The 43,210-nt window shown below is 71.3% G+C and carries 41 protein-coding genes and 3 pseudogenes (1 of these 44 running past the window's edge); 20 read left to right on the top strand and 24 right to left on the bottom strand.

From position 1 onward, the window contains the following. Both ADK36_RS19030 and ADK36_RS19025 read left to right on the top strand, forming a co-directional pair. Positions 1-254: pseudogene (locus tag ADK36_RS19030) on the top strand (hypothetical protein); the annotation flags it as partial. Further along, the gene (locus ADK36_RS19025) at positions 251-994 is read left to right on the top strand and encodes a cupredoxin domain-containing protein (RefSeq protein ID WP_063784515.1); all 744 of its coding nucleotides are present in this window, start codon (positions 251-253) and stop codon (positions 992-994) included. The pseudogene ADK36_RS19030 and the gene ADK36_RS19025, both read left to right, overlap by 4 nt. Positions 995-1,277: 283 nt before the next feature. Here the strand turns inward: ADK36_RS19025 and ADK36_RS19020 are convergent, their stop codons facing one another. Beyond that, the gene (locus ADK36_RS19020) at positions 1,278-1,778 is read right to left on the bottom strand and encodes a CGNR zinc finger domain-containing protein (protein ID WP_048583171.1); all 501 of its coding nucleotides are present in this window, start codon (positions 1,776-1,778) and stop codon (positions 1,278-1,280) included. Positions 1,779-1,914: 136 nt separating this feature from the next. Between ADK36_RS19020 and ADK36_RS19015 the strand changes: the two genes are divergently transcribed. Both ADK36_RS19015 and ADK36_RS19010 read left to right on the top strand, forming a co-directional pair. Beyond that, on the top strand, positions 1,915-2,274 hold the full coding sequence (locus tag ADK36_RS19015; RefSeq protein WP_048583170.1) for a VOC family protein: 360 nt from the start codon (positions 1,915-1,917) through the stop codon (positions 2,272-2,274). Between the two features lie 43 nt (positions 2,275-2,317). Then, a complete protein-coding gene (locus ADK36_RS19010; RefSeq protein ID WP_048583169.1) occupies positions 2,318-2,716 on the top strand; it encodes a VOC family protein in 399 nt (132 codons plus the stop codon). Positions 2,717-2,731: 15 nt separating this feature from the next. On the opposite strand, the gene ADK36_RS19005 is transcribed toward ADK36_RS19010, so the two are convergent. The 3 genes from ADK36_RS19005 to ADK36_RS18995 are packed head-to-tail and all read right to left on the bottom strand — an operon-like array spanning position 2,732 to position 5,618. After that, the gene (locus ADK36_RS19005; protein ID WP_053198369.1) at positions 2,732-3,916 is read right to left on the bottom strand and encodes a dipeptidase; all 1,185 of its coding nucleotides are present in this window, start codon (positions 3,914-3,916) and stop codon (positions 2,732-2,734) included. 5 nt (positions 3,917-3,921) lie between these two features. Beyond that, positions 3,922-4,461 carry a 5-(carboxyamino)imidazole ribonucleotide mutase gene (purE, locus tag ADK36_RS19000; protein ID WP_199830208.1) on the bottom strand — a complete coding sequence of 180 codons (540 nt, stop codon included), beginning with the start codon at positions 4,459-4,461 and terminating at the stop codon, positions 3,922-3,924. After that, positions 4,458-5,618, bottom strand: a complete 1,161-nt coding sequence (locus tag ADK36_RS18995) for a 5-(carboxyamino)imidazole ribonucleotide synthase (RefSeq protein WP_078916368.1) — start codon at positions 5,616-5,618, stop codon at positions 4,458-4,460. The genes purE and ADK36_RS18995 overlap by 4 nt, the downstream gene beginning before the upstream one ends. 253 nt (positions 5,619-5,871) lie before the next feature. Here ADK36_RS18995 and ADK36_RS18990 point away from each other — a divergent pair, with 253 nt between their 5' ends. After that, positions 5,872-6,429, top strand: a complete 558-nt coding sequence (locus ADK36_RS18990; protein WP_048583167.1) for a GtrA family protein — start codon at positions 5,872-5,874, stop codon at positions 6,427-6,429. Positions 6,430-6,620: 191 nt separating this feature from the next. On the opposite strand, the gene ADK36_RS18985 is transcribed toward ADK36_RS18990, so the two are convergent. Both ADK36_RS18985 and ADK36_RS18980 read right to left on the bottom strand, forming a co-directional pair. Continuing rightward, positions 6,621-7,892: an ATP-binding protein gene (locus tag ADK36_RS18985; RefSeq protein WP_048583166.1), complete on the bottom strand. Its 1,272-nt coding sequence runs from the start codon at positions 7,890-7,892 to the stop codon at positions 6,621-6,623. Between the two features lie 72 nt (positions 7,893-7,964). Next, entirely contained in the window at positions 7,965-8,642 is a 678-nt protein-coding gene (locus ADK36_RS18980) for a response regulator transcription factor (protein ID WP_048583165.1), read from the bottom strand. Between the two features lie 420 nt (positions 8,643-9,062). On the opposite strand from ADK36_RS18980, the gene ADK36_RS18975 reads away from it, so the two are divergent. Continuing rightward, positions 9,063-10,574 carry a peptide MFS transporter gene (locus ADK36_RS18975; protein ID WP_048583164.1) on the top strand — a complete coding sequence of 504 codons (1,512 nt, stop codon included), beginning with the start codon at positions 9,063-9,065 and terminating at the stop codon, positions 10,572-10,574. A gap of 81 nt (positions 10,575-10,655) precedes the next feature. On the opposite strand, the gene ADK36_RS18970 is transcribed toward ADK36_RS18975, so the two are convergent. The 7 genes from ADK36_RS18970 to ADK36_RS18940 all read right to left on the bottom strand — a co-directional run bounded on the left by ADK36_RS18970 (position 10,656) and on the right by ADK36_RS18940 (position 17,728). Next, positions 10,656-11,987, bottom strand: a complete 1,332-nt coding sequence (locus ADK36_RS18970; protein ID WP_053198356.1) for a hypothetical protein — start codon at positions 11,985-11,987, stop codon at positions 10,656-10,658. Between the two features lie 62 nt (positions 11,988-12,049). Then, a complete protein-coding gene (locus tag ADK36_RS18965; protein WP_425315464.1) occupies positions 12,050-13,126 on the bottom strand; it encodes a hypothetical protein in 1,077 nt (358 codons plus the stop codon). Beyond that, positions 13,123-13,968: a hypothetical protein gene (locus ADK36_RS18960; protein ID WP_053198354.1), complete on the bottom strand. Its 846-nt coding sequence runs from the start codon at positions 13,966-13,968 to the stop codon at positions 13,123-13,125. The genes ADK36_RS18965 and ADK36_RS18960 overlap by 4 nt, the downstream gene beginning before the upstream one ends. A 52-nt stretch (positions 13,969-14,020) precedes the next feature. Then, positions 14,021-14,698 (bottom strand): LPXTG cell wall anchor domain-containing protein, encoded by a 678-nt coding sequence (locus ADK36_RS18955; RefSeq protein ID WP_053198366.1) that lies wholly within the window; start codon positions 14,696-14,698, stop codon positions 14,021-14,023. Positions 14,699-14,861: 163 nt separating this feature from the next. Next, entirely contained in the window at positions 14,862-16,136 is a 1,275-nt protein-coding gene (serS, locus tag ADK36_RS18950) for a serine--tRNA ligase (RefSeq protein WP_048583161.1), read from the bottom strand. Positions 16,137-16,490: 354 nt separating this feature from the next. Then, a complete protein-coding gene (locus ADK36_RS18945) occupies positions 16,491-17,102 on the bottom strand; it encodes an ATP-binding protein (protein ID WP_048583160.1) in 612 nt (203 codons plus the stop codon). A gap of 239 nt (positions 17,103-17,341) precedes the next feature. Continuing rightward, complete coding sequence (locus tag ADK36_RS18940; protein WP_048583159.1) at positions 17,342-17,728, bottom strand: STAS domain-containing protein; 387 nt, start codon at positions 17,726-17,728, stop codon at positions 17,342-17,344. A gap of 240 nt (positions 17,729-17,968) precedes the next feature. Between ADK36_RS18940 and ADK36_RS18935 the strand changes: the two genes are divergently transcribed. Both ADK36_RS18935 and ADK36_RS18930 read left to right on the top strand, forming a co-directional pair. Further along, the gene (locus ADK36_RS18935) at positions 17,969-18,922 is read left to right on the top strand and encodes an RNA polymerase sigma factor SigF (RefSeq protein ID WP_053198352.1); all 954 of its coding nucleotides are present in this window, start codon (positions 17,969-17,971) and stop codon (positions 18,920-18,922) included. A gap of 284 nt (positions 18,923-19,206) precedes the next feature. Further along, positions 19,207-20,790 carry an RICIN domain-containing protein gene (locus ADK36_RS18930; RefSeq protein ID WP_053198350.1) on the top strand — a complete coding sequence of 528 codons (1,584 nt, stop codon included), beginning with the start codon at positions 19,207-19,209 and terminating at the stop codon, positions 20,788-20,790. Here the strand turns inward: ADK36_RS18930 and hutI are convergent, their stop codons facing one another. From hutI to hutU, 4 genes are all read right to left on the bottom strand, one after another. Then, a complete protein-coding gene (gene hutI / locus ADK36_RS18925; protein WP_048583156.1) occupies positions 20,791-22,086 on the bottom strand; it encodes an imidazolonepropionase in 1,296 nt (431 codons plus the stop codon). Beyond that, a complete protein-coding gene (locus ADK36_RS18920) occupies positions 22,083-23,432 on the bottom strand; it encodes a formimidoylglutamate deiminase (RefSeq protein WP_053198348.1) in 1,350 nt (449 codons plus the stop codon). The genes hutI and ADK36_RS18920 overlap by 4 nt, the downstream gene beginning before the upstream one ends. Next, a complete protein-coding gene (locus ADK36_RS18915; RefSeq protein WP_107083776.1) occupies positions 23,429-24,631 on the bottom strand; it encodes an allantoate amidohydrolase in 1,203 nt (400 codons plus the stop codon). Before ADK36_RS18915 ends, ADK36_RS18920 begins: the two co-directional genes overlap by 4 nt. 167 nt (positions 24,632-24,798) lie before the next feature. After that, on the bottom strand, positions 24,799-26,481 hold the full coding sequence (hutU, locus tag ADK36_RS18910; protein ID WP_048583154.1) for a urocanate hydratase: 1,683 nt from the start codon (positions 26,479-26,481) through the stop codon (positions 24,799-24,801). A 227-nt stretch (positions 26,482-26,708) separates the two neighbouring features. On the opposite strand from hutU, the gene ADK36_RS18905 reads away from it, so the two are divergent. From ADK36_RS18905 to ADK36_RS18885, 5 genes are all read left to right on the top strand, one after another. Beyond that, positions 26,709-28,070, top strand: a complete 1,362-nt coding sequence (locus tag ADK36_RS18905; protein ID WP_053198364.1) for a diaminopimelate decarboxylase — start codon at positions 26,709-26,711, stop codon at positions 28,068-28,070. A gap of 182 nt (positions 28,071-28,252) precedes the next feature. After that, positions 28,253-28,645, top strand: coding sequence for a hypothetical protein (locus ADK36_RS18900; protein ID WP_048583153.1), 393 nt, complete (start codon positions 28,253-28,255; stop codon positions 28,643-28,645). Beyond that, entirely contained in the window at positions 28,642-29,430 is a 789-nt protein-coding gene (locus tag ADK36_RS18895; RefSeq protein ID WP_053198346.1) for a hypothetical protein, read from the top strand. Before ADK36_RS18900 ends, ADK36_RS18895 begins: the two co-directional genes overlap by 4 nt. A gap of 79 nt (positions 29,431-29,509) precedes the next feature. Continuing rightward, positions 29,510-30,025 (top strand): roadblock/LC7 domain-containing protein, encoded by a 516-nt coding sequence (locus tag ADK36_RS18890; RefSeq protein WP_053198343.1) that lies wholly within the window; start codon positions 29,510-29,512, stop codon positions 30,023-30,025. A 14-nt stretch (positions 30,026-30,039) separates the two neighbouring features. Further along, positions 30,040-30,414, top strand: coding sequence for a hypothetical protein (locus tag ADK36_RS18885; protein ID WP_048583150.1), 375 nt, complete (start codon positions 30,040-30,042; stop codon positions 30,412-30,414). A 52-nt stretch (positions 30,415-30,466) separates the two neighbouring features. Here ADK36_RS18885 and ADK36_RS18880 read toward each other — a convergent pair whose 3' ends face one another. The 3 genes from ADK36_RS18880 to ADK36_RS18870 all read right to left on the bottom strand — a co-directional run bounded on the left by ADK36_RS18880 (position 30,467) and on the right by ADK36_RS18870 (position 33,549). Continuing rightward, positions 30,467-31,054 carry a hypothetical protein gene (locus ADK36_RS18880; protein ID WP_107083775.1) on the bottom strand — a complete coding sequence of 196 codons (588 nt, stop codon included), beginning with the start codon at positions 31,052-31,054 and terminating at the stop codon, positions 30,467-30,469. A 96-nt stretch (positions 31,055-31,150) separates the two neighbouring features. Beyond that, positions 31,151-32,023 (bottom strand): MurR/RpiR family transcriptional regulator, encoded by an 873-nt coding sequence (locus ADK36_RS18875; RefSeq protein ID WP_048583148.1) that lies wholly within the window; start codon positions 32,021-32,023, stop codon positions 31,151-31,153. Next, complete coding sequence (locus tag ADK36_RS18870) at positions 32,020-33,549, bottom strand: aromatic amino acid ammonia-lyase (protein ID WP_063784516.1); 1,530 nt, start codon at positions 33,547-33,549, stop codon at positions 32,020-32,022. The genes ADK36_RS18875 and ADK36_RS18870 overlap by 4 nt, the downstream gene beginning before the upstream one ends. Positions 33,550-33,689: 140 nt before the next feature. Here ADK36_RS18870 and ADK36_RS49550 point away from each other — a divergent pair. From ADK36_RS49550 to ADK36_RS18860, 3 genes and pseudogenes are all read left to right on the top strand, one after another. After that, positions 33,690-33,803 (top strand): annotated as a pseudogene (locus ADK36_RS49550) (ABC transporter ATP-binding protein); the annotation flags it as partial. A 74-nt stretch (positions 33,804-33,877) separates the two neighbouring features. Beyond that, positions 33,878-34,118, top strand: a pseudogene (locus tag ADK36_RS46360) (glycine betaine ABC transporter substrate-binding protein); the annotation flags it as partial. Positions 34,119-34,199: 81 nt separating this feature from the next. Beyond that, on the top strand, positions 34,200-34,640 hold the full coding sequence (locus tag ADK36_RS18860) for a hypothetical protein (RefSeq protein WP_078916367.1): 441 nt from the start codon (positions 34,200-34,202) through the stop codon (positions 34,638-34,640). 457 nt (positions 34,641-35,097) lie between these two features. Here the strand turns inward: ADK36_RS18860 and ADK36_RS18855 are convergent, their stop codons facing one another. After that, complete coding sequence (locus ADK36_RS18855) at positions 35,098-36,486, bottom strand: cystathionine beta-synthase (protein ID WP_048583145.1); 1,389 nt, start codon at positions 36,484-36,486, stop codon at positions 35,098-35,100. A 159-nt stretch (positions 36,487-36,645) separates the two neighbouring features. On the opposite strand from ADK36_RS18855, the gene ADK36_RS18850 reads away from it, so the two are divergent. From ADK36_RS18850 to ADK36_RS18840, 3 genes are all read left to right on the top strand, one after another. Continuing rightward, complete coding sequence (locus ADK36_RS18850) at positions 36,646-37,671, top strand: SGNH/GDSL hydrolase family protein (protein WP_048583144.1); 1,026 nt, start codon at positions 36,646-36,648, stop codon at positions 37,669-37,671. A 385-nt stretch (positions 37,672-38,056) separates the two neighbouring features. Beyond that, complete coding sequence (locus tag ADK36_RS18845; RefSeq protein WP_048583143.1) at positions 38,057-39,277, top strand: acetyl-CoA C-acetyltransferase; 1,221 nt, start codon at positions 38,057-38,059, stop codon at positions 39,275-39,277. 302 nt (positions 39,278-39,579) lie between these two features. Next, positions 39,580-40,362 carry a hypothetical protein gene (locus ADK36_RS18840; protein ID WP_199830209.1) on the top strand — a complete coding sequence of 261 codons (783 nt, stop codon included), beginning with the start codon at positions 39,580-39,582 and terminating at the stop codon, positions 40,360-40,362. A 56-nt stretch (positions 40,363-40,418) separates the two neighbouring features. Here ADK36_RS18840 and ADK36_RS18835 read toward each other — a convergent pair whose 3' ends face one another. Next, positions 40,419-40,730, bottom strand: coding sequence for a hypothetical protein (locus tag ADK36_RS18835; protein WP_078916366.1), 312 nt, complete (start codon positions 40,728-40,730; stop codon positions 40,419-40,421). A 104-nt stretch (positions 40,731-40,834) separates the two neighbouring features. Between ADK36_RS18835 and ADK36_RS18830 the strand changes: the two genes are divergently transcribed. Further along, positions 40,835-41,065: a DUF4287 domain-containing protein gene (locus tag ADK36_RS18830; RefSeq protein WP_030049879.1), complete on the top strand. Its 231-nt coding sequence runs from the start codon at positions 40,835-40,837 to the stop codon at positions 41,063-41,065. 67 nt (positions 41,066-41,132) lie between these two features. Here the strand turns inward: ADK36_RS18830 and ADK36_RS18825 are convergent, their stop codons facing one another. Further along, the gene (locus ADK36_RS18825) at positions 41,133-42,029 is read right to left on the bottom strand and encodes a Bax inhibitor-1/YccA family protein (RefSeq protein ID WP_048583140.1); all 897 of its coding nucleotides are present in this window, start codon (positions 42,027-42,029) and stop codon (positions 41,133-41,135) included. A 243-nt stretch (positions 42,030-42,272) separates the two neighbouring features. Then, positions 42,273-43,210, bottom strand: the 3' portion of a protein-coding gene (locus ADK36_RS18820) for a 4-hydroxybenzoate 3-monooxygenase (protein ID WP_053198338.1). It continues 238 nt past the right edge of the window; the window shows 938 of its 1,176 coding nt (coding positions 239-1,176); its start codon lies beyond the right edge, outside the window; the stop codon is at positions 42,273-42,275.

Genomic DNA, 43,210 nt, shown 5'->3' with positions numbered 1-43,210 from the left:
CCCCCGCCCCCGCCCCCGCCCCCGCCCCCGCATCAGCCGGCACCGTCCAGCTGACCGGCGACCTCGACATCGACGGCATCGACTTCCCCGTGCTGCTGCGGCTGCGGGTCGTCGAGCGGGCCGACGACCGGCTGCTCGGCGTGGGTGTGGCCCGGCTGCCGTACCGGCTGCTGCGGCGCGCGACCGGCTTCAGGTTCGGCCGGCTGCGTCCGGCGACCCGGCTGCGGCTGCTGGTCGCCGGGGAGTTCGCGTGAGGGCGGCCCGGCGACCGGTCCAGGGGGCCGTGCTCGCCCTGTCCGTCCTGCTCGGGCTGCTGTTCCTGGTGCCCGGCGGCCGGGCGGCTGCGGCGACGTACCGGGTGGCCATGAGCGGGTACGCCTTCAGCCCGGCGACGCTGACCGTCACCGCCGGTTCCACGGTGACCTGGACCAACCAGGACACCGCACCGCACGACGTGAAGACCAGCTCCGGCCCGGCCGCCTTCCACTCCCCCATGCTGAACAAGGGCGGCAGTTGGAGCTTCACGTTCACCACGCCGGGGGCGTACGCCTACTACTGCACCGTCCACCCGAACATGACCGCCCGGATCATGGTCCAGCCGGCAGCCCCGGCGACCTCGGCGGCCGCGCCGACGCACGACCACTCGAGGGCCGGGGCGGACTCCGGCAGCCAGTCGTCCGGGAACCAGACCTCCAGAAGCCATACGGCGGGTCATCACGCGGCTGCCCCCAGCCCGACGACGGCGACGCGCTCACCGGCGTCCTCGCCCGCCCCGTCCAAGCCCTCCACGTCGGCCCCGGCGGCCGCGCGGCATGCCTCGCCGTCACCGACGCCCACGGCGGCCTCGATGCCACAGACCCAGGTCACCGCGGCGGCGGCCCGACCGCTGGACCCCTTGCTCGTCCTGACCGGGATCGTCGCGGGCGTCGCGGTGCTGTGCCTGCTGCTGGTGGGCTCACGGGCGTCGCGGACCCGCGAGGAGGTGGGGGACTAGGGCCTGTATTGAGTTGCTCCGTGGAGGAAGGAGCGGCGTTCGATGCGTGCTCTCGGCGTGCCGGACGAATGTCCTCGTAGCGGAGCTACTAGGGCATTTGGCCGGTGCGCCGAGAGTGCGTGCCGGGCGTCGCGACGCCGCGGAGCAACTCAATACAGGCCCTAGGGGGGTGTTCCGAAAGTCCCGTGCGATGCCCGCGCGTGCCGGACGCCGTGGGTGCTGTGCGGGGCTTTCGAAACCCCTGGGCGGCGGCCCGCCCGGCGACGGTCGGCGGCCGGCCCGCTCACTTGGCCCGATAGCGCCGCATCTTCGCGCGCGCCCCGCACACCTGCATCGAGCACCAGCGGCCGCGCCCCGCCGGGCTGCGGTCGTAGTACGCCCAGTGGCAGTCGGCCGCCTCGCAGGCCTTGAGACGGGTCCAGGTGCCCTCGACGAGGGCCAGGGCGATGGCCGTCGCCACGCGGGAAAGGAGCGGGCCCGCCGCCGCGGGGGCGAGGGTGGCCGAACCGTCGACGGCGTCGACCGCCACCACCAGCGGGCTCGCCGCGAGCAGGTCGCCGAGCGGGGTCACCGTGCGGTGCGGCGGATGGCCGGCGTGGGCGAGGAGGGCCACGCGCAGGGACTCCCGCAGCTCCCGCGCGCCGGGTATGTCCTCCTCGGCCAGCCCGAAGCGCGCCCGGCCCTCCGCCGTGTCCAGCGAGTCGGCGCCCGACTCGATGTCCAGCGTGTTGACCAGGGACTGGACCAGCTCCAGGCCCCCGGGTGCGGGCGATCTCTCACTCATGGCTGAACGCTATCCCTCGCTCACCGAATCCCCTTGCGAGGTTACCCCCAATGCGAGAGCATGAGGTAACCGCGTTACCGGTTGCTGGCATATATGAGTAACGGCAACGGGAAACCCAGTCTTCGAGGAGGAAGTCATGGCCATCGCCACAGTGGGTGCCGTCGTCCTGGACTGTCCCGACCCGCGCGCCCTCGCCGACTTCTACGCGCGCGTGCTCGGCGGCAGCATCGTGGACGAGGGGGACTGGCTGGACCTGAAGGTGCCCGGCGGGCCGGCGCTGGCGTTCCAGGCCGCGCCCGGTTACGTACCGCCGCAGTGGCCCTCGCCCGAGCACTCGCAGCAGTTCCATCTGGACCTGACCGTCGAGGACCTGGACACGGCCGAGAAGGAGGTGCTGGCGCTCGGGGCGAAGCCGCTGGAGACCGATGACCGCTCGCGGACCTTCAGGGTTTACGCGGACCCGGCCGGGCACCCGTTCTGCCTGTGCGCCGGCTGATCCGACCGCGCCTGCCGATCACGCCCTGATCCCGGGAGGACCCATGGCTCCAGCGGCACGTCTGCGTTCCGTCGTCATCGACTGCCCCGACCCGCGCGCCCTCGCCCGCTTCTACGCCGGCGTCGGCGGCGGTACGCCCGAGGACGACGACCCCGCGTGGGTCGTCCTCCGGCTGCCGGGCGGACCGCGGCTCGCCTTCCAGCCGGCGCCCGGCCACGCCCCGCCGGAGTGGCCGCGGGCCGACCGCAACTCCCAGCAGTTCCATCTCGACTTCGACGCCGGGGCCACCTGGGAGGAGGTCGAGGCCGCCCAGGAGAAGGTGCTGGCGCTGGGTGCGCGGTTGCTGCACGCGGAGGACAAGGAGGACTTCCGGGTGTACGCCGACCCGGCGGGGCATCCGTTCTGCCTCTGCCGGATCGAGCAGCCCATCGGGCAGCCCTGAGTCCTGCCCCGACCGCTACCCGTCCAGCTCCTCGATCGTCGCGTTGGACGGGCCGCGCGTCGCCTGAAGGTCGCGGGCCGCATCCTCGGCGGCCCCCAGCACCCGCACGGCGTTCTTCCAGGTCAGCTTGGCCAGGTCGGGCTTGGACCAGCCGCGGTCCAGCAGTTCGGCGAGCAGGTTGGGGTAGCCGGAGACGTCGTTCAGGCCGTCGGGGGTGAAGGCCGTGCCGTCGTAGTCGCCGCCGATGCCGAGGTGGTCGATGCCGGCGACCTCGCGCATGTGGTCCAGGTGGTCCGCGACCGTGGACACCGTGGCGACCGGGCGCGGGGTGGTCTCCTCGAAGGCGCGGTGCACCTTCATCGCCTCGGCGGTCGTGTCGAGGTGGTGGAAGCCGTGCGCACGCATGTTCGCGTCGGCCTCGGCCGTCCAGTCGGCCGCCGCCCGCAGGACGAACTTCGGCACGAACGTCACCATCGCGACGCCGCCGTTGCCCGGAATGCGTTCCAGGACGTCGTCGGGGATGTTGCGCGGGTGGTCGCACACCGTGCGCGAGGAGGAGTGGGAGAAGATCACGGGGGCCGACGTGGTGTCCAGCGCGTCGCGCATCGTCGTCGCCGCCACGTGCGAGAGGTCGACGAGCATGCCCACGCGGTTCATCTCCCGGACGACCTCGCGGCCGAAAGCGGACAGGCCGCCCACCCCGGGCTCGTCCGTCGCCGAGTCGGCCCACGCGATGTTGTCGTTGTGGGTGAGCGTCATGTAGCGGACCCCGAGCGCGTACAACGCCCGCAACGTGGCGAGGGAGCCGGCGATGGAGTGGCCGCCCTCCGCGCCGATCAGGGAGGCGATACGGCCCTCCGCGCGCGCCGCCTCCATGTCCGCCGCCGTCAGCGCCGGGCGCAGGTCGGCCGGGTAGCGCGCCAGCAACTGCCGTACGCAGTCGATCTGTTCGAGGGTGGCGCTGACCGCCTTGTCGCCGGCGTAGTCCGAGCGGACGTACACCGACCAGTACTGCGCGCCGACGCCGCCCTCGCGCAGGCGCGGGATGTCGGTGTGCAGGTGGGCGACCTGGTCGGTGGCGATGTCGCGGGCGTCGAGGTCGTAGCGGACCTGTTGGCGCAGGGCCCACGGGAGGTCGTTGTGACCGTCGACGACCGGGAACTCGCGCAGGAGTTCCCGGGCTTCCTCCAGGGAGGTCATCGTCGTCACTTCCCCGAGCCGAAGCCGAAGCCGCTCGCGCCCTCCACCTTGGCGCGCAGCCGCTTGCCCTTCTCGGTGGCCTGGTCGTTGAGCTCCTGCTGGAAGTCGCGCATCCGCTGGAGCAGGTCCTCGTCGTGGGCGGCGAGGATACGGGCGGCGAGCAGACCGGCGTTGCGCGCGCCGGCGACGGAGACGGTGGCGACCGGGACGCCGGCCGGCATCTGCACGATGGACAGCAGGGAGTCCATGCCGTCCAGGTACTTCAGCGGGACCGGGACGCCGATGACCGGCAGCGGCGTGACCGAGGCGAGCATGCCGGGGAGGTGGGCGGCGCCCCCGGCCCCGGCGATGATCACCTTCAGGCCGCGCTCGGCCGCCTGCTCGCCGTACGTGACCATCTCGCGGGGCATACGGTGCGCGGAGACGACGTCGACCTCGTACGCGATCTCGAACTCGTCCAGGGCCTGCGCGGCGGCCTCCATGACGGGCCAGTCGGAGTCCGACCCCATGACGATGCCCACGAGGGGGCCGGCAGCGGTACTCATTCGGTGATCGTGCCCTTCAGGTAGCCGGCTGCGTGACGTGCGCGCTCCAGCACGTCGTCCAGGTCGTCGCCGTAGGTGTTGACGTGGCCCACCTTGCGGCCGGGCTTCACGTCCTTGCCGTACATGTGGATCTTGAGCTGCGGGTCGCGGGCCATGCAGTGCAGGTACGCGGAGTACATGTCCGGGTAGTCGCCGCCGAGGACGTTGACCATGACCGTCCACTTGGCGCGCGGGCGCGGGTCGCCGAGGGGGAGGTCGAGGACGGCCCGGACGTGGTTGGCGAACTGCGAGGTTATGGCGCCGTCCTGGGTCCAGTGGCCCGAGTTGTGCGGGCGCATCGCCAGCTCGTTGACGAGGATGCGGCCGTCGCGGGTCTGGAACAGCTCCACGGCGAGGTGGCCGACGACGTCCAGCTCCTTGGCGATCGTCAGGGCGAGCTGCTCGGCCTTGAGCGCGAGGGTCTCGTCCAGGTCGGGGGCGGGGGCGATGACCGTGTCGCAGACGCCGTTGACCTGCTGGGACTCGACCACGGGGTAGGCCACGGCCTGGCCGTGCGGGGAGCGGACGACGTTCGCCGCGAGTTCGCGGACGTAGTCGACCTTCTCCTCGGCGAGGACCGGGACGCCGGCGCGGAACGGGTCCTCGGCCTCCTCGGGTGAGTCGACGACCCAGACGCCCTTGCCGTCGTAGCCGCCACGGACGGTCTTGAGGACGACCGGGAAGCCGTCGCCCTCGGCGCCTTCGGGAAGGCCCTCGGCCGCGAAGGCGGCCACGTCCTGTGGATCGGTCACGATGCGGTGCCGGGGGCAGGGCACCCCGATCGCGTCGAGCCTCGCTCGCATCACCCCCTTGTCCTGGGCGTGCACGAGCGCGTCGGGGCCCGGGCGCACGGGGATGCCGTCCGCCTCCAGAGCCCTGAGGTGCTCGGTGGGTACATGTTCGTGATCGAAAGTGATCACATCGCAGCCCCTCGCGAACTCGCGGAGCGTGTCGAGGTCGCGATAGTCGCCGAGGACGACATCGCTGACGACCTGCGCCGCGGAATCCTGAGGGGTGTCACTGAGAAGCTTGAACCTGATGCCCAACGGGATGCCCGACTCGTGTGTCATACGAGCGAGCTGGCCCCCGCCGACCATGCCGACTACCGGGAACGTCACGCCCCTAGCGTATCGGCCACGCCGCGGCGGCCGATTTTCCGTCCTTCGCCGCCTTGGTTCCGCGCCCCTTCGGGCTTTGGTTTCGCGCCCTTCGGGCTCTGGTTTCGTGCTTTTCGTCCGGCCTCTTACCGGAGTTTTCCCGGTCTCTTTCCGGCCTATGAGCTTGCGCACAGGCAATCGACGAGGGGGGTGGTTAGCATGGCTGAGTTGACGAAACCGACCGACAAACCGACCGACAGGAGCCTTCACGACCATGGGACGTGGTTCCTCGGGGCTTCAATCGGCGCCTCCTCCGGCATCTCGCAGTGCCGTCCGGCAGCGCTTCGACCAGCTGATGCGTGAGGTGGCCAAGTTCGGCGCGGTGGGCGGGACCGGGGTCCTGGTCAACTTCCTCGTGTTCAACCTGGTACGGCATGTGACCGATCTCCAGGTGGTACGGGCGAGCGTCATCGCGACCGTCGTCGCGACCTTCTCCAACTACGTCGGCTACCGCTACTTCACGTACCGGAACCGCGACAAGAGCCACCGTACGAAGGAACTGAGCCTGTTCCTGCTGTTCAGCGTGGTCGGTCTCGTGATCGAGAACGGTGTGCTGTACGCGGCGACGTACGGCTTCGGGTGGGACAGCCCGTTGCAGAGCAACGTCTTCAAGTTCCTCGGAATCGGTGTGGCGACGCTGTTCCGGTTCTGGTCGTACCGGACGTGGGTGTTCCGTGCGCTGCCCGCCGAGGAGGCGGTGGCCGACGCGGAATCGTTCCTGGAGCGGCGGGGGCAGGCTGAGAAGGCGCGGATTCGGCAGCGGGTGGGTTGAGCCGGGCGGTTCTCGCCCCCGCCGCCCCTACCCGTCCCATCCCTTGAAGGGGCTCCCGCCCCTCCGACCCCGCTGGGGCTGCCGCCCCAGACCCCGCTATCGGCCCTTAAGGGGCCTCGTCCTCAAACGCCGGACGGGCTGAAGATGCTGGACCGGCGTCGAGAAGTGACCTGGGTCGCGTGCCCGTCCTGCTACCTGACCGTCGGGCCCGACTCCTGGCTCAGTTTCGGTGGGGGTGTGCGGGAGAGGAACAGGGCCAGGACCGGGGGCTTGGTCTGGAGCATTTCCAGGCGGCCGCCGTCCGCTTCCGCCAGGTCGCGGGCGACTGCGAGGCCGATGCCGGTGGAGTTGCGGCCGCTGATGGCTCGCTCGAAGATGCGGGCGCCCAGGTCGGCCGGGATGCCGGGGCCCTCGTCCGTGACCTCGATGACCGCCTGGTTGCCGGTGACGCGGGTGCGCAGGGCCACGGTGCCGCCGCCGTGCATGAGGGAGTTCTCGATCAGGGCGGCGAGGACCTGGGCGACCGCGCCCGGGGTGCCGACGGCCTCCAGGTGCCGCTTGCCCGAGCTGACGATCGCGCGTCCGGCGCTGCGGTACGCGGGGCGCCACTCCGCCAGCTGCTGCTGGATGACCTCGTCGAGATCGAAGGTGACGGCGGAGCCGTTGCGGGGGTCGCGGGAGTTGGTGAGGAGGCGTTCGACCACGTCCGTGAGGCGCTCCACTTGGGTCAGGGCGATCGTCGCTTCTTCCTTCACCGTCTCGGGGTCGTCGGTGAGGGTGATCTCCTCCAGGCGCATGGAGAGTGCCGTGAGCGGGGTGCGGAGCTGGTGGGAGGCGTCCGCGGCGAGGCGGCGTTCCGCCGTGAGCATGCGGGCGATGCGCTCGGCGGAGGAGTCGAGGACGTCCGCGACGCGGTCCAGCTCGTGGACGCCGTACCGCTTGTGCCGGGGGCGGGGGTCGCCCGAGCCGAGGCGTTCCGCCGTCTCCGCCAGGTCGGTGAGCGGGGAGGCGAGCCGGTTGGCCTGGCGCACCGCCAGCAGGACCGCCGCGATCACCGCCAGCAACGCCACCGCCGCGATGATCAGCAACGTACGGCCGACCTCGCGCGTGACCGACGAGCGCGGCTCCTGCACGGTGACCGTCTCGCCCTCCTCGCCCGTCTCCTCGGCGCTGATGACGTCACCGGTGGGCTTGGTGCCCACCTCGATCAGCCGCTCGCCCGGGATCCGGATCTCGGCGTAACGATCCCCCTGGATCTGGTCGCGCAGCACCGCCGCGTCCACGGTCTCCTCGCCGAGCAGGCGGCTGTCCACGATGCTGGCCAGCCGCACCGCCTCGGTGTCCACCCTCTCCTGGGCGGTGCTGGTGATCGTCCGTGTTTCGACGATCACCAGTGACACGCCGAAGACGGCGATCACGACGAGAACCACGGCGAGGGTGGACTGAATCAGTCGGCGGCGCATGTCCTGTTATCTGTCTGTACGGCTCACGTACCTGTGCGGACGTGATGCTCGGCTGTTCGCTCGGCTCTTCGCTCAGCTCTTCTCGAAGCGGAAGCCGACACCCCGCACCGTCGCGATGTAGCGAGGGTTCGCCGCGTCGTCGCCCAGCTTCTTGCGCAACCAGGAGATGTGCATGTCGAGCGTCTTGGTCGACGACCACCAGGTCGTGTCCCAGACCTCGCGCATCAGCTGGTCCCGGGTGACGACCCGTCCGGCGTCGCGTACGAGCACCCGCAGCAGGTCGAACTCCTTGGCGGTGAGCTGGAGTTCCTCGTCGCCCATCCAGGCACGGTGCGACTCGACGTCGATCCGGACGCCGTGCGTGGCGGGCGGCTGCGCGGGCTCGGCGGCACCGCGCCGCAGCAGGGCCCGGACCCGCGCGAGCAGTTCGGCGAGCCGGAAGGGCTTGGTGACGTAGTCGTCGGCGCCCGCGTCCAGTCCGACGACGGTGTCCACCTCGTCGGCGCGCGCGGTCAGGATGAGGACCGGCACGGCGTGGCCCTCGGCACGCAGCCGGCGGGCCACCTCCAGGCCGTCCATGCCGGGGAGACCGAGGTCCAGCACGACCAGGTCGATTCCGCCCTGCATTCCTGCGTCGAGTGCGGTGGGTCCGTCCTCCCGCACCTCGACCTCGTACCCTTCCCGGCGCAGTGCGCGGGCCAGCGGCTCCGAAATGGACGCGTCGTCCTCGGCGAGCAGTACACGGGTCATGACCTGATGGTAGTCCGCCCATGACAAGAGCCGGGGTGTGATCGGGCGCCTTGATTCTTACCAGCTGTTGGCGGATCTCTTACCTTCGGCCCTGTGGTACAGACCTATGCCTACGAAGTGCGATCCTGGAAAGGACCTTGGAAAGGGTGTGTGCGGTTCCCTCGACACCTGTGATCCGAGTCTCAAGTCCTTCCATTTCCACCAGTGTCCTGACGTATGGTGACTCTACGCCCGTAGCAATGCGGGGACCTTCGGCGCACTTGACGCCGAGGGTCTCTTTTGTGTGCGGACAGTGTGCGGATCGAGGATCCGAGGAATGAGACGCGGCCGGGCGGCCAACCCGCCGGAACCGACCGCTCCCCCCCACCGGGCGCGTGACCGCTCTACGTCGATGCGCGTCCCGACCAGCAAGGATCGACCATGGCGTCCAGCCTGACGAAGGACTCGGCCTCCCCGGGCACCCCCGGCTCCGAGAAGACCTTCTTCGGCCACCCCCGCGGTATGGCCACGCTCTTCATGACCGAGATGTGGGAGCGCTTCTCCTGGTACGGAATGCGCGCCATCCTCACCCTCTACCTGATCGCGGCCGTCCTCGACGGCCCCCTGGAGGACCGGGAAGCCCTGGCCGCCTCGATCTACGGTGTCTACAACGCGGTCGTGTACATGGCCGCCATGCCCGGTGGCTGGGTCGCCGACCGCCTCTGGGGTGCCCGCAAGGCCGTGCTCGTCGGCGGCATCGTCATCGCCGCCGGCCACTTCACGCTGGCGATCCCCTCGGACATCGCCTTCTTCTGCGGTCTCGGCCTGATCGCGATCGGCACCGGTCTGCTGAAGCCGAACATCTCCGCGATGGTCGGCGGTCTCTACGAGGGCCTGCCCAGCGCCCGCCGCGACGCCGGCTTCACGCTCTTCTACATGGCGATCAACATCGGCGGCATGGTCGCCCCGCTGGCCGTCGGCTACCTCGGCGAGAACGTCAACTGGCACCTCGGCTTCGGTGTCGCCGGTGTCGGTATGACCCTCGCCGTGATCCAGTACGTCCTCGGCGGCCGCCACCTCGGCGACATCGGCAAGCAGCCCGGCACACCGGCCTCCCCGGAGGAGAAGCGCGCCGTGCTGCGCAAGGTCGCGCTGTGGGGTGGCATCGCCGTCGCCGCGCTGGTCCTGGACATCGTGCTGGGCACGTACGACATAGAGCACATCGTCAACGTGCTCGCGGTCCTCGGCATCGTGGTCCCGATCGTCTACTTCGTGACGATGTACCGGAACCCGGCCCTCGCCAAGGAGGACAAGCCGAAGATCCAGGCGTTCGCCTGGTTCTTCGCCACCGCCGTGCTGTTCTGGATGATCTACGACCAGTCCGGTTCGCTGCTGACGATCTTCGCGGACACCAAGACCGACCGCATGATCGGCGGCTGGGAGTTCCCGGCGTCCTGGTACCAGTCGGTGAACCCGGCCATGGTCATCGTGCTCGCCCCGATCTTCGCCGCGCTGTGGGTGAGGCTGGCCCAGCGCAACCGTGAGCCCAGCACGCCCATGAAGTTCGCCCTGGCGATGCTTCTCATCGGTGGCTCGTTCGGCATCATGGGCCTGGCCGGCGCCGCCGCCGCGAACAGCGACACGGGCAAGGTCACCGTCTTCTGGCTGCTGAGCGTCTACCTGGCGCAGACCCTCGGCGAGATGTGCCTGTCTCCGGTGGGCCTGTCCCTGTCGACGAAGCTGGCACCGAAGCAGTTCGTGGGCCAGATCATGGGTCTGTGGTTCCTGGCCACCGCGACGGGCAACGCCCTCAACGGCTGGACCACCAAGCTGAACGCTCCGCTGGGTGACGCGGTGTACTACACGATGTGGGGCGTCATCGCCGTCGCCGCCGGTCTGGCCTTCATGATGGCCGGCCGCAAGATCCGGGCGCTGATGGGCAACGTTCGCTAGCGCTGTGCCTGAGCCGACAGGGCCGCTGGATCCGAGGGGGTTCAGCGGCCCCGTCGCTTTTGTGACTGCCTCTGAGGTGGGTTACCTGACCCGCCTTCCAGGCATGAACGTGAACACCGCTCCGCCCAGCAGCAGTGCCGTTCCCGCGACCAGGCCCAGTGCCTTCAGCGAGCCCTGGTCCTCCGCCCCCGTCGCCGCCAGGCCGCCGTCCGTCGACGAGCCGCCGGCGGACCCTCCCGCCGAACCGCCGGCCGAACCGCCGCCGGACGCCCCGCTGGCCTGCTCACTCGTGTCCAGCGTCAGGGACACCTCCGTCTTCGCCGGCGTGCACGTCGTCGTCGTGCCCAGGGCCTCGATCGTCAGGACGCCCGGGGAGAGGGTCGACTCGCCGCTCGCGCCCGGCTTGTAAGTTCCCTTGAGGTCCGGGATCTCGATGGGGTCGCCCGATTTGATGGGCTCGGCGTTGGTCGGGCCCTCGACATGGACCGTGCCCTTGTCGGCGCCGCCCAGGGCTACCTCCATCGACGGCTTGACCGAGTCTTTGGGGATGTCGGCGGGGCTGTCCATCACCGACTTCTTGAACTGGACCGTCAGGCCGAAGCTCCCGCCGTCCTTCTTGGCGTTGATCTGGACCGGCGAGGTCGCCTCCTTGTCGCCGATGGGTGTCTTGCACTCGTACGGGACCTGGACCTCCTTGCCCGTGAAGTCGGTCTGGCCGCCGTCCCCGCCCCCGGTTCCGCCACCGGTGCTGGTCCCGCCGTCGTCCCCGCCCGTCTCGCTCTCACTCGGCGTCGGGCCGGCCGTTCCCGTCGGCACGCTTGTCGGCACGCCCGTGGGCAGGCTCGTCGGCAGCGTCGGGACGACCGTCGGCTGTCCACCCGTCGTACCGCCCGAGCTGCCGCTCCCGTCCGTCACCTTGATCGTCGCCGCCGGCTTGACCGTCTCCTTCGGCGAGCACTTGGTGTCCGTGGAGATCGGCTTGTTGACGTTGATGTTGTACGCGCCCGGCGTCAGGGACACCTCGCCCGGTGCCGTCAGCTTCAGCTTGCCCTTCATGTCGGACAGCTTCATGTCGGTGTTCTTGGGGATCGGCGGGTTCTCCCGGGGCCCTTGCATGGCGATGTCCGCCGTCTGCGCGCCGGCCGCCTTCAGAGTTCCCGTCGGCTGGACCGTGTTCGCCTCCAGGTCGAGGATGTTCGGGTTCTTGGACGCCGCCTGGACGAACTTCCAGACGATCTCCACCTCGTCGCCGACCTTCGCCTCCGCGGGCGCGGTGATCTCCACCTTGGTCGTGCCCTGGACCGGCGGCAGCCCGGAGATGGCGGGCGGGATGCACTCGGTCGCGTACGCCACCTCGGCCGCCTGCGCGGGAGCGGCGGCCACGCCGAGCAGCACACCCGCGCCGCCCAGCATCAGTGCGGCGCCCGCCGCGGTCGCTCTCCGGGGGCGTACCGGTGTGACTCTCCTTTGCTTGCTCACGGGGGTCCCTTCCTGGTGGGGGTGGTAGGGCTCGTAGGGCTGTCGTCGTGCGGTGCGGAGAGCCGACCGGCCGTGCCCGGGTCGTTGTCCGGGGTGAACCACGGCAGGGTCGAGGGAGGGGAGGAGAGGGCGTGCCTCGCCTCCTGCCGGGGCTTCAACCCCGGGAGGCGCAGGGCCGCTTCGGGCAGCCGGAAACCGCGTCGGCGGGCCGACTGCCGCGGCCGTACCCGGTCCACCACCGCCATCCCGACGCGGAACACCGCCGCCGGTACGACCAGACAGACCAGGATCCAGAACAGCGTCACGCCCCAGGGCCGGCCCACGCCCCAGGGCTGTTCGGCCATCACCTTGCCGCCGTACTTCAGCGCGACGGTGTAGTCGCCGTGCGCGCCGGCGGCGAGTTCCACCGGCAGCTCGATGCGTGCCTTCCGGCCCGGCTGGATCGTGCCGCGCCACTGCTGTTCCTGCCACTGCGGCGCGAACACGCCGTGGGAGGTGCCGACCTGGAAGAGCGGGTTCTTCACGGCCGAGGTGCCGACATTGCCGACCGTGAAGACCAGCGTCCGCGCCGGCGGGGCGCCGAACCAGGTGAGCAGGCCACCGGAGCCGTCCAGCCGGGTGTCCGTGAGGACCGACAGGCGTCCGCCCGCCGGTTCCGCGGGCAGCGGCTCGACCGCGTGCCCGGCCACCTGGAAGATCGCGTCGGCCTCGGCCTTCGCCCCGGTCACCGTCGCCACATGCACCACACACGGACACGGCACGGGCGGCTCGGCCACCGGCAGCCTCCTGCTGAAGCGGCCCTCGGCGTCCGTCGTCACGGCCCTGCCGTCCGCGTTGGCACAGGAGTTGGTGCCGCCGGTCACACCGGTCGACGGCACGGACCGGCCGCAGATCAGGATCATCAGCAGGGCCCGCGCCCGCCAGCCACCGCCGGTCACGGTGATCGAACCGCCGGTGCCAGCTTGGGACTTGGACAGCTTGACGGTGGGCGGGGCGTCGGCCGCCGACGCCATCGGAGACATCAGCATCGCCAGTACCGCCACCAGCGCCGGAATCCGCACCCAGCCCTTCACGTCCCCGCTCCCGTCAACTCGGCCTGCACCAAGGGCCGTTCGGCATCGGCCACCTCTCCGTCGTACGGCCTGCGACGCCTACGACGCCTCCGACGCCGTACGGCGAAGACGGCGACCACCGCCGCGAGCAGCCCCGCGGCCCCCGCCACCGCGCCCCACGGCACGAACCGCACCGACACCTGGGCCGTGTCGCTCGCCCCGCCACCCGCCGTCACCGTCAGCCGCACATCGACCGCGTCGAGCGCGGGGCGCTCGGGCCAGGGCTCGGTGAGCTTCGTACGGCTGCCCGGGGGCAGGTCGACGGGGAGGGTGCGCGGGGCGCGGTCGAGGACAGGGCGGCCGAAGAGGCCGTCGGCGCGGACCGCCAGTTTCGGCACCAGGGTCGTCGTACCGCGGTTGACCAGCTCATAGGCGATACGGTCGCCGCGCACCGCCACGTGCTCGACGGTCAGCGCGGACAGCTCCGGGAGGACGACGCGGAGCCGGATCCGGACGCTTCGCTCGCGGTCGTCCGCGTCGCGGGCGACGATCTCGACGGTGCGGTCGGCGGCCGGCACGGTCACCGTGAAGGGGATGTCGGCGCGAGTGCGGCCGGGCACACGCAGGGTGCCGTCCGCGAGCGTGACGCCGGGACCGCGCAGGCGAACGGTGACCGGGACGGCGCCCCGGTTGGTCACGGACACCGCGTCCTCAAGGACCGTCCCGGGCGCGCCCTCGCCGTAGAACGACGGCCGCCCGCCACCGGCAGGCGCGAGCGCCCACCCTTCGGCGGCGTTCGCGGCCGGGGCGGCGCCCAGCAGCACGAGCAGGGACAGACACAGGACACGGACGGCTGACGACATGGGCGGCTCCAGCGAACCAACGGTGGGGCAGACGGAAGAGGACCTGGAGCGCTCAGACCTGATTCCGTCGCGTCAACCACAACGCACCCGCCGCTCCCGCGAGCAGCACCGTGCCGCCGAGAGTGCCCAGGGCGATCGCCGAGTCCTCGGGACCGGTCTGCGGGAGCTCGGACCCGGAGCCGGAGCCGCCCTGGGCCCCGCTGCCGCCTCCGCCGCCGCCCGCCGCCGTCACGTCGAGGGTCAGGGACGGTCCGGGGCTGTTGGTGGGCGTGCAGGTGGTCGTCGTACCGAGTGCCTTGATGGTGAGCACGCCCGCGGTGAAGGTGACCTTGCCGGTCTTCTTCGGGGTGTACGTGCCCGTCAAGTCGTTGATCTTGATGGGGGTGTTGGCGGGGATCGCCTCCTGGTTGGCCGGGCCGGTCACCGCCAGGGTGCCGCTGTCGGCGCCGCCCAGCTTGATGGTGGCGCTCGGGTTCATCGCGCCCTTGCCCAGTTCGACGGGGCTGGACGAGACGCCCTTCTGCCACGACATGGTGACCTTGTAGCCGCTGCCGCTCTTGACGCCCTTGATGTCGATGGGCGAGACGGCGCTCTTGTCGCCGATCGGCGTCTTGCAGGCGTAGTTGACGTCGACGACCTCGGCGCTGGCCGCGGGGGCGGCCATCAGCACCGCCGAGCCGGCCAGGGCCGCGGCGGTCGCGAGCGCGGCGGTTCGCTTCTGCTTCGACACGGTCCCCTCGTTCCTCACGGAATTCCTGACGGCATATCAGATCGGCCGTCAAGGTACGCCCGGGGCCTTGAGGAAGGAAGACACGGCGCACGCCGGAGTTGTGGCGATCCGGCGTGCGCGTGAGGGGGTTCGGGTGGAGAGAGTGACCCTCGGTAACCCGGGATCAGGCCGACGTCGCCCGCGGGCGCAGCACTTCGGGCAGCCCCCAGCGCCGCAGCACCTCGGGCACGGCCACCGTCCCGTCGGCCCGCTGGTGCTGCTCCAGGATCGCGGGCAGCAGCCGGCTGGTGGCGAGGCCCGAGGCGTTGAGGGTGTGCACGTACGCCGACCTGCCGCCGCCGGCCGGGCGGTACCGGATGCCACCGCGCCGCGCCTGGTACTCCCGGGCGTTCGACACCGAGCTGACCTCGGCATACCCGCCCAGGCTGGGCAGCCACACCTCCACGTCGTAGGTCTTGGCCTGGGCGGGGCTGATGTCCCCGGCGGCCAGCTTGGTGACCCGGTAGTGCAGGCCGAGACCGGCGACCAACTCCTCCGCCCGCGCGAGGAGTTCGAGATGCGCGGCGTCCGAGCCCCCGGGCCGGGCGAACTGGAACAGCTCGACCTTGTTGAACTGGTGGCCGCGCAGCGTCCCGCGGTCCGCCGTCCGGTGGCTGCCGCTCTCCCTGCGGTAACAGGGCGTGTAGGCGACGTACCGGCGCGGCAGATCCCGCTCGTCGAGCGTCTCGCCACGATGGAGGTTGACCAGGGCGGTCTCGGCCGTGGGCAGCAGGAAGTGCCCGTCGACGCGGAAGACCTCGTCGGCGAACTTGGGGAACTGCCCGGCCGTGTATCCCGCCTCGTACGTCAGCAGATGCGGCGGCAGCACGAACTCGTACCCCGCCCGGCGGTGCGCGTCGAGGAAGTGGTTGAGCAGCGCCCACTCCAGCGCGGCGCCCTCGCCCCGGTAGATCCAGTAGCCGCTGCCGGCGAGGGCCGCGCCCCGCCTGTGGTCGACGAGGCCGAGGTCCTCGGTGAGCTCCACATGGTCCCGGGCCGGGAACCCGAAGGCGGGCGGGGCCCCTACGGCCCGTACGACCTCGTTGTTCTCCTTGCCACCCGCCGCCACGTCGTCGTCCGGGAGGTTGGGCAGGGCGTCGAGGAACTCCTGGTGGCGACCGGCCAGTTCGGCGAGGCGGGCCTCCGCGTCGGCGAGTTCGCCGGTCAGGGCCTTGGCGGTGGCCTGGAGTGCGTCGGCCTCGGCGCCCTCCCGGCGCCGTACGGCGATCTCCGCCGAGATGCGCCGCCGCTCGCCGCGCAGCCGCTCCACGGCCGTGCGGGCCTCGCGGAAGGCGGTGTCGAGGGTGAGGAAGCCGGGGATGTCGGGGTCGACGGCGCGCTTGCGCAGGGCGTCGCGGACCTGGTCGGGACGGTTTCGGATGAGGGTGACGTCGAGCATGGTGCACGCTCCGTCCGGTCGGCCGGTGCGGCACGCGCCGCCCCGGGGTGATCCCTCGGGGCGTGGGCGAGAGGGTGCTCGCGGTGCCACCACGCCTTCACCGTCGTACGCCGACTGCGTGGCCGTACGACGGACTCGTTCGGGCCCGATGACGGGGGCCGGCCGGCGGGGCATTTCCTCCCCGCACTCGGGAGTGGATTCACCAGGGTCGCGAGGCCGCCTTCACAGCGAGGGGCGGCTCTCTCGGCTCGCGGACCCGGGCTACTCGTCTCCGTCAGCGCGTTGCAGGGAGCGTAGAGCGGCACCTCGGCGCCGCGGAAACGAATTTTCTCCCCGTACGGCCGGACGGGCGCCCTACGCCGGTGCGCCCAGCTCCGCCCACACCGTCTTGCCCGCGACGCCCGGCGTCCGCATGACGCCCCAGTCCAGGCAGAGCCGCTGCACGATGAACATGCCGTGGCCGCCGGGGCGGCCCGCGCGGTGCGGGGTGCGGGGGGCCGGCTGGCCCGTGCCCTTGTCGGAGACCTCGATCCGGATCACCTTGTTGTCGCAGGCGATCCACAGCTCGTCCGGCCCCTCGGCGTGCAGACACGCGTTGGTGACCAGCTCCGAGACGACGAGCAGCACGTCCTCGGCCGCGGCCCGCTGGTCGGCGGTGGCGGCGGGCAGCCAGCCCCACGCGTACAGCGCCTGGCGGGCGAAGTCACGGGCGAGCGGGACGACCCCGCTCTGGTCACCGAAGTCCAGCCGACGGACCTGACGCCCCGCGGCCGCCTGGACGGACGCCTCGGACGCCTCGGGCGTCCCGGGCCGCAGGGAGGGCACGGCGCCCCCGTCGGGCGTTCCCGCCGCCGGAGCGCCCTCGTCGGAGCCCCCCGTGGCCGGCGCGTCCCCCTCGGGCACCCCGGAAGCGCCGCTGGGCTCAGGGCCGCGGTCGCCCGGCGAGAAAGGCCGGGTGGTGCTCATCAGCGCTTCACCTCACCGATTCACCAGTTCAACGTTCACACGATTCAGAAGTCAGTACGCAGAGTCAGTACGCCAGTACACAATCCTTGCCCGATACGTCGGTCACAGGCCCCCGCCCCGCGGTGGCCGACATCACAGCCGACTGGTTTCAGGATGTCTCCTGCCCGAGCGGGCCGAGGGAACACCCCTGTATTCGGCACGAATGATGTGACGTCTGATGCAGTGCCGGACGCGAGGGGTCAACCCGATCCGTCGGCCTCGTCGGCCAGGGCGTCGTCGAGCGAGTCGTGGACGGTGAAGACCGCCTCGGCACCCGTGATCTCGAACACGCGCGCGACCACGGGCAGCATGCCCGCGAGATGCACCCCGCCACCGGCGGCCTCCGCCTTCAGCCGGGCCCCGAGCAGCACGTTCAGCCCCGTGGAGTCACAGAACTCAAGCCGCGAGCAGTCGACGACCAGCCGACTGAAGCCCTTCTCAAGGCAGTCATCGAGTGGCTCACGCAACAGATCGGCGGTGTGGTGATCCAACTCACCCGCCGGGGTCACGACGGCACTGGAGCCCTCTTCCCGCACCTCGACCAGAAGTCGGCCAGACTGTGCGCTGCCGACCGTCCCGCGGTCCATGCCGTGTCTCACTCCCGACGTCGTGGCTGCTGAATGACGCTCTCGAACACTACGCCCTCCCCACGCCCCCCAACACCCGAACATCCACCCAGAATCGGACATTTCGGACCAGAGCGCACTTGCGGTGGGCTCACGAAAACCGGTAGGGCTAGTAGAGACACGTAACCGAACTCGGCCGGCTTTGGAGGCGCCGCACACCGCAGTGCACGCACAGGCTTCGGCAGCCATATGCCGAGAACGATGGAGGACATCATGTCACCCCGGCTCGACGCATCGCATACCCACGGCGCGACGTCGGCACCCCCACCGGAACATCTGGATCCCATCGAGCTGAACAGCGACGTACGTTCCGAACCCGGCTTCGGCCAGGAGTTCGGTCAGGACGACGCGCTCGCCGGGCTTCCGGACATCCCCCCTTACGACGAGGTGGGGCCGGTGGACGCACGGGCCCTTTCCAAGACCCTCTTCGAGCGGCTGGAGTCGCTGGAGGAAGGGACCCACGAATACTCGTACGTCCGCAACACGCTCGTCGAACTCAACCTCGCGCTGGTCAAGTTCGCCGCCTCCCGCTTCCGCTCCCGCAGCGAGCCGATGGAGGACATCATCCAGGTCGGCACCATCGGCCTGATCAAGGCGATCGACCGCTTCGAGCTCAGCCGCGGAGTCGAGTTCCCCACCTTCGCGATGCCGACCATCATCGGCGAGATCAAGCGCTTCTTCCGCGACACGTCGTGGTCGGTACGGGTGCCGCGCCGACTTCAGGAACTCCGGCTCGACCTGGCCAAGGCCGGTGACGAGCTGGCCCAGAAGCTGGACCGCGCCCCGACGGTGGCCGAGCTGGCGGAGCGTCTCGGGCTGACCAAGGACGAGGTCGTCGAGGGCATGGCGGCGTCGAACGCGTACACCGCCTCGTCGCTGGACGCCCAGCCCGAGGAGGACGACGCCGAGGGCGCGCTGGCCGACCGGATCGGTTACGAGGACCACGGGATCGAAGGCATCGAGTACGTCGAGTCCCTGAAGCCGCTCATCGCCGAACTCCCGCCCCGGGACCGGAAGATCCTCTCCCTGAGATTCGTCGCGGGCCTGACCCAGTCGGAGATCGGCGAGGAGCTCGGCATCTCGCAGATGCATGTGTCCCGGCTGTTGTCGCGGACGTTGATCCGGCTCCGCAAGGGGCTGACGGTCGAGGAGTGACCACCCGAGGATCGGCGTCTCCCACACGCTGACCTGCGCTGTGCCCGGTGCCCCGCCGAACATGTCGGCCGGACACCGGGCACAGGTGCGTTCGGGCCGGGGTACACACGGGGTACCCACGGGTGGGTCCACAGCCGGTCGGCGACGCGTACGCGGATCACCCGCGCCTCACGGGTTACCCACAGAAACCCTTTCCCCATGGCCCCCCTTCCTCCACTATGAGCCGTCATACCCGCCGGTAGGTCAGGTCTCCGGCGGGCGCACGGCTGCAAGGAGGCAGGCGGATGGCTCGGGCCGACGACGGTGGAGACCGGGACCGTGGGATCCACACGGGTGCGTCCGACGCACGGCTCACCGAACTGCTGCGCGCCGACACGGCCGCCGCGTATCCGGCGCTCCAGGAGCTCCGCGCCCGCCATCACACGCCCGTCCTCGCCTACGCCCGCCTGTGCACCCCGAACGAGTCCATGGCACGGCAGTTGGCCGCCCAAGCGTTCACCCTCGCGGCCCGCCAGACGGCACGCGGCATCGACCCCGGGCTCCCCTGGCGCCACCAACTCCTGCTGCTGACCGCGCGCTCGGCCGGCACCTGGGCCATGGACGAGCGGGCGGCGGGCCTGGACGCGGGGCTGCTGCTCGTCCTGAACACCGCGGGGCCCTCCGGTCCGGTCCCGACCATGCTCACGGCGTTCCAGTCCCTGCCCTCCCGCCCCCAGGGCCTGATCTGGTACGGGGTCGTGGAGCGGGAGCCGGTGGACCGGACGGCCGCTCTCCTCGGCCTCACCCGCGAGGACGTCACCTACGGCACGGACCCGGCGCTCCAGCAGCTGGCCCGATCCTGCCTGCGCGCCCGCCTCGCCGCCTCCGACGACCCCGACTGCTCGGACTTCGGCCGTCTCATCGAGGAGTCCGTACGGCCGGACAGTCCCCGCGACAGCGCCGACCTGCGCGCCCACATGGCGCGCTGCCCGCACTGCGCGACGGCGTACGAGGAGCTGTCGGCGCTGCGCGACGCCCCGCGCGCGGCGCTGGCGGAGGGGCTGCTGCCATGGGGCGGGACGGCGTATGCGGCCAAGGGTTCGGGAGAGCGGGTGGCCGCCGGCATTGCCGCGAAGGGGGGTTGGCCGGAGCGGAGATGGCCACGACGGCTGCAGGACGGCCGCCGGGTCGTGCTGGTGTCGGCGGCTCTCGGGGTGGCGTTGCTGCCGCTGGTGGCGTTCCTGGTGGCGCGGGGCGGATCGCCGGCGCAGGATCCGGTGGGTTCGGTCGGCACCGCGGTGAGCGTGCCGCCGGTGGCCGTGACGGTGACGGCCACGGTGTCGGTCACGCCGTCGGCCTCTTCGCCTTCGCCTTCACCTTCAGCTTCACCGTCTCCGTCGCTGACATCCAAGTCGCCTTCTCCTACGAGGAGTTCGCAACCCCCGAAGACTGCCCGCCCGAAGCCGACCCCCTCCCCCGTTCACCCGCCGAACGGCACCTACGCCCAGGTCGTGAGCGTCGCCACCGGGCTGTGCCTGGACATCGACGGCGCCCCGTACAACGGCACCGACGTCGTCACGGCCACCTGCACGTCCGCGCGCGACCAACGGTGGCGGGTCGACTCCGAACGCGGCGTGCTGCAGTCGTACGCCTACCCCGACTACTGCCTGGACAGCCGGGGCTCCGTGGACCGGGGCATCGGCATCTGGGAGTGCGGCTCGGTGTACGGGTACAACGGCCGGAACCTGAGGTTCGCGGTGGACTCCAGCGGGGTGATCCGCCCTGAGATCGCCCCGGACCACGCGGTGACCCCGAACGGGGACAGATCGCTGTCCCTGGTGAGGGAGGCGGGGCGGGGGGATCAGCGGTGGCGGGCGGGGGCGTCCTGATCAGACGACCCGCACTCCCCGCCGCCACACCTCGCTGACCAGCGGCACCCCCGGCCGGTAGGCCAGGTGTACATGGCTCGGTGCGTCGAGGAGGAGCAGGTCCGCGCGGGCGCCCGGGGTGAGGCGGCCGATGTCGTCGCGGCGCAGGGCCGCCGCGCCGCCGGCCGTGGCCGACCAGAGCGCCTCGTCCGGGGTCATCCCCATGTCCCGTACCGCGAGCGCGATGCAGAAGGGGACGGAGGAGGTGAAGGACGAGCCCGGGTTGCAGTCGGTGGAGAGGGCGACGGTGGCGCCCGCGTCGAGGAGGCGGCGGGCGTTCGGCCACTCGGCGCGGGTGGAGAACTCGGCGCCGGGGAGGAGCGTGGCGACGGTGTCGCTGTTCGCGAGCGCGTCCACGTCGTCGTCCGTCAGGTGGGTGCAGTGGTCGGCGGAGGCGGCGTCGAGTTCGACGGCGAGCTGGACGCCGGGGCCGTAGGAGAGCTGGTTGGCGTGGATGCGGGGGTGCAGGCCCCTGGCCTTGCCCGCGGTGAGGATCGCGCGGGCCTGGTCGCCGTCGAAGGCGCCCTTCTCGCAGAAGACGTCGATCCAACGGGCGTACGGGGCACAGGCGTCGAGCATCTCGCCGGTAACGAGGGCGACGTACGACGCCGGGTCGTCGGCGTGGTCCGGGGAGACGATGTGGGCGCCGAGGTAGGTGACCTCGTCGGTGTGGGCGGCGGCGATGCGCAGGGCCCTGGCCTCGTCCTCGACGGTCAGGCCGTAGCCGGACTTGGTCTCGAAGGTGGTGGTGCCCTGGTGCAGCGCCTCGCGGAGGTAACGGGTGAGGTTGGCCTCGAGTTCCTCGTCGCTCGCCGCCCGTGTGGCCGCGACGGTCGTACGGATGCCACCCGCGCTGTACTGGCGCCCCGACATACGGGCGTTGAACTCCTGCGTCCGGTCGCCCGCGAAGACGAGGTGGGAGTGGGAGTCGACGAAGCCCGGGATGACCGCCCGGCCGCCCGCGTCGACCCGATTGTCAGTGGCGGGTGCTTTGCTTTGATCACCGGTCCACACGACGCGGTCGCTCTCGATGACGACGGCCGCGTCCTGGATCAGTCCGAGGGGGGATCCGTCACCGAGGGAGGGGTTGTTGGTGACCAGGGCGGCGATGTTGGTGATGAGCGTGCTTGCGGTGCTCGCGGAGTGGGCGGGGCTGACGTTCGTCGCGTTGCTCATGGCGTCCTTGGTGGCCTGGTCGGCGGTGGGGTCGGGTTCGGGGGCGGAGGCGGGCCGCGCGGGTGGGCGGCCCGCGGTCATCCGCGCAGGGCTTCGACGGCGTCCGCGAGGGCTTTCGGCACATCCGGCACGAGGGCGTGGACCCCGTCCCGTACGACGTGCCGACCACCCACGACCGTATGCGACACGTCTGCTGCCGACGCAGCGAATACGGCCGTCTCGGCCCCGAGCCGCGGAAGCGGCCCTGCCGTCCTGACCGAGTCGAGCGCGATCGTCGTGAAGTCGGCGAACGCGCCGGGCTCCAGGGTGCCCGCGCCGTCCCAGCCGAGGGCCGCGTGGCCGTCGGCCGAGGCCGCCCGCAGGAGGGCCGCCGCCGTCCAGTGACCTCGGGTACGGCTGCGCAGGCGCTCGTTCAGCTCCATCGCGCGTGCCTCTTCGAGCAGGTCGATCACGGCGTGGCTGTCGGAGCCGAGGGAGAGCGGGGAACCGGCCTTCTGGAGGGCTACGGCGGGTCCGATGCCGTCCGCCAGGTCCCGTTCGGTCGTCGGGCACATGCAGGTGCCGGTGCCGCTGCCGCCGATGAGGGCGATGTCCTCGTCGGTGAGGTGGGTGTTGTGGACACCGGTGGTGCGCCGCCCGAGGACTCCGTGCTCGGCGAGCAGCCGGGTGGGCGTGCAGCCGTGGGCTTCCCGGCAGGCGTCGTTCTCGGCGGTCTGCTCGGACAGGTGCACATGGAGCGGGGCCCGCCGCTCCTCGGCCCACCGCGCCACGGTCGCCAACTGATCGGCGGGCACGGCCCGTACGGAGTGGATCGCCGCCCCGATCCGTGCGTGATCCCGGTCCTTGAGAACTGAACAGCGTTCGGCCCAGGCGTCCGCGCTGCCGTCGGAGAAGCGGAGCTGGTGCTTGTCGGGGGCCTGCCCGAAGCCGGAGGAGAGATAGGCGGTGTCGAGGAGGGTGATACGGATGCCGGCGTCGGCGGCGGCCTCGATGAGGGCCTCGCCCATCGCGTTGGGGTCGGCGTAGGGGGTGCCGCCGGGGGCGTGGTGCACGTAGTGGAACTCACCGACGCTCGTGACGCCGGCCAGCGCCATCTCCGCGTACACCGCGCGGGCCAGATCCCGGTAGTTCTCCGGGGTCAGCCGGTCGGCCGTGGCGTACATGACCTCGCGCCAGGTCCAGAAGGTGCCGGAGCCGACCTGGACGGTGGAGCGCAGGGCGCGGTGGAAGGCGTGGCTGTGCGCGTTCGCCAGGCCGGGGAGCGTCAGGCCGCGCAGGACCTCGGCGCCGGGCGGCGGGGTCGGGACGTCGGTCCGGACGGCGGTGATACGGCCGTCCTGGACGTCCAGGGCCACGCCCGGCTCGACGTGGGTGCCGAGCCAGGCGTGCTCCAGCCAGTACGTACGGGTCCGCTGGGTGGGCGTCACGTGCAGGCCAGTCCTTCCAGTACGTCGGCGAGGGCGGTCACTCCGGCCACGCAGTCGTCCTCGGCGGCGAACTCGGCCGGGGAGTGCGAGACGCCCGTGGGGTTGCGTACGAACAGCATGGCGGTCGGGATGGTCCCGGACAGGATTCCGGCGTCGTGTCCGGCACCCGTACCCAGGACGGGGACGGTGATGTCGGTGTGCTTGCCGAGGATGCGGGCCAGTTCGTCGCGCAGGGCGTGGTCGAACTCGACGACGGGCGTGAAGGACTCGCGGACGATGTCGAGGTCGATGCCGTGTGCTGCCGCGTACTCCCGGGCCGCCTGCTCGATGCCGCCGACGACGCGGTCGAGGCTCGCCTGGTCCTCGGCACGGGAGTCGAGCCAGCCGCGCACCAGGGAGGGGATGGCGTTGACGCCGTTGGGCTCGACGGCGATCTTGCCGAAGGTGGCGACGGCACCGGCGAGCTGCGCCTCCCGGCGGGCGGCGAGCACGGTCTCGGCATACGACAGCATGGGGTCACGCCGGTCCACCAGCCGAGTGGTGCCCGCGTGGTTGGCCTCGCCCCGGAAGTCGAACCGCCACCGGCCGTGCGGCCAGATGGCGCTGGCGATGCCGACCCGGTCGCCGGACAGGTCCAGCGCCCGGCCCTGCTCGACATGCAGCTCGACGAACGCGCCGATCCGGCCGAGCCGCTCCGGGTCGGCGCCGATGGCGTCGGGGTCGTACCCGGCCGCTTCCATGGCCCGGGGCAGGCTGACCCCGTCCCCGTCGGTCAGCTTGTGGGCGCCCTCGACCGTGAGCTGCCCCGCGGTGAGCCGCGACCCGACACAGGCGAGCCCGAACCGGGCGCCCTCCTCGTCGCCGAAGTTGACGATGGCGAGGGGCTTGGCGAAGTCCACGCCCCTGCCGCGCAGTTCGTCGAGCGCGGCAAAGGACGACACGACACCCAAGGGGCCGTCGAAGGCGCCCCCGTCCGGCACGGAGTCCAGATGCGACCCGGTGACGACGGCGTCCCCGGCGGCGGGGTCCCCGAGCCAGGCCCACTGGTTCCCGTTCCGGTCGACCTCGTAGGCCAGCCCGCGCCCCTCGGCCTGCTCCTTGAACCAGGCCCGGCATTCGAGATCGGCACCGGTCCAGGCGAAGCGACGGTAGCCCTGGGAGCCGGGGTGCCGACCGACGGGCAGCAACTCGCGCCACATCTGCTGAAAGGAGCCACCACCCACACCAGGCTGTGAGCCGCCGCCCGCGACAGGCTGTGGGCAGTCGTTCCGCAGGGCGGAACGGGTGGGCACAGCCGGACCCGCGCCCGGCGACGGGACCTCAGCCCCCACCGGGCGGTTGCCACCCCGCTCATCTCCCGGAAGGGTCACGCGTCGTCACCCTCGCGCATCGGCACCCGCACGCCCCGCTCGTCGGCGACGGACTCCGCGATGTCGTAGCCGGCGTCGACGTGCCGGATGACGCCCATGCCGGGGTCGTTCGTCAGCACCCGGCGAATCTTCTCGCCGCCGAGCTTCGTGCCGTCGGCCACCGTCACCTGCCCGGCGTGGATGGACCGCCCCATCCCGACGCCACCACCGTGGTGCAGGGAGACCCAGGAGGCACCCGAAGCCACGTTCACCATGGCGTTCAGCAGCGGCCAGTCGGCGATCGCGTCCGAGCCGTCCAGCATGGACTCGGTCTCACGGTAGGGCGAGGCCACCGACCCGCAGTCCAGGTGGTCGCGGCCGATCGCCAGCGGCGCGGCCAGCTCACCACTCGCCACCATGTCGTTGAAGCGCTCGCCGGCCTTGTCCCGCTCGCCGTAGCCGAGCCAGCAGATACGCGCGGGCAGGCCCTGGAAGTGCACCCGCTCACCGGCCATCTTGATCCAGCGCGCGAGGGACTCGTTCTCCGGGAAGAGGTCGAGGATCGCCTTGTCGGTCTTGGCGATGTCGGCGGGGTCGCCGGACAGGGCGGCCCAGCGGAAGGGGCCCTTGCCCTCGCAGAACAGAGGGCGGATGTAGGCCGGCACGAAGCCGGGGAAGGCGAACGCCCGCTCGTACCCGGCGAGTTGGGCCTCACCTCGGATCGAGTTGCCGTAGTCGAAGACCTCGGCGCCGGCGTCCATGAAGCCGACCATGGCCTCGACGTGCCGGGCCATCGACTCGCGGGCCTTGGTGGTGAAGCCCGCCGGGTCCTTGGCGGCGGCGTCCGCCATGTCGTCGAAGTCGACGCCCAGCGGCAGGTACGCCAGCGGGTCGTGCGCCGAGGTCTGGTCGGTGACGATGTCGATGGGGGCACCCATGGCGAGGAGCTGCGGGAGCAGTTCCGCCGCGTTGCCGAGGACGCCGATGGAGAGGGGACGGCGGGCGTCACGGGCCTCTACGGCCAGCTGCAACGCGTGGTCGAGCGAGTCGGCCTTCACGTCCAGGTAGCGGTGCTCGATGCGCCGTTCGATGGCGCGGGGGTCGCAGTCGATGCAGATCGCGACGCCGTCGTTCATGGTGACGGCGAGCGGCTGGGCACCGCCCATGCCGCCGAGCCCGGCGGTGAGGGTGATCGTCCCGGCGAGGGTGCCGTCGACCCCTTTGCCGATCGAATGCAGCTTCGCGGCGACGGCGGCGAAGGTCTCGTAGGTGCCCTGGAGGATGCCCTGGGTGCCGATGTAGATCCAGGAGCCGGCCGTCATCTGGCCGTACATGGTGAGGCCGAGGGCCTCCAGGCGACGGAACTCCTCCCAGTTGGCCCAGTCGCCGACGAGGTTGGAGTTGGCGATGAGGACCCGCGGAGCCCATTCGTGGGTCTGCATGACGCCGACGGGGCGACCGGACTGGACGAGCATCGTCTCGTCCTGCTTCAGGCCCTTCAGCGTGCGCACCATGGCGTCGAAGGAGCGCCAGTCGCGGGCGGCCTTGCCGGTGCCGCCGTAGACGACGAGCTTCTCGGGGTGCTCGGCGACCTCGGGGTCGAGGTTGTTCTGCAGCATCCGCAGGGCGGCTTCCTGCTGCCATCCCAGGGCACTCAGTTCCGTACCGCGCGGCGCTCGGACGGGGCGGGGTCCTGACATGGTCTGCCTCCCAGCGGACTGTGACTGCGAACTGTTGAGGTTGATATTCACATCCTGGCTTCATGAATAGAACTAGTCAATACATTCGCGGGCCAGCGCGCGCACGTCCCGGATGTTTGGCTGGATGCATGGGCTCGGAGAACGACATGACGAACGACATGACGGGGGATGCGGTGGACAACGAAGCGGACAGCCGAGCGGACATCGCGGTGGGCGACGGATTCGGGATGCCGGCGTATGACGCCGACCGGGTGGCCCGGCGGGACGACGCGGTGCGGGCGGCCGTGGAGCAGGGGCTGCTCGGGCCCGGCTCCCCCATCGTCGGCCTGCTCGACGTCACCGGGATCCGGGAGTCGGCGGCGGCGCTGCGAGCGGCGTTCGACGCGGTGGTGGCGCCGGGCACGCCCGTGCTGCACGCCTTCGCGGTGAAGGCGACCCCGCTGGTGCCGGTGCTGCGGCTGCTGCGTGAGGAGGGCATCGGCGCCGAGGTGGCCAGCCCGGGTGAGCTGGCGTTGGCGCGGGCGGCGGGGTTGCACCCGGAGATGACGGTGCTGGACTCGCCCGCCAAGACGCCGGCCGAGCTGCGGGAGGCGCTGGCGCTGGACATCGCGGTCAACGCGGACAACCCGCAGGAGCTGGACCGTATCGACGGCCTGATGAAGTCCGCCGCCAGCCGCTCTCCCCTCGGGATACGGGTGAATCCGCAGGTCGGCGGGGGTTCCATCGAGGCGACGTCCACGGCCACGGCGACGTCGAAGTTCGGGGTGGCGCTGCGCGACGAGGGGGCGCGGGAGTGGGTCGTACGGGCGTACCAGGACCGCCCGTGGCTGACCCGGCTGCATGCGCACACCGGCTCGCAGGGCATCCCGCTGTCCCTGATGGCGCAGGGTGTCGCGGAGGCGTACGCGCTCGCGGAGGAGATCAACCGGCGGATCGGCCGACGGCAGATCACCACGCTCGACATCGGCGGCGGGCTGCCGGTGAACTTCGCGTCGGATGCGACCACGCCGACGTACGCGCAGTACGCGCGACTGCTGAGCGAGGCGGTGCCGGGGCTGTTCGACGGGCGCTATGGGCTGGTCACCGAGTTCGGCCGGTCGCTGCTCGCCAAGCACGGGACGGTGGTGGCGCGGGTCGAGTACGCCAAGAGCGCGGGCGGGCGCCCGGTGGCGGTCACGCACGCGGGCGTGCAGGTCGCCACCCGGACGGTGTACGCGCCGGGGAGCTGGCCGCTGCGGATCGCCGCGTACGACGGCAAGGCGCGCCCGAAGGAAGGGCCGGCCGTGGTGCAGGACGTGGCGGGACCGGCCTGCTTCTCGGGTGACCTGCTGGCCGAGGGGGCCGCGCTGCCGTTGCTGGAGCAGGGGGACTACGCGGCGGCACTGGACACCGGGGCGTACTACTTCGCGCACCACTACGCGTACAACTCCCTTGCCCGGCCCGGCATCCACGGCTTCGCGCCGGACGGGGCCGGGGGCATCGCCTTCGCGACGGTCCGCGAGGCGCAGTCGCTCGACGAGATCGTGGCCGAATCGGGAGGGGCACACACGGCCTCGCTCACCACCCTGTCCGCACCGAAGCGCCGTTGACGCAGGCCGGCACGGAGCACTAGGCCATACGCGATCAAGTCACTTGAAAACAGGGTCAGTTGACCCACCCTAGTCACTCGGCGCATGTTCCACTGGAAAATGCCCGAACGCTCACTCGCCGCACACACGTTGCGTAGTTTGGCCGTCACTCAGCCGGACCCCGAGGCGGGAGGGAAGCGACGGTGCCCGGAATCGACGAGTGCTTGCTGGAGACGATGCGGCTGCCCGGTGCGCGTGGCGCCGCGCTGGTCGACTGGACGAGCGGACTGGCCCTGGGCACGGTGGGCGACCCTCCGGGCGGCGACCACGAGACGGCGGCGGCCGAGGCGGCCGAGCTGGCGCGGCTGGCCGCCGAGCAGCACGCGTTCGGGCCCACGGACGGCACGGACACCGGGGATCCGCCCGTCGAGGACGTGATCCTCAGCAACCGGGACAGCTACCACGTGCTGCGGTTCGTGCCGACGTCCTTCGACAGCAGCGTGTTCCTGTACCTGTGGCTGGCCCGCGCGGACGGCAATCTCGCGCTGGCCCGTATCCGGCTCGGCGAGATGGCCGAACGGCTGGTGCTGGGATGACCGTGGTCGACAGCCCTCCGCCGCGTCTGCCGGTCCGGGACCGGGCGACGGCACACCAGCGGGCGGGGGCCGGTGTCTCGCCCATGCTGACCCGGCTCGCGGAGGAGCGGGCCACCGGTGTCCTGGACCGCGAGCACGGCACGCTCCATCTCGCCGAGGGCCGGGTGGTGCACGCCGAGAGCCCGCTCGCCCCCGGCCTCGACGAGTTCCTCACCGCCCACGGCACCCTCGCCGCCGAGGACTGGCGGGACGCCGAGGACAGCGGCGACGGAGGGCGGCTCCTGCGGCACGGTGTCACGCCGGGCGCGCTGGAGCTGGCGCAGGCGAGCGCCCTGTACGACGCCGCGTACTTCGCCCTCGCCCCCAGCAGCACGCCGGGCCGCTTCCGCTACGGCACCGCGCACTGGCTCGCCTCCGTGCATCCCGTGCCGGTCGCCGCCCTGGAGCGCGAGACGCTGCGCCGCCGCGCGCTGCTGCGCCGCATCTGGCCCGACCCGGCGACGGACGGCGCGCCCCTGATCCGCGCCGCCCCGGTCGCGGCGCCCGCGGTGCCGCCCCGGCAGGCCGCCGTACTGGAACAGGTGGACGGCGTGCGGCGGGCCGCGGACATCGCGCGGGAGCTGGGCAGGCCGACGTTCCACACGCTGGTGCACCTACGGCGGCTGGCCGCGGCGGGGCTGGTGTCCCCGCAGCCACCGCCGCCCGTCCTGGACGTTCCGCCCGAGGCGGCCGATCCCTATGTCGCGCTGCTGAAGAGGGTCAGGGATGCGCTGGAGGCCCTTTGACCGCAAACCGTTCGAGGACCGTGAGCCGGACGGGGTGCCTCGCCCGCCGCAGCGGTCCCGCGCCGAGAGGAGAATCCTGATGGCGGCCGAGGCCCCGATACTCGACGAGTTCCGCCGGCTCAGAGCCCGCGTACCCCAGCTGACCGGAGCACTCGCGGCCGGCGTGGACGGCCTCGTCCTCGCCCACGACACCCCCGGCGTCGAGCCGGACGGCCTCGCCGCGCTCACCGCCGCCGCACTCGGCGTCGCGGTGCGGGTGGCGGACGCGACCGGCCGGGGCGACTTCCGCGAACTGCTCGTGCGAGGCGCCGACGGCTATGTCGCCACGTACGCGGCCGGACGCACCGCCGTACTGACGCTGCTCGCCAAGGACGGCGCCAATGTCGGCCGGCTGCATCTGGAGGGCCGCCGCGCCGGTGCCCGCATCGGCGAACTCGTCGACGCGAAGGCGGCGCCCCCTCCCAGGAGGAGCCCCGCCAAAAGCCCCGCCAAGAGCTCCTCCAAGGAGCCCGCCAAACCCATGCCCACCCGCACCAGAACCGCGCGTTCCGCACGCACCACCACCGCCGACACGCGCACCACTACCGAGAGTTGAGAGGAACACACGTCATGGCCAACACCGAGACCACCCTGAAGGAATGCCTCGCCTCGATCGAGGGGGCGACCGGGGTCGCACTCGTCGACTACACCAGCGGGATGGCCCTGGGCACGCTGGGCGGCAGCAAGACCTTCGACCTCAATGTCGCCGCCGCCGGCAACACCGACGTCGTCCGCGCCAAGATGCGCACGATGGAGCACCTCGGCCTCAAGGGCGGCATCGAGGACATCCTGATCACCCTCACCGACCAGTACCACCTGATCCGGCTGATCACCGGGCGTGGCGGCAACGGCCTCTTCCTGTACCTGGTCCTCGACGCCAAGCGCGCCAACCTGGCCATGGCCAGGCACCAGTTGAAGAAGATCGAGGAGGACCTGGAGGTCTGATCCACGCCGGCCGCAAGGGCACGGCTGTCAGGGCCCCGGTGCAGAGGCTGAGCTACACCAGCGCCGCGGTGCGGCGGCGGGTCCCGCCCGGGGCCGCGTCGCCCGCGGCGATGCCCGTACTGCGATATGCCTTGACCGCCTTGCCCGCGGGCCGCCCGCCCCGTCCGTCGAGCCAGTCGACCCGTACCCACAGCAGGGCCTTCTCGGCCCGCTCCCACCGTCCGAGCCACGCCGCCTTGAGCCGCAGCCCCGTCCCGCACCCCGCCAGCAGCATCCCGCCCGCCGCGGGCACGGCGAACGCGCTGCCCAGCGCGGCGAGGAAGGCGAGCAGCAGCCACCAGCGGTGACCCCGGCGCCAGTTGCGGACGGCGACCGCACGGTCCTGGAGCACGTCGTGCTTGCCGGCGCGGGCGGCCGAACGGCTCAGGTCGGTGTACCGCCTGCGGCCGACGTACGCGACCACAGCCGTCGTGACGATGAAGAGGGCCGCCCCGGCCAGTACCCCGATCCGGCGTCCCGTCAGCCCCGGCGCCAGCACCCCGATGCCCGCCGCGAACACCCCGAGCCACCACAACGGCGCTGCCCCGGCCCGTACGACGACGGCCACCCGAGCCAGCCCCTGCCCACCTCCGCGTGCCACGTCCCGCCTCCCGTCTCACGTCTGTCCAGATGCTGTGCGCGCACGCTAGCCATCGAACGTGAGACGAGCCTTAAGAAGTCACCCGCCTGGGAGAACTCATTCGACGAACAACCCCCGAGCCGCCGCCCGGGCGTCGAACTCCTCCAGCCGCGCCTGCGCGTCCGGCAGGTCGTCGCACATCGCCTCCAGCAGGACCCGGCCCAGCAGCATCGGCGCGCAGGCGGTGTCGAAGGCGAGGCCCGTGCCGACGGCGGCCGGCAGCAGCAGGTCGGAGACCTTGGCGACCGGCGCGAAGGCGGAGTCGGCCACGGTCACCACCGTCAGCCCGGCCTCCTTGGCGTACGCCAGGGTGTCCACGACCTCGCGCGGATGCCGGGGCAGCGCGAAGCAGAGCAGGGCCGTCGCACCGGCCCGTACGGCGGCGTCGATACGGTCGTGGATCATCGTGCCGCCCTCGTGGAGCAGCCGTACGTCCGGGTGGACCTTGGCGGCGAAGTAGGCGAAGCCGTACGCCTGGGAGGCGGCGGCGCGCAGTCCCAGCACCGGCAGTGGGCGGGAGGCCGACAGCACACGGCCGGCCTTCTGCACCGGGCGCGGGTCGGCGAGCACCTCGGCCAGGTGCCGGAGGTTCTCGATCTCGGCCTCGACGGCCTGTTGGTACTCGTTGTACGAGCCGGCGTCGGCCGCCTGCTCCACGGGTGCGACCTCACGCAGGTACCTGCGCAGCGCCGGGTAGCCGTCGAAGCCGAGGGCGACGGCGAAGCGGGTCACGGACGGCTGGCTGACCCCGGCCAGTTCGGCCAGCTCCACGCTGGACAGGAAGGGCACGTCGGCGGCCCGCCGCACCATACTGTGCGCGATGCGGCGCTGGGTCGGGGTGAGCCGGTGCCCCTCGAAGAGCGCCTGGAGCCGCGCGGCGGGGCTGTCCGTTCCGTGCGCCGCCCCGCTCGTGTTCCTGTCCGCGCTCATGCCGCGCTCCCCCTCCAGATGTCCGTGAACCGGTCCAGCAGTGCTGCCGCCGCCGTCACATCATCGGTGAGCGGGCGGTCGGCCAGGTCGTCGTCGAGCACCGACTCGGCCAGCGCCAGCGCCCGGCCCACCGGGAGCTCCGGGTCGGGCCGGAGGTCGCGCAGGCGCAACGCCCGTACGGCGGCGACGAGTTCACAGCCGACGACCAGACGGTACGCGCCGCACGCGCGCAGTGTCTGCCGTGCGGCGAGCGAGGCGAAGCTGGCCTGCTCCTCCACGCCCCGGGAGAGTACAGCGTGGCCGAGCGAGGCGGGGGCGGAGAAGGCCCGCAGATCACCGAGGGCGGCCCCGGCGGCGTACTCCAGGATCATCACGCCGGACGAGGCGGGCTCGGGGTCGGCGAGGAAGGGCTTCAGACGGGTGTAGGCGGGCTCGTTCAGGGTGGACAGGCGGGAGGTCGACAGCCGGGCCACCTGGGTCAGCGCCAGCCGGAAGTGGTCCAGGGCGAGGGCGAGTTGGGCCTGGTAGAAGCCGCCGTGATGGTAGGCGGCCATGTCCTCGGGGGAGATGAGGGGGTTCTCGGCGGCGGCGTTGATCTCCACCGCCAGTACCTCCTCCAGGGCGTCGGCCGCGTCGTGCGCCGGGCCGTGGATCTGGGGCAGACAGCGGAAGCCGTACGGGTCCTGGATCCGGCCGAGCGGCGGGGTCGGCCGGTCCTCGGCGCCGATCAGCTCCCGCATCCGGCGGGCGACCTCGGTGCTGCCCCGGTGCGGTCGGGCGGTGTGCACGGGGGCGGCGTACGCCTCGTGGGAGCCGTCGACGGCGAGCAGGGAGAGGGCGGCGACGACCTGGGTGGCGGCGACGAGGCCGCGCAGTTCGTGCAGGGCCAGGGCCGCCTGGCCGAGGGTGAGGGCGTTGCTGCTGATGAAGGCGAGGGCGTCGTTGTTGTCGAGCGGCTGCGCCTCGGGGGCGCCGGAGCCGCGCCAGGGATGTTCCCCGGCGAGCGCGAGGCCGGTCTGCGCGAGCGCCGCGAGGTCACCGGTGCCGACCGAGCCGAACTCGTTCACGACCGGGTGGGCGCCGCTCTCCAGCGCCTCGCACATCGCCGTGATGACGGTGGGCCGCAGGCCGGCCCCTCCCGCGAGCAGCTGATTGGCCCGTACGGCGAGCATGGCCCGGACCTGCCGGGCGGGCAGTTCCGCGCCGATGGCTCCCGCGTGGCTGCGCAGCAGGCGCAGACCGTGTTCGGCGGCGGCGTCGGTGGGCACGCCCTCGTTCCGGTTGGCGCCCACGCCGGTGGAGCGGCCGTAGACGCGGCCGGTCGCGGCGATGAGACGGGCGGCGTCCCAGGACTCCTCGGCGCGCTTCATGGCGTCGGTCGCGGGGATCGGCCGCGCGGTTCCCACGGCGAGGCGTACGACGTCCTCGACGCCGAGCCCGATCCCGTCGAGGACGACCAGGCCGGTGCGCCCGCCGCCGTGTCCAGAGGACGCGACACCCGACGTGTCCACGATCCGAGACGACATCAAGCCCAAACTCTCCTCAACCCGGACATGCGATCTTGCACTTCGGTCATCCGTTACTTCGGATTTACACCAACCCGTTGACAGCCTATTCAGCTAACAAGAACTCTGCATGAGGTTATACAGCCGGGCAAGGGAATCTCATGATCCAGTCCGACACGGCCCACAAGCGCTTCCCCAACGGCACGACAGCAGTCCACGATCTCTCCCTGGACATGCCGGAGGGCGGCGTGACCGTCCTGGTCGGATCCTCCGGTTGCGGCAAGACGACCACCCTGCGGATGATCAACCGGATGGTGGAGCCGAGCTGCGCCGCTCCATCGGGTACGTCATCCAGGCCAACGACTGGGTGGTGTTGTCGGACCCCAGGAACCTCGTCCCCGGCCGGCACGTCGTCCCCCTCATCGCCGACCGCAAGGCCGACTCCACGGTCCGCAAGGCCCCCGCCCGCCTCGGCAACACGCTGACCACCGCCCAGCTGACCCGAGCTCGACCGACAGGTCGACAAGGACAAGAAGGGCCCGGAGGACGTGGCGAGCGCGTACGCGCAGGAGCACGGGCTGGTGAAGTGACGCCGTCTGCCGTGTACCCCCAGCCGAACAGGGGGGCTAACCCCAGTGCGGCGGTCGCCCCGCTTCCTTACCGTGGATCGCATGACCGGAATGGACGCGCGGGACACCGAACTCAAGAAGGAACTCAACGCCACCTTGCAGGCCCGCAGGGAGCTGGGCGACGAGTACGAGTCCGCGCTGGTCGACTCGTTCATGGAGAAGGTCGACCAGCGCATCGACGGGGCGGTCGAGCGCCGGCTGCGGCGGCAGCTGGCCGAGCAGCAGATGGTGGCGGCCCGGGGCGCGCGGTCGCCGAAGCCGACGGACTCCTTCGGCGACCGCTTCGGCTTCGGCATCGTCACGCTGGTCGTGGCGATCCCGCTGTCCGGCATCGGCGGCGGCGTCGCCGGCCTCTCCGGTCTGCTGGTCACCTGGATCGGCATCGTCGGGGTGAACGTCGTCCAGGCGGCCCGCACCAACCCCGGCCTCTTCCGGGGATGGCGCCGCAAGTCTGCCAAGGACGACGACAAGTGGCAGGACTGACGGAGGCACTGAGGCGGCGGCCCTGACGGGGCCGAGAGGCAGGTGCCCGCCAGGAGTTGAGGCTGCGGAAGCCGCGGGGGAGGTGCCGGCCAGGACCTCGGCCAGCCGTCGGCCGGAAAAGACCGGAAAAGATATGCGCGGGGACCGCCGCACCCCCGTTGCCGGGGGGCGGGACGACGGCGGTCCCCGCGAGGGACGCGGGCCGGGTCAGGACCGGGCTTACGCGTCCTAGGCGTCCATGGAGGTCCGGGAGCCGCTCCGGAGGTCCTTGGCGCCGTTCGCTGTCGGCCTGGGCGGGGAGCCGCTCCCGCCCTGCCGACACCCACTAATGTGCCGGACCCGTGTTAAGCGGGTGCTGCGTGAACGTGACGCGCGCGTACCAGTTCCGCGACGCTCAGAACGGCCCCGGTCACCGCAAGTTCGCCGCGGACACGCCCCGTTCACCGCAGCTTTGCCGCTACTTCCCGCCCTTGGCGAGGAAGGCCAGCAGGTCCTGCCGGCTGACCACACCGGTCGGCTTGCCCTCGACGAGGACGATCGCCGCGTCCGCCGTGCCCAGCACGGACATCAGGTCGCCGACCGGCTCACCAGAGCCGACCTGAGGCAGCGGGGCCGACATGTGCTTCTCCAGCGGGTCGTCGAGCGAGGCCCGCTTGGTGAACAGCGCGTCGAGCAGCTCCCGTTCGACGACGGAGCCGACGACCTCCGCCGCCATGACGTCCGGATGGCCGGCGCCCGGCTTCACGATCGGCATCTGCGAGACGCCGTACTCGCGCAGCACCTCGATGGCCTGACCGACCGTCTCGTCCGGGTGCATGTGGACGAGGGAGGGGATGGCGCCGTGCTCCTTGTCGTTGAGGACGTCGCCGACGCGCGCGTTGGGGCCCTCGTCCTCCAGGAAGCCGTAGTCGGCCATCCACTCGTCGTTGAAGATCTTGCTGAGGTAGCCGCGCCCGCTGTCGGGCAGCAGTACGACGACGACGTCGTCCGGACCGAGCCGCTCGGCGACCTCCAGCGCGGCCACGACGGCCATGCCGCAGGAGCCGCCGACCAGCAGTCCCTCCTCCTTGGCGAGGCGGCGGGTCATCTGGAAGGAGTCCTTGTCGGACACGGCGACGATCTCGTCCGCGATGGTCCGGTCGTAGGCGGTCGGCCAGAAGTCCTCACCGACGCCCTCGACGAGATACGGCCGACCCGACCCGCCGGAGTACACGGAGCCCTCGGGGTCGGCGCCGACGACCTGGACCTTGCCGTCGCTGGCGTCCTTCAGGTAGCGGCCGGTACCGGAGATGGTCCCGCCGGTCCCCACGCCCGCCACGAAGTGGGTGATCTTCCCCTCCGTCTGCTCCCACAGCTCGGGACCGGTGGAGTGGTAGTGGGAGAGCGGGTTGTTGGGGTTGGAGTACTGGTCGGGCTTCCACGCACCCGGGGTCTCCCGGACCAGCCGGTCGGAGACGTTGTAGTAGGAGTCCGGGTGCTCGGGATCGACGGCGGTCGGGCAGACGACGACCTCGGCCCCGTAGGCCCGCAGCACGTTGATCTTGTCGGTGCTGACCTTGTCGGGGCACACGAAGATGCACTTGTACCCCTTCTGCTGGGCCACGATGGCGAGGCCGACACCGGTGTTACCGCTGGTCGGCTCCACAATGGTCCCGCCGGGCTTGAGCGCGCCGCTCTCCTCCGCGGCCTCGATCATGCGCAGGGCGATGCGGTCCTTCACGGAGCCGCCCGGGTTGAAGTACTCCACCTTGGCCAGGACGGTCGCCCGGATGCCCTTGGTCACGTTGTTGAGCCTCACCAGCGGGGTGTTGCCGACGAGGCTGATCATCGAGTCGTGGAAATGCACCGTTGTCTCCGGATGCTGCAAAAGAAGTGGTCTTAGTGGTTCCGCCAGCCTATGGCCTGCACAGGGCCCATGACGGTCGTTCACTCCTCGTTGGGATTGGGCCACGGTCCGTGCGGGGCAAGCAGTGGATGTACGGCTATGAGGAGGTGACGGCGACGCATGACGAGCATGTCGAGGGCGAGGGTGGCCCGGCGGATCGCGGCGGGCGCCGCCTACGGCGGCGGCGGGATCGGCCTGGCCGGGGCGGCGGCCGTCGGTCTGCTCCTCGCCGAGGTGCGCCTGGCCCGGCGCCATGTCGGCAACGGCACGAACAACCACGTCCCGAACGCCGACGGCCGGTACGGCCGGTTGTACGCCACCCCCGGCGAACCGCCGCTGCGCCTGACGCTGCTGGGTGACTCGACGGCCGCGGGCCAGGGCGTGCACCGTGCGGGGCAGACGCCCGGCGCACTGCTGGCGTCGGGGCTGGCGGCGGTGGCGGAACGGCAGGTGGAGTTCCGCAACGTGGCCCTGCCGGGCGCCCGCTCGGACGACCTGGACCGCCAGGTGGCCCTGGTCCTCGCGGACCCCGCCCTGGCACCCGACGTCTGCGTGATCATGATCGGCGCGAACGACGTCACGAACCGCATGCCGGCGACGCGCTCGGTCCGTCACCTGTCCGCGGCCGTACGACGGCTGCGCACGGCCGGTGCGGAGGTGGTGGTCGGGACCTGCCCCGACCTGGGCACGATCGAACCGGTCCAGCAACCGCTCCGGTGGCTGGCCCGCCGCGCCTCACGCCAGCTGGCGGCCGCCCAGACGATCGGCGCCGTCGAACAGGGCGGCCGCACGGTGTCGCTGGGCGACCTGCTGGGCCCGGAGTTCGCGGCCAACCCGCGCGAGCTTTTCGGCCCCGACAACTACCACCCCTCGGCGGAGGGTTACGCCACGGCGGCGATGGCGGTCCTGCCGACGGTCTGCGCGGCGCTGGGCCTGTGGCCGGCGGAGGAGGAGCGCCCCGACGTCACCCGCCGCGAGGGCTTCCTCCCGGTGGCCCGGGCCGCGGCCGAGGCCGCGTCGGAGGCGGGCACGGAGGTCACGGCCGCGATGCCGACCGGCCCGAAGGGCCCCTGGGCCCTCCTCAAGCGCCGACGCCGCCGCCGCGTCCCGGAACCGGACCGCACCCCGGTAACCCCGTCCCCCTGACCACGGGGCTTTCCTCGCCCCCGCCGCCCCTACCCGTCCCGTCCCTGGGGGCTGCGCCCCCAGACCACCGCTGTCGGCCCTGCGGGCCTCGTCCTCAAACGCCGGACGGGCTGAGAATGCCTGGCGAATCCAGCCCCTCCGGCGTTTGAGGAGCGGGGTCTGGGGCGGAGCCCCAGAAGGATGGGACGGGTAGGGGCGGCGGGGGCGAGGAAAGCAAGCGCTTAGAAAATTGCGGTAAGGGTCACACCGCCCTGCCCGTGACCTGACCCATACGTACGGGTAACTTCCCACACAGCCCTGCCCGACCCCCCGGTATGCCCACCCGTCGCCCGACCACCACCCCTCAACGTGGCGCTGCGCGCCGCACCTTTCAACTGGAGCCGTGATGCCCGAAGCCGTGATCGTCTCGACCGCCCGCTCCCCCATCGGCCGCGCCTTCAAGGGCTCCCTGAAAGACCTGCGCCCGGACGACCTCACCGCCACGATCATCCAGGCGGCCCTGGCCAAGGTCCCCGAGCTGGACCCGCGCGACATCGACGACCTGATGCTCGGCTGCGGCCTCCCCGGCGGCGAGCAGGGCAACAACCTCGGCCGCATCGTCGCCGTACAGATGGGCATGGACCACCTCCCGGGCTGCACCGTCACCCGGTACTGCTCCTCCTCCCTCCAGACCTCGCGCATGGCACTGCACGCCATCAAGGCCGGCGAGGGCGACGTCTTCATCTCGGCCGGCGTCGAGACGGTCTCCCGCTTCGCCAAGGGCAACTCCGACAGCCTCCCCGACACCCACAACCCCTTCTTCGCCGAGGCCGAGGCCCGCACCGCCGCCGTCGCCCAGCAGGAGGGCACGACCTGGCACGACCCGCGCGAGGACGGCCTCGTCCCGGACGCGTACATCGCCATGGGCCAGACCGCCGAGAACCTCGCCCGGTCGAAGGGCATCACCCGCCAGGACATGGACGAGTTCGGCGTCCGTTCGCAGAACCTCGCCGAGGAAGCCATCAAGAACGGCTTCTGGGAGCGCGAGATCACCCCGGTCACCCTCCCCGACGGCACCGTCGTCTCCAAGGACGACGGCCCCCGCCCCGGCGTCACCCTGGAGGGCGTCCAGGGCCTCAAGCCCGTCTTCCGCCCCGACGGCCTCGTCACCGCCGCCAACTGCTGCCCCCTGAACGACGGCGCGGCGGCCCTCGTCATCATGTCGGACACCAAGGCCCGCGAGCTCGGCCTCACCCCGCTCGCCCGCATCGTGTCGACCGGCGTCTCCGGCCTCTCCCCCGAGATCATGGGTCTCGGCCCGGTCGAGGCGAGCCAGCAGGCCCTGCGCCGGGCCGGCCTCACCATCGACGACATCGACCTGGTCGAGATCAACGAGGCGTTCGCCGCCCAGGTGATCCCCTCCTACCGCGAGCTGGGCATCGACATCGACAAGCTGAACGTCAACGGCGGCGCCATCGCCGTCGGCCACCCCTTCGGCATGACCGGTGCCCGCATCACCACCACACTGATCAACTCCCTCCAGCACCACGACAAGCAGTTCGGCCTGGAGACGATGTGCGTCGGCGGCGGCCAGGGCATGGCGATGGTCATCGAGCGCCTGAGCTGAAACCCGAACCCCTCCGCCAAAGCCCCTGAGTAGTCGGCTCGGGACCCAGCGTGAGCCTTCGGCCCGGAACCCGGGAAACTCCTTGGTTCTGGGCCGATTTGTGATCCAATCTCCCTCAGGATGTGACCTATCTCCCTCCGCGGAGGGATTTACGCAGCTCAGAGCCGTTGCACCACCAAACCCCAGGCCCAAAGTCCTGCCCGTTTCGTGACGTTACGCACTGACAGCTGGATAGTCCGCCCTTCAAGCTGATGTAGGAAGTCGGGGGTCGACTTTGAACCGGGAGTACGTCAGTGAGCGCCATGCCGATCGCCTTGCTGCTCACCACGGCCGCCACCGGCGCCGTGGGCGTCGCCGTCCTGCGCACCCTCATGGTGCTGCGCCGACAGGTCGCGGCCCTGCACACCGAGCTGGCGAAGAACAACGCCGCCGCGACCCGCGGCCTGGTCCCGCCGGCCCGCGTCTCCGCCGACGCCGATGAGATACGCGCGGCGGTGGCCGAGGCGCTCGCCGAGGAACGCGAGCGGGAGCTGGCCGAGGCGCGCGCCTTCTGGGCCGCCCAGGAGGCCCGTGACGGCTCCGACGCGCCCACCCTGCTCGGCTTGTCCGACAGCGAGCTGTTCCTGCCCCGCCAGGCCGATTTCGCGGGTCTGGAGCATCTGGAGCCGGTGACCGAGCCGACCGCGGACGCGGACGAGTTCGCGGGCGAGTCCCCCGAACTGGCCGCGGCCCGCCGCCGTCACCCCTCCCACCCGGACTTCGTCCCGGTCTCCTCACCTGCCGTGAACGACCATGAGCGTACGGTGTCCACCCTTGAGGAACTGGCCGCCTCCGCCACCGAGCTGACCGACGTCCGCCCCGGCCCGCTGGGCACCCTCGACGTCTACGTCTTCGCCGACGGCACCACCCTGTGCATGACCCCGGGCCACCGCGAGACGGCGGAGCGCCTGGCAGCGGCCCTGCGCGCGGGCGAGACGCCGGTACTGCTGGGCGGTTCGGGAGTGTCAGGGGCGTACACCCTGACGTTCGCGTGCGGCGAGGAGAACGTCTACATCCTGGCGGACAGGGTCATAGCGAGCCTGTAGTTCCGGGGCGGTGGTTCTGCCCCGCGCCCCTGGCGGCGTTTGCGGGCCCCGGGACCTCAGACCCCCGCCCTCTTCTGCGCCTCCTCCACCAGCCGCACCGCGTCAGAGACCTGGTCGTCGTTCTCAAGAACCACCGCCAAGTCATGCACGGCAACGGTGATTTGGTCAGCCGCAGCGAACATCCCGGCATCGGGCATCACCCGAGGCTCGGCTCCCGGCGTCTCCAGAACCTGCGCCCACGAAGCCAACTCCCTGGCCAACCCCAAAGCCTCCCCCGCGGCGCCCCTCTGCAAGCGGGACTGCGGCGCCGCCCGCAACCGGTCGGCAAAGTGATCCACGGCTCGAGTCAGACGCGTCGTATCAACCACCCCACAAACCTACGCGTCGCACCACGACTGTTGCCAACGGGCGAACGCTCAGGCACGGTGACCTGAAGGACCGGCTTACATCCCCTTTGCGTCCGGAGGCGCCGATGTCCCACGTCCTCTCCGAGGAGACCCACCGCAACATGCTCGCCCGCATCCCCCACTGCACCGGTCGTGAAGTCTCCGACTGGCTCCGCACCGTAGAAGAAGGCCCGGCCCTCGTCCGCTTCGAGGAGAAGGTCAGCTGGCTACGCCACGAATACGACCTCGCGTACGGCCACGCGAAGGCGATCGTCCACGAGTACGACCTGAGGAGGGCGGCGCGCAAGTTCCTCTAGACGCGCGCACAGACGACGAAGGGCCCCGGGACGAACCCGGGGCCCTTCGCTGCACAACCGTCGGAGACTAGTCGCTGCTGTTGAGGATCGAGATGAGCCTCAGGAACTCCATGTAGATCCACACCAGCGTCATGGTGAGGCCGAAGGCCGCGAGCCAGGCCTCCTCGCGCGGCGCGCCGTAGGCGAGACCGTCCTCGACCTGCTTGAAGTCCAGGGCGAGGAAGCAGGCGCCGAGCAGGATGCCGACGATGCCGAAGACGATGCCGAGCGGGCCGCTGCGGAAGCCGAGGCCGTCACCGCCGCCGAAGACCGCGAACAGCAGGTTGACCGCCATCAGCAGGATGAAGCCGAGCGCGGCCGCCATCACGAAGCCGACGAAGCGGCGGTTGACGCGGATCCAGCCCGCCTTGTACGCGACCAGCACCGCGGCGAAGACCGCCATCGTGCCGAGCACCGCCTGCATGGCCGCACCGCTCGCGATGCGGTTGTCAACGACGCTGGAGACGACGCCGAGGAAGACACCCTCGAGCGCGGCGTACGACAGGATCAGCGCGGGCGAGGCCTTGCGCTTGAAGGACTGGACGAGCGCCAGGACCATGCCGATCAGACCGGCGACGATGGCGATGCCGTAAGACCGGCTGATGTTCGCGTCGTCGACCGGCAGCAGCGCCCAGGCGAGGGCGGCCGTGACGATCAGGGTGCCGAGCGTGGTGCCCGTGCGCAGGATGACGTCGTCCATCGTCATCCGGCCGGTGGTGGCCGGGGCCTGCGGCGGCGCGCCGTACTGAAGGTCCTGCTGGGCGTAAGGGTTCTGCGCGTACGGGTTGCCGGCCTGCGGCTGGGCGTACGGGTTGCCCTGCGTGCCGACAGCGGCGCCCCCGGCCTGCGGCTGGGCGTTGAAGCCCGCGTAGCCGTTGTCGCGGCTGAACCCCCGTCGCGAGAAGACCGGGTTGCTGCTCCTCATTTCACTCCTCCATGGCCACCGTGCGTGGCCTTGGCTCAAGAGTAATAGGTAGGCAAAGGATTGACCCTAGTGCTTGGGGAGGATCTTTCCCTCGTCGTGCTGGCCAACACGCTACGCGGCCGAGTGATTCCCGGCCACGGAGGGGATCATTCATGACCAACCTGCGACCTCGCCGGAACCGGCCGGAGATCACTCCCCTGGCCCGCACCCACGCGCCCGCACCCCGCGCGCCCCCGCCCGCGCTCACTCGAACGGGAAGCCCGTGTACCCCTCGGCCAGATCCGTCTCGGCCGCGCGCGACGACGCGAGCCGCTCGAGTCGCGCCAACTGGAGCCGGTCCTCGAAGGAGTCGGCGTCGGGGGCGCGGTGCAGCATCGTCGTCATGTCGTACGAGAACCGCTCGGCCTGCCACACGCGGCGCAGACAGTTCCGGGAGTAGGCGTCGAGGAGCTCGGCCGACCCCGTCTCCCTTTCATACGTCAGTGCGCGCGCGAACGTGACGACGTCACCGACGGCCAGATTCAGCCCCTTGGCGCCCGTCGGCGGCACGATGTGCGCCGCGTCACCGGCCAGGAAGAGGCGGCCGTGGCGCATGGGCTCGTGGACGTACGACCGCATGGGTGTGACCGACTTCTGGGTGATGGGGCCGCGCTCCAGCCGCCAGTCGTCGGCGGTCTCGAAGCGGCGTTCCAACTCCGCCCAGATCTCGTCGTCGCTCCACGCGTCGGCGTCCGTGCCTTCGGGGACCTGGAGGTAGAGGCGGGAGACGGACGGGGAGCGCATCGAGAGCAGGGCGAAGCCCCGTTCGTGGCGGGCGTAGACCAACTCGTCGTGCGAGGGGGCGACGTCGGCGAGGATGCCGAGCCAACCGAAGGGGTACGTACGTTCGAAGACCCGGGTGAGCTCGGCGGGGACGGCCTTGCGGGACACACCCCAGAAGCCGTCGCAGCCCACGACGTTCCCGCATTCGAGGACGTCCTCGACGCCCTCGTGGCGGAAGCGCACGCGCGGGCTGTTGGTGTCCGCGCCCTCCACGGCGAGGGCCTCCGCCTCGAAGAGCAGCGGGCCGCCCTCCTTCAGCTGGAGGGCGATGAGGTCCTTGCAGACCTCGGTCTGGGCGTACACCATCACGGACCGGCCGCCGGTGAGGGCGGGGAAGTCGACGCGGTGGCGCCGCCTGT

This window comes from Streptomyces viridochromogenes (assembly GCF_001270495.1).
GTDB lineage: Bacteria > Actinomycetota > Actinomycetes > Streptomycetales > Streptomycetaceae > Streptomyces > Streptomyces viridochromogenes_A.
This window is presented reverse-complemented; position numbering and strand designations above follow the sequence as displayed.

Bases quoted from the DNA above. Each gene is read 5' to 3' on its own strand.
- ADK36_RS18895 (WP_053198346.1), top strand. From the start codon at position 28,642: ATGACCGTGGTCGACAGCCCTCCGCCGCGTCTGCCGGTCCGGGACCGG.
- ADK36_RS18915 (WP_107083776.1), bottom strand. From the start codon at position 24,631: ATGTGGCGCGAGTTGCTGCCCGTCGGTCGGCACCCCGGCTCCCAGGGC.
- hutI (WP_048583156.1), bottom strand. From the start codon at position 22,086: ATGACCGCGGGCCGCCCACCCGCGCGGCCCGCCTCCGCCCCCGAACCC.
- ADK36_RS18940 (WP_048583159.1), bottom strand. From the start codon at position 17,728: ATGGACCGCGGGACGGTCGGCAGCGCACAGTCTGGCCGACTTCTGGTC.
- ADK36_RS19005 (WP_053198369.1), bottom strand. From the start codon at position 3,916: ATGACCTCCCTGGAGGAAGCCCGGGAACTCCTGCGCGAGTTCCCGGTC.
- ADK36_RS18875 (WP_048583148.1), bottom strand. From the start codon at position 32,023: ATGAGCGCGGACAGGAACACGAGCGGGGCGGCGCACGGAACGGACAGC.
- ADK36_RS18860 (WP_078916367.1), top strand. From the start codon at position 34,200: ATGACCGGAATGGACGCGCGGGACACCGAACTCAAGAAGGAACTCAAC.
- ADK36_RS18985 (WP_048583166.1), bottom strand. From the start codon at position 7,892: ATGCGCCGCCGACTGATTCAGTCCACCCTCGCCGTGGTTCTCGTCGTG.
- ADK36_RS18825 (WP_048583140.1), bottom strand. From the start codon at position 42,029: ATGAGGAGCAGCAACCCGGTCTTCTCGCGACGGGGGTTCAGCCGCGAC.
- ADK36_RS18870 (WP_063784516.1), bottom strand. From the start codon at position 33,549: ATGTCGTCTCGGATCGTGGACACGTCGGGTGTCGCGTCCTCTGGACAC.
- ADK36_RS18905 (WP_053198364.1), top strand. From the start codon at position 26,709: ATGCCGGCGTATGACGCCGACCGGGTGGCCCGGCGGGACGACGCGGTG.
- ADK36_RS18975 (WP_048583164.1), top strand. From the start codon at position 9,063: ATGGCGTCCAGCCTGACGAAGGACTCGGCCTCCCCGGGCACCCCCGGC.
- hutU (WP_048583154.1), bottom strand. From the start codon at position 26,481: ATGTCAGGACCCCGCCCCGTCCGAGCGCCGCGCGGTACGGAACTGAGT.
- ADK36_RS18885 (WP_048583150.1), top strand. From the start codon at position 30,040: ATGGCCAACACCGAGACCACCCTGAAGGAATGCCTCGCCTCGATCGAG.
- ADK36_RS18845 (WP_048583143.1), top strand. From the start codon at position 38,057: ATGCCCGAAGCCGTGATCGTCTCGACCGCCCGCTCCCCCATCGGCCGC.
- ADK36_RS18980 (WP_048583165.1), bottom strand. From the start codon at position 8,642: ATGACCCGTGTACTGCTCGCCGAGGACGACGCGTCCATTTCGGAGCCG.
- ADK36_RS18970 (WP_053198356.1), bottom strand. From the start codon at position 11,987: ATGCTGGGCGGCGCGGGTGTGCTGCTCGGCGTGGCCGCCGCTCCCGCG.
- ADK36_RS19020 (WP_048583171.1), bottom strand. From the start codon at position 1,778: ATGAGTGAGAGATCGCCCGCACCCGGGGGCCTGGAGCTGGTCCAGTCC.
- ADK36_RS18930 (WP_053198350.1), top strand. From the start codon at position 19,207: ATGGCTCGGGCCGACGACGGTGGAGACCGGGACCGTGGGATCCACACG.
- ADK36_RS18935 (WP_053198352.1), top strand. From the start codon at position 17,969: ATGGAGGACATCATGTCACCCCGGCTCGACGCATCGCATACCCACGGC.
- ADK36_RS19015 (WP_048583170.1), top strand. From the start codon at position 1,915: ATGGCCATCGCCACAGTGGGTGCCGTCGTCCTGGACTGTCCCGACCCG.
- ADK36_RS18830 (WP_030049879.1), top strand. From the start codon at position 40,835: ATGTCCCACGTCCTCTCCGAGGAGACCCACCGCAACATGCTCGCCCGC.
- ADK36_RS18945 (WP_048583160.1), bottom strand. From the start codon at position 17,102: ATGAGCACCACCCGGCCTTTCTCGCCGGGCGACCGCGGCCCTGAGCCC.
- purE (WP_199830208.1), bottom strand. From the start codon at position 4,461: ATGAGTACCGCTGCCGGCCCCCTCGTGGGCATCGTCATGGGGTCGGAC.
- ADK36_RS18850 (WP_048583144.1), top strand. From the start codon at position 36,646: ATGACGAGCATGTCGAGGGCGAGGGTGGCCCGGCGGATCGCGGCGGGC.
- ADK36_RS18840 (WP_199830209.1), top strand. From the start codon at position 39,580: ATGCCGATCGCCTTGCTGCTCACCACGGCCGCCACCGGCGCCGTGGGC.
- serS (WP_048583161.1), bottom strand. From the start codon at position 16,136: ATGCTCGACGTCACCCTCATCCGAAACCGTCCCGACCAGGTCCGCGAC.
- ADK36_RS19010 (WP_048583169.1), top strand. From the start codon at position 2,318: ATGGCTCCAGCGGCACGTCTGCGTTCCGTCGTCATCGACTGCCCCGAC.
- ADK36_RS18990 (WP_048583167.1), top strand. From the start codon at position 5,872: ATGGGACGTGGTTCCTCGGGGCTTCAATCGGCGCCTCCTCCGGCATCT.
- ADK36_RS18960 (WP_053198354.1), bottom strand. From the start codon at position 13,968: ATGTCGTCAGCCGTCCGTGTCCTGTGTCTGTCCCTGCTCGTGCTGCTG.
- ADK36_RS18890 (WP_053198343.1), top strand. From the start codon at position 29,510: ATGGCGGCCGAGGCCCCGATACTCGACGAGTTCCGCCGGCTCAGAGCC.